The sequence below is a fragment of the Martinezella lusitana genome, assembly GCF_010668395.1.
Lineage (GTDB): Bacteria > Pseudomonadota > Alphaproteobacteria > Rhizobiales > Rhizobiaceae > Rhizobium > Rhizobium lusitanum_A.
In genome coordinates this window covers 172,236-222,348 of sequence record NZ_WUEY01000011.1, presented here as the reverse complement: position 1 = coordinate 222,348, position 50,113 = coordinate 172,236, and the positions used below count along the sequence as shown (strand labels likewise).

Annotated in this window: 45 protein-coding genes (1 of these 45 running past the window's edge); 16 read left to right on the top strand and 29 right to left on the bottom strand. The window is 61.3% G+C overall.

Annotated features, from left to right (window positions below):
* From GR212_RS22650 to GR212_RS22635, 4 genes are all read left to right on the top strand, one after another.
* The coding region (locus GR212_RS22650; protein ID WP_163989652.1) for a hypothetical protein at positions 1–299 on the top strand (299 nt) is incomplete at its 5' end.
* A 253-nt stretch (positions 300–552) separates the two neighbouring features.
* Complete coding sequence (locus tag GR212_RS22645; RefSeq protein ID WP_163989650.1) at positions 553–1,761, top strand: DUF3422 domain-containing protein; 1,209 nt, start codon at positions 553–555, stop codon at positions 1,759–1,761.
* 303 nt (positions 1,762–2,064) lie between these two features.
* On the top strand, positions 2,065–3,123 hold the full coding sequence (locus tag GR212_RS22640; protein WP_163989648.1) for a helix-turn-helix domain-containing protein: 1,059 nt from the start codon (positions 2,065–2,067) through the stop codon (positions 3,121–3,123).
* A gap of 133 nt (positions 3,124–3,256) precedes the next feature.
* Positions 3,257–4,126 (top strand): hypothetical protein, encoded by an 870-nt coding sequence (locus GR212_RS22635; RefSeq protein ID WP_163989646.1) that lies wholly within the window; start codon positions 3,257–3,259, stop codon positions 4,124–4,126.
* 73 nt (positions 4,127–4,199) lie between these two features.
* Here the strand turns inward: GR212_RS22635 and GR212_RS22630 are convergent, their stop codons facing one another.
* Positions 4,200–6,065, bottom strand: a complete 1,866-nt coding sequence (locus tag GR212_RS22630; RefSeq protein ID WP_163989644.1) for a DUF4344 domain-containing metallopeptidase — start codon at positions 6,063–6,065, stop codon at positions 4,200–4,202.
* A 68-nt stretch (positions 6,066–6,133) separates the two neighbouring features.
* Complete coding sequence (locus GR212_RS22625; protein WP_163989642.1) at positions 6,134–7,162, bottom strand: DUF4424 family protein; 1,029 nt, start codon at positions 7,160–7,162, stop codon at positions 6,134–6,136.
* 579 nt (positions 7,163–7,741) lie between these two features.
* Here GR212_RS22625 and GR212_RS22620 point away from each other — a divergent pair.
* Positions 7,742–8,830 carry a lysozyme inhibitor LprI family protein gene (locus GR212_RS22620; protein WP_163989639.1) on the top strand — a complete coding sequence of 363 codons (1,089 nt, stop codon included), beginning with the start codon at positions 7,742–7,744 and terminating at the stop codon, positions 8,828–8,830.
* Between the two features lie 146 nt (positions 8,831–8,976).
* Here GR212_RS22620 and GR212_RS22615 read toward each other — a convergent pair whose 3' ends face one another.
* From GR212_RS22615 to GR212_RS22570, 10 genes are all read right to left on the bottom strand, one after another.
* Positions 8,977–9,396, bottom strand: coding sequence for a lysozyme inhibitor LprI family protein (locus tag GR212_RS22615; protein WP_163989637.1), 420 nt, complete (start codon positions 9,394–9,396; stop codon positions 8,977–8,979).
* 25 nt (positions 9,397–9,421) lie between these two features.
* Positions 9,422–10,267, bottom strand: coding sequence for a lysozyme inhibitor LprI family protein (locus GR212_RS22610; protein ID WP_163989635.1), 846 nt, complete (start codon positions 10,265–10,267; stop codon positions 9,422–9,424).
* Positions 10,268–10,622: 355 nt separating this feature from the next.
* Complete coding sequence (locus GR212_RS22605; RefSeq protein ID WP_163989633.1) at positions 10,623–11,936, bottom strand: ROK family transcriptional regulator; 1,314 nt, start codon at positions 11,934–11,936, stop codon at positions 10,623–10,625.
* 11 nt (positions 11,937–11,947) lie between these two features.
* Positions 11,948–13,081 (bottom strand): ABC transporter ATP-binding protein, encoded by a 1,134-nt coding sequence (locus tag GR212_RS22600; RefSeq protein ID WP_163989631.1) that lies wholly within the window; start codon positions 13,079–13,081, stop codon positions 11,948–11,950.
* Between the two features lie 30 nt (positions 13,082–13,111).
* Positions 13,112–13,933 carry a carbohydrate ABC transporter permease gene (locus tag GR212_RS22595; RefSeq protein ID WP_163989629.1) on the bottom strand — a complete coding sequence of 274 codons (822 nt, stop codon included), beginning with the start codon at positions 13,931–13,933 and terminating at the stop codon, positions 13,112–13,114.
* Between the two features lie 8 nt (positions 13,934–13,941).
* Positions 13,942–14,841, bottom strand: coding sequence for a carbohydrate ABC transporter permease (locus tag GR212_RS22590; protein ID WP_163989628.1), 900 nt, complete (start codon positions 14,839–14,841; stop codon positions 13,942–13,944).
* On the bottom strand, positions 14,838–15,824 hold the full coding sequence (locus tag GR212_RS22585; protein ID WP_163989626.1) for an ROK family protein: 987 nt from the start codon (positions 15,822–15,824) through the stop codon (positions 14,838–14,840). Before GR212_RS22585 ends, GR212_RS22590 begins: the two co-directional genes overlap by 4 nt.
* Positions 15,821–16,615 carry a 6-phosphogluconolactonase gene (locus tag GR212_RS22580; protein ID WP_204326710.1) on the bottom strand — a complete coding sequence of 265 codons (795 nt, stop codon included), beginning with the start codon at positions 16,613–16,615 and terminating at the stop codon, positions 15,821–15,823. Before GR212_RS22580 ends, GR212_RS22585 begins: the two co-directional genes overlap by 4 nt.
* A gap of 50 nt (positions 16,616–16,665) precedes the next feature.
* Complete coding sequence (locus GR212_RS22575) at positions 16,666–17,538, bottom strand: sugar phosphate isomerase/epimerase family protein (protein ID WP_163989622.1); 873 nt, start codon at positions 17,536–17,538, stop codon at positions 16,666–16,668.
* A 76-nt stretch (positions 17,539–17,614) separates the two neighbouring features.
* Positions 17,615–18,892 carry an ABC transporter substrate-binding protein gene (locus GR212_RS22570; protein WP_163989621.1) on the bottom strand — a complete coding sequence of 426 codons (1,278 nt, stop codon included), beginning with the start codon at positions 18,890–18,892 and terminating at the stop codon, positions 17,615–17,617.
* Positions 18,893–19,094: 202 nt separating this feature from the next.
* Here GR212_RS22570 and GR212_RS22565 point away from each other — a divergent pair, with 202 nt between their 5' ends.
* On the top strand, positions 19,095–20,183 hold the full coding sequence (locus GR212_RS22565) for a Gfo/Idh/MocA family protein (RefSeq protein WP_163989619.1): 1,089 nt from the start codon (positions 19,095–19,097) through the stop codon (positions 20,181–20,183).
* A gap of 143 nt (positions 20,184–20,326) precedes the next feature.
* Here GR212_RS22565 and GR212_RS22560 read toward each other — a convergent pair whose 3' ends face one another.
* Entirely contained in the window at positions 20,327–21,658 is a 1,332-nt protein-coding gene (locus GR212_RS22560; protein WP_163989617.1) for an NAD(P)/FAD-dependent oxidoreductase, read from the bottom strand.
* A gap of 461 nt (positions 21,659–22,119) precedes the next feature.
* Between GR212_RS22560 and GR212_RS22555 the strand changes: the two genes are divergently transcribed.
* Positions 22,120–23,013: a haloalkane dehalogenase gene (locus GR212_RS22555; RefSeq protein WP_163989615.1), complete on the top strand. Its 894-nt coding sequence runs from the start codon at positions 22,120–22,122 to the stop codon at positions 23,011–23,013.
* 134 nt (positions 23,014–23,147) lie between these two features.
* Here GR212_RS22555 and GR212_RS22550 read toward each other — a convergent pair whose 3' ends face one another.
* The 8 genes from GR212_RS22550 to GR212_RS22515 all read right to left on the bottom strand — a co-directional run bounded on the left by GR212_RS22550 (position 23,148) and on the right by GR212_RS22515 (position 32,248).
* A complete protein-coding gene (locus GR212_RS22550; RefSeq protein WP_163989613.1) occupies positions 23,148–23,741 on the bottom strand; it encodes a TetR/AcrR family transcriptional regulator in 594 nt (197 codons plus the stop codon).
* A 123-nt stretch (positions 23,742–23,864) separates the two neighbouring features.
* Positions 23,865–24,659 (bottom strand): ABC transporter ATP-binding protein, encoded by a 795-nt coding sequence (locus GR212_RS22545; RefSeq protein ID WP_163989611.1) that lies wholly within the window; start codon positions 24,657–24,659, stop codon positions 23,865–23,867.
* Positions 24,656–25,429 (bottom strand): ABC transporter permease, encoded by a 774-nt coding sequence (locus GR212_RS22540; protein WP_163989609.1) that lies wholly within the window; start codon positions 25,427–25,429, stop codon positions 24,656–24,658. Before GR212_RS22540 ends, GR212_RS22545 begins: the two co-directional genes overlap by 4 nt.
* 64 nt (positions 25,430–25,493) lie before the next feature.
* A complete protein-coding gene (locus GR212_RS22535) occupies positions 25,494–26,438 on the bottom strand; it encodes an ABC transporter substrate-binding protein (RefSeq protein ID WP_163989607.1) in 945 nt (314 codons plus the stop codon).
* A gap of 516 nt (positions 26,439–26,954) precedes the next feature.
* Complete coding sequence (locus GR212_RS22530) at positions 26,955–28,679, bottom strand: dipeptide ABC transporter ATP-binding protein (RefSeq protein WP_163989606.1); 1,725 nt, start codon at positions 28,677–28,679, stop codon at positions 26,955–26,957.
* The gene (locus tag GR212_RS22525; protein ID WP_163989604.1) at positions 28,679–29,578 is read right to left on the bottom strand and encodes an ABC transporter permease; all 900 of its coding nucleotides are present in this window, start codon (positions 29,576–29,578) and stop codon (positions 28,679–28,681) included. The genes GR212_RS22530 and GR212_RS22525 overlap by 1 nt, the downstream gene beginning before the upstream one ends.
* Entirely contained in the window at positions 29,578–30,543 is a 966-nt protein-coding gene (locus tag GR212_RS22520; RefSeq protein WP_163989602.1) for an ABC transporter permease, read from the bottom strand. The genes GR212_RS22525 and GR212_RS22520 overlap by 1 nt, the downstream gene beginning before the upstream one ends.
* Before the next feature lie 127 nt (positions 30,544–30,670).
* Positions 30,671–32,248 carry an ABC transporter substrate-binding protein gene (locus GR212_RS22515; protein ID WP_204326709.1) on the bottom strand — a complete coding sequence of 526 codons (1,578 nt, stop codon included), beginning with the start codon at positions 32,246–32,248 and terminating at the stop codon, positions 30,671–30,673.
* Positions 32,249–32,396: 148 nt separating this feature from the next.
* Between GR212_RS22515 and GR212_RS22510 the strand changes: the two genes are divergently transcribed.
* From GR212_RS22510 to GR212_RS22500, 3 genes are all read left to right on the top strand, one after another.
* Positions 32,397–33,764: an amidohydrolase family protein gene (locus tag GR212_RS22510; RefSeq protein ID WP_163989598.1), complete on the top strand. Its 1,368-nt coding sequence runs from the start codon at positions 32,397–32,399 to the stop codon at positions 33,762–33,764.
* 37 nt (positions 33,765–33,801) lie between these two features.
* The gene (locus GR212_RS22505; protein WP_163989597.1) at positions 33,802–34,998 is read left to right on the top strand and encodes an amidohydrolase; all 1,197 of its coding nucleotides are present in this window, start codon (positions 33,802–33,804) and stop codon (positions 34,996–34,998) included.
* 127 nt (positions 34,999–35,125) lie between these two features.
* Positions 35,126–35,842, top strand: a complete 717-nt coding sequence (locus GR212_RS22500; protein WP_163989594.1) for a GntR family transcriptional regulator — start codon at positions 35,126–35,128, stop codon at positions 35,840–35,842.
* Between the two features lie 143 nt (positions 35,843–35,985).
* On the opposite strand, the gene GR212_RS22495 is transcribed toward GR212_RS22500, so the two are convergent.
* On the bottom strand, positions 35,986–36,564 hold the full coding sequence (locus GR212_RS22495) for an OmpA family protein (protein WP_432444395.1): 579 nt from the start codon (positions 36,562–36,564) through the stop codon (positions 35,986–35,988).
* Positions 36,565–36,569: 5 nt separating this feature from the next.
* On the bottom strand, positions 36,570–36,992 hold the full coding sequence (locus tag GR212_RS22490) for a cysteine rich repeat-containing protein (protein WP_432444394.1): 423 nt from the start codon (positions 36,990–36,992) through the stop codon (positions 36,570–36,572).
* Positions 36,993–37,658: 666 nt separating this feature from the next.
* Between GR212_RS22490 and GR212_RS22485 the strand changes: the two genes are divergently transcribed.
* A complete protein-coding gene (locus tag GR212_RS22485) occupies positions 37,659–37,838 on the top strand; it encodes a hypothetical protein (RefSeq protein ID WP_163989589.1) in 180 nt (59 codons plus the stop codon).
* Between the two features lie 17 nt (positions 37,839–37,855).
* Here the strand turns inward: GR212_RS22485 and GR212_RS22480 are convergent, their stop codons facing one another.
* The 6 genes from GR212_RS22480 to GR212_RS22455 all read right to left on the bottom strand — a co-directional run bounded on the left by GR212_RS22480 (position 37,856) and on the right by GR212_RS22455 (position 43,177).
* Entirely contained in the window at positions 37,856–38,623 is a 768-nt protein-coding gene (locus GR212_RS22480; RefSeq protein ID WP_163989587.1) for a DUF2092 domain-containing protein, read from the bottom strand.
* Between the two features lie 129 nt (positions 38,624–38,752).
* A complete protein-coding gene (locus GR212_RS22475; protein ID WP_163989585.1) occupies positions 38,753–39,013 on the bottom strand; it encodes a DUF982 domain-containing protein in 261 nt (86 codons plus the stop codon).
* Positions 39,014–39,101: 88 nt separating this feature from the next.
* On the bottom strand, positions 39,102–39,299 hold the full coding sequence (locus GR212_RS22470; protein WP_163989583.1) for a hypothetical protein: 198 nt from the start codon (positions 39,297–39,299) through the stop codon (positions 39,102–39,104).
* 14 nt (positions 39,300–39,313) lie between these two features.
* Positions 39,314–40,453 carry a hypothetical protein gene (locus tag GR212_RS22465; RefSeq protein ID WP_348643505.1) on the bottom strand — a complete coding sequence of 380 codons (1,140 nt, stop codon included), beginning with the start codon at positions 40,451–40,453 and terminating at the stop codon, positions 39,314–39,316.
* Complete coding sequence (locus GR212_RS22460) at positions 40,440–42,386, bottom strand: mechanosensitive ion channel family protein (RefSeq protein ID WP_163989581.1); 1,947 nt, start codon at positions 42,384–42,386, stop codon at positions 40,440–40,442. The genes GR212_RS22465 and GR212_RS22460 overlap by 14 nt, the downstream gene beginning before the upstream one ends.
* The gene (locus tag GR212_RS22455; protein ID WP_432444393.1) at positions 42,383–43,177 is read right to left on the bottom strand and encodes a hypothetical protein; all 795 of its coding nucleotides are present in this window, start codon (positions 43,175–43,177) and stop codon (positions 42,383–42,385) included. The genes GR212_RS22460 and GR212_RS22455 overlap by 4 nt, the downstream gene beginning before the upstream one ends.
* 193 nt (positions 43,178–43,370) lie before the next feature.
* Here GR212_RS22455 and GR212_RS22450 point away from each other — a divergent pair, with 193 nt between their 5' ends.
* From GR212_RS22450 to GR212_RS22430, 5 genes are all read left to right on the top strand, one after another.
* On the top strand, positions 43,371–43,670 hold the full coding sequence (locus GR212_RS22450) for a hypothetical protein (RefSeq protein ID WP_163989579.1): 300 nt from the start codon (positions 43,371–43,373) through the stop codon (positions 43,668–43,670).
* A gap of 139 nt (positions 43,671–43,809) precedes the next feature.
* Positions 43,810–46,815, top strand: coding sequence for an autotransporter outer membrane beta-barrel domain-containing protein (locus GR212_RS22445; RefSeq protein WP_163989577.1), 3,006 nt, complete (start codon positions 43,810–43,812; stop codon positions 46,813–46,815).
* A gap of 100 nt (positions 46,816–46,915) precedes the next feature.
* Complete coding sequence (locus GR212_RS22440; protein ID WP_204326707.1) at positions 46,916–47,533, top strand: L,D-transpeptidase; 618 nt, start codon at positions 46,916–46,918, stop codon at positions 47,531–47,533.
* Between the two features lie 275 nt (positions 47,534–47,808).
* Positions 47,809–49,521 (top strand): tetratricopeptide repeat protein, encoded by a 1,713-nt coding sequence (locus GR212_RS22435; RefSeq protein ID WP_163989575.1) that lies wholly within the window; start codon positions 47,809–47,811, stop codon positions 49,519–49,521.
* A gap of 129 nt (positions 49,522–49,650) precedes the next feature.
* Positions 49,651–50,113 carry the beginning of a SphA family protein gene (locus GR212_RS22430; protein ID WP_163989691.1) on the top strand. It continues 491 nt past the right edge of the window, so 463 of the gene's 954 nt are visible here — the first part of the coding sequence; it begins with the start codon at positions 49,651–49,653; its stop codon lies off the right edge, out of view.

Here is a 50,113-nt window from a genome sequence, read left to right as displayed (position 1 = left end):
ACGGTGCCGGCGACGCCCTCACCATCGACGGCTTCGACGAGGAGCAGTTCCGCGTCAGCCTCGGCGCGGAGATCGCCAGGTCGTTCACGCTCGAAAGCGGTGCAAAGCTGACGCCGAAGCTCGGGGTGACCGGCGGTTTCTCCGGTCTCGACGGCGCGGGTGCATTCGGTGCGGTCACGGCCGGCTTGACCTTGCAGACGGCCAATTTCTGGATGCTCGACACCAGCCTCCTCTTCAACATCGAGGGCGACGGCGAGACATCCGTCGGCGCAAAGGTCTCGGCGGCGAAGAAGTTCTAGCCGAGACGGCGACACGCAAACATCGCCTCCGCATGTCCTTGCGGAGGCCGCTACCGGCTCTACCCGACCATTCCGCTGTCATCAGGCCGCCGACGGCAATCGGCGTATGGCTGCGGCCTGGTTCCGACCCTGCGAGAGACATTCCCGACCTGCCGGAGGGCGTCAGGACATTCTGCCGCACCGAGGTCGGGGATTGATATTTGCGATAATGGCAAGTCTAACGCTATAGCTTCACTGCTTGCCGGGGGGCTAAATGCAAACGATCGCACTCGACTTCAATTCTGAGCTTCATGCGCGGCCGTCGATCTACTTCTCCGGTCCCGCTATTGTCGAGCACATAGCGCTCACGGGTTCCGCGGCCGCGGCTTACAATCCGAGCTATCGTACCGTCGAGGCGGATGAACGATCAGCCGACGCGCCAACGCAAGTCGAGTTTCATACAGAATTCGTCACCGTCACCCGGGTCACTTCGCTGAAGGCCGACGCGCAGGAGTGGCCGAAAGGTACTCTCTCGATCGATGAGGCCGCGCGACTGGCCGGGCTGTCGGACTGGTCGTTCATCTGCCGACTGGAAATCCTTGTTTGCGGGGCGGCGCCGGCTGAACTTGGGCCTCTCCTCTCGGCGCTCCAATTTGGCGACACCGCGGCATCCATGATCGGCGGGGGAGCCGCGCTCGTTTGTTCGGATTTTCGTGTCGGGAACGACAATAGCAGCCGGACCATACTTTTTAACAATGATCTGAATGCCTATCGTCTCGGTCGCATGGTCCGGCGGGTATATGAGATTGAGACCTACCGCGTGATGGCGTTGCTTGGGCTTCCTCAAGCCCGGCAGCTCGGCCCGGTTCTCAGTGGTTATGACCGAAAGCTGGTCGAATTGACCAATCGTCATGTGACGACCTCCGCGGAAGAGCACAAACGTCTCCTGGACGAGATTTCGCAGCTTTCCGCCGAGGTGATTTCCGCCGCTGCACAGACGCGAAACCGCTTCGGCGCCACCGCCGCTTACGCCAAGATCGTGGAGGAGCGTATCGTTGAATTGCGTGAGACGCATGTGCCGGGCTTCCAGCGTTTTGGCATATTCGTCGCGCGCCGCTTCAAGCCGGCGGTGAGAAGTTGCGAGGCAACGGCGTTGCGTCTTGAGCAGCTCTCACACGCGACGATGCATTTGATCGATCTGCTCCAAACCCGCATCCAGGTGGAAATCGAGGTGCAAAACGCCGTTCAGATCCAGGCGATGGCCGAGCGGGCTGAAACACAGGTCAAGATCCAGCGGGCAGTCGAGGGCTTGTCGATAATCGCCATCAGCTATTATCTTCTGAGCCTGATCAAGGTCGCGTTCGAGACTGCGGACCACGCCGGCCTCCACATCAATCCCGTCTACATGTTGATCTCCATTCCCGTCGTCATCGGCGCGGTCGCCCTTGCGATCCTGAGGGTCAGGCACGCGCTGAAGTCATAGATATGCCAGGGTCGCGGACCTGACGAAATCGGCGGCGCTCCAAGGCACCCTCTGTCGACGGACACGGCTTCGAGCATCGTCTCCATGTCATTGCAGATGACACGCATGCGGGCATCAGGTTCGTGGACTTGGGCCGGCTCCCATATTGGATAGAGCGCGAAGCCATGTCGGGGCTTTGACAGCGGCACAGGTTAAGCTGCGTTCGAATTAACACGCAAGGCGTTCAATTTTGACTATTGCCGCAGGCGAAGGTTGACATATTTAACTTTCGCAGGCCGAGAGGGCCGCGGAATGCATAGGTCAATGGCGCAGATATCTTCCAGTTCTATCTTTCATTTTTCGACGCTCGATCTTCCTGAAAAGGATCGGTTTCACACCTGGGTCAAGGACAATCATTGCGACTGTCGATTGCGGGAATCCGGTTCCGCACCGTTCGATGCCGAAGCGACCGGGGCTGCCCTTGGTCCCCTCATCCTTTCCGGCCGAAAGTGGCTCGGCGAGGGGCGGGCCTCCGCCTACGAGCTTCTGAGATCGGACCGGCTCATTCGAGCCGACGGACATGATTTTTTCCGTTTTACCTTGGTTCTAAGCGGCCGTTTCGTTTATCGGTCGACGGGGACCTCATCCATCAAGACTGCCGGCGACTTGTTCGTTCTGGATGCCGCTCAGGTGAACGACTGTATGGTCGAAGCCAATGACGTCATTTCGGTTGGTGTTCCAAGAGACCTGCTGCCGAGCCAGACGGCGCTCCTGCATGGTCGTACGCTGACTGCAGGTGTGGCCCGTCTCCTGGCGGATCATCTCGTTTCGCTGTTCCGCAATCTTTCGACGTTGAGAGAGCAGGAAATCCCCTACGTCGTGCAATCCACATTGCAGCTTCTGACGGCCGCGGTTTCCTCCACGTCCGAGGCGATGCAGGAGGCGGCTCGCCCGATCCGCGAACTGTTGCTCGGCCGCGTTTTGCGATACCTCGACGCGCACCTGCTCGAAGCGGATCTGACGCCGGAGAAGGTATGCCGCGATATCGGGGTTTCGCGCGCGAAGCTCTATCAGCTGTTCGAGGCCAATGGGGGTGTCATGCGGCAGATACAGCGCAAGCGGCTGCATCGCGCCTACCAGCTTCTGGCGGACCCGAGCAGGCTGCGACCCCACATTGCGGAACTTGCCTGGAGTCATGGTTTCTCGAACGAGAAATATTTCTATCGTCTGTTCAAGGCGGAATTCGGCCATACGCCGGGCGAGACGCTGGAGAACATCGCGCGGCGGAATTCGGCTGCGAAGCCTTTGCCCGCTCATCGGCTCGCGGAAGGCACCGATCGTCCGTCGGGTTGGACGTTGCCGTTCGGCGTGCCCGACAATTAGTTCGACAGGCCAGCCTGCGTCTTGTGCGACCGAGATGCGGGAACGAGGCCGGCTCGGCGACTGGCATGCCTCCAAGGGCGGTCAGCCGTCGACAAGGGTCACTGAAGTATCAAGTCATAGGTATCGTCTATTCATGTTTGCACCTCTGTACCGTTCCGCAAGATCAATCCGTCTCGTTCTCCTGGCTTTGGTCCTGACCGCCGTCGGCTCGCTCGTATCGCCTGTCGGCGCGAGCGCGGAGATCGCATTGAAATCCGAAGTGCCGGGCTTGAAGATCACGCGCCTTCAGAAGCTGCCGAAGGCGCCGCAACCGGCTTCCGACGCAACATGCGGCGTGCTGCCCGAGCTGAAAAGCAAGGGCGGCAAGATTACCGCCGCCCTGGGATGGGGCGTGACAGGCGAGGCGAAATTGGGATCCTATGATGCCGTCAGCTTTGCGGGAGAGTTCGAACAGGCGACCGGTTCGGCCTGCGACATCAGCGAGGGCAATGTCGCGGTCTTTGACGGCTCGCAATTGCTGGCGCTCGTTTATGCCGAGAAGAGCAGCAAGCTGTCGATCGGCAAGATCACTGCGATCAAGGACCATCTGCGCATTCTCGACGGTGATCTTGTTTCGATGCCGGTCGGAGAGATCTGGCTCGAGGGAGATCGGAATGTGGAGGTGAAGCCGCTGGCGGCCGAGGAGCAGGTTTGCGATGGCGCGGCAGTGGTGCCGAATGTTTACGGCAAACCCATAACCGACGCTCGCCAGGCAATCATTGCCAGGGGATGGGAGCCGTTTCAAAGCCCGCCGCCATCCTATCCGGATCCCTTCGGCGACAGCATTCGCAAGATGGGGATCGTGGAAACGACCGATTGCGCCGGCACCGGCTTCGCCTATTGCAGTTACTACTACCGCAAGGGCGACATGGAGCTGGGCGTCATCAGCTTTGGAGACGGAACGCCGACCGTTTCGGGCTACGGCGCCGTCTGCGAACGGTCGAAATGGCATAAGTCGGAGTAGAGGGGCTGACGGCCTTTTGTGATCCGCCCGAAAGAGGAGGCGTCACCGCAAAAGGCCGCGAGGCAATCGGTATCTACTTGGCGAAGGGATTGGATTTCTTGTCCCATTCGAGCGGATTGTCGCCTGCGGCCGGCTGCTGGGTTGCCGTGGTCTGCTGGCTGGCCCCGCTATCGTCAGACTTCGGCTGGAAGCGTGGCGAGAAGTGCGGCAGTATCAGCCGCGCCCAGGAGCGATTGATCTTGGACGCCTCCTCCGGGCAGCGGGCCGCTCGTTCCTTCGGCAGCATACCGTTCTCTACGATTGCACCATTGCTCTCGGGATCAAGCCCATAGACCATGCAGAGGAGGTTGAAGTAGCGCTGCGCATCGAGCGAATGCTCGTCGGCGAAAGATGCCACATCCGGGGCGCTCGACGATTGGCTGTTGACCTTGAACCAGACGGAGGCCAGCTGAAGAACGCGCGCGATGTCGTTCTTGGTTTCCCGGTCGTCGACATGCGACAGCAGCAGCACCGCCGCGAGCTGGTCGACGGAATCCTCCTCGCGGCCGACGGCGGGAAGGTCCAGCAGATCGATCAAGGCATGTCCGGATTCGTGCAGCAGGATGAAGCGGAGATTGTCCTGAACGAATTCGACCGTCAAAGCCTTCGGATCGGATGCGCCTTTTGAAAGAGCCTCACCCATCTGCAACAGACTGTCGATCATCTCGTAACAGAGAAAGACCGCGCCGTTCTTCCTGTCATAGAACGCGTTGATCGTATTGCACTGCCGGGTGACGTAGTGCAGCGGGCGCGGCGTTACGAAAAGCCCGTCGAGCCCGTCGATCTCGGGAATGTTCAGGAACAGGTGGGTGTCGGCGGCCCACTTGTAGGCATAGTTCAGCTTCGGATCTTCCGGCGGGAAATAATGGTAGACGAAGCGCAGTCCCTTGCCGTCCGATGTCACGAGCGAGCCGTCGGAGGGCGGCGGCAGCGCTCCGTCCTTCTGTTCGGTAAGCCCGTCGTCCTTGTCGCCGGACTGTGCCGTCTGCGTATCGGCAGGACCATTGCTTTGCTGGGGTTGCGCCTGAGGGGTGTTGCCTGAGCCGCTTCCATTCGGGGAGGAGTCTTGTCCGCCGGCGCCCGCCATGTCGGCAAGTTTCGCCAATGTCGGATAGCTCGGATCGCCGTCGGACGGATTTTCCCCGAACGGATAGAAGCCGTTGGAGATCAACACCGAAATATTTTCCACGACCTTGCTGTTCTTGTCGGCATTCCAGCTGAGATCGTAGCCCCGGATCTCGTTGCCCCTCTGCTCGAAACGAGAATAAAACTTACGATCGCCGGCGTTGCCGGAGACGATGAACCAGCTCGACCGCTTGAGCTGGTAGGTGATCGTACTGCCTTGCTCGTTCAGGAGGTTCTGATAGAGCGTATCGAGCTGGCTTGGGCCGCTATTGGCAAAGCGGGCCGTCTTCAACGAGATCGCCCCATCCTCTGTCTGCAGGTTTTCGCCGCCGAGCGTATTGTCCTTCCGTTGCGTCAGCAGGCCGGCGGGATAGGAGATCGTCATTCCCGCGATGGAATTGTCGAGCGAGCGCCATTGCAGCTGTTTGCGCAGGTCGAGCGCCGTTCCTCCCAGCTCCAGGGCGTCCCGAGCCGAAAGCTTGCCGGTGGCAGGCCTGTTGTGATCACGCTGGTAGCTCGCGATGGCGTTGCGGCCGCTCGGGCCGAAAGAGCCGTCGGCAAAGCCGTTGTAGTAGCCGAGAAGGATGAGCCCTTCCTGGGTGAGTCGTCGCTCCCATATGTTGAGGTTTCCCTCGATCGAATCCGAACCATCCAGCTCCACTTGAGCCGATGTCTGGGCCAGGGCCGGCTGGGTGCAGACCGGTCCGGAAACGGCAAACAGCAGAGCCAGCGCAAGGAGTGCTTTGCTGGAAGAAGGTCTCGAGGCGAAGTTCATGGGGGAAGAGCTCCGGGGGATGTCGATGGTCTATTCGGCGTGAACTGGATCTTTTGGAGAAAGCGCGGTCATTGAACCGGCACGGTCCGCAGAAGCAGGACGTCGATGTCGCGGTCAGGCGTGTAGTTCCTGATGTCCATTTCAAACTGCGTCGGGCCGATCTTCTTCACGCCATTGCCGCAGAAAGAGACCAGCGTCTTCGGGTCTCCCTTGTCCACGACCAGCTTGAAACTGCCGATCGGTCCTGCCCAGTTGCCGCCGGACATGATGACGTAGGACAAATACTGCTCGAAGGACTGGAAGGTCTTCGCATTGTCGTCAGCGGCTCTTTTGTAAAGCGCGCCGGCGGCCTTGAGAAAGCTTGCGTCCGTGCAGAATTTTTCCTGGTAGGCCTTCAGGCTGTCCGGATCCATGTCCGGAGAGCCGAGCGATAGGCTGGAGAGGCTGCCGACGACGGGCACATAGGTCTGCTGAACCGTGACGTCTTTCCCCGCAGGAAAGGTCTGGTCGCGCCAGTATTTGGATCTCAGGGTCCAAAGGGGGTAGAGCGGTACGGGCTGGCCCGTATAGTCGCTTTCCTCGCCGGGGTCGACGATATCGGCATCCGCTAGGCTCTTGCGCTGCTCGTTCGTCAGGCGCCCGATTGCCGCCTGCGTGGCCTCGACGGTCGGGACAAGCGGAATGTGCAGCGCCCGCAGCTTTTCGGTGATCTCGACGTCCGGCTTGCCCTCCTCCGTGATGAAGGCGCGCTGCTCGAGCTGCGAGGCGACCGGCTTGCCAGCCACGACGGTTTGAAACTTCATGAAGTTGTCGCTCGCTGGATCCGGAACCACAGTCGTGGAGTTCGAACCCCCGCCCGGGAAGTCGGGCATCGGAAAGGCGATGGTCGTGGCGTAGTCGGCGTTCGTCAGGTTGTGAAAGCGATAGGAGATGCGCACGCCCGTGGGCGACAGGTACAAGTCCTCCGAAACGAGGGCGATCTTGTCCGTCTTCTGAAGGACGAGACCTCCGGTTCCGAGCGTCGCCGAACTGTCGTCGGCAAGGGCCGGCATGGACAAAAGCGTCAGGCCAACACAGGCAAATAGATGAATGCGCATCGTAAATTCTTTCCGGATGGGGGAAGGGCCAGCGGGGTAAAAATCGCCGACGATCCAAGGGTGCAATGCGCCTCGTCGCCGGATGTACAGGTGTCTGTCCCCCTCCTCGTGTCTCAGCCGCAGACCTGCGCCCGGAGCTCTATGCATCCCTGAGGCCGCCTGCCATCGGCGTGCGAAGCCCCGGTTTCAGGCCGGGCCTGGAGCGACCGGCCTTCGTTCGGAACGCAAATCCGACATGCCCCGTCGCCACGCTCGTCACACCGGGCCGCCGCCCAGGGCCGAAGACGCTTATCAGACTGCGTTCGACGCGCCGATATCTTTGCGTCCGGCAGAAGTGCACATGCGTCTATATTTATCAAAGCGTGTACCGGCTTCTGGTCAGCAATTCCTGAGTGGCGTAGAGCTGCGGACGAACTGCCATTGCAAGCGGGCCGCATTCATGACGGATGCGGCCCGCTTGCGCGGTTGCCCTGATCGACATCCGTAGCGATCCGTATTTCGGGGATGAGCTGAAGGAGATTCTCCACCCCGGAGACTCTATCGGCTTTGAAAGCACCGTCTCATTGGAAGGATAACAGCATGAGTTTTTGGCTTGGCACCTTTAGCCGTCTGACACTTGCGGCTTTGGCGGTGTCTATTCCCGTTGTCGTCAACGCCGCGGAGCAGAAAAAGGACTGCTTCGGCTTCGATGCCGTGGATGACGATCCGCTGGCGGCGCGCCTCTATGAAGTCCAGCCGGGCGACAAGGTCGAATTCCAATGCCCCGCGCGATCCGTTGTCTGCAAGAAAGGTGCGTTCCTGCTGCCGGGTGATCAGGTGATCGTCAGCCGGGTGGATGGGAACAAGGCTTGTGCCGAATATCACAGCCCGGCGAAGCGCCCCGACAACGATGAAACGGCAGGCTGGCTGCCACTGGACCGATTGGCTGAAAAATCGCCTGCCCCCGACTGGGTCGGACGCTGGGGCGACAGTGAGACGAGGATCACGGCAAAGCAGCAGAAGGACAAGGTCCGCATCGATGCCGAGGCCAACCTGCAATTCGGCAACGGTGAGCAGGGTGGGCAGTTCGCCGCCCTCATCGATGGCGCACAGGCCCAGGCGAAATTCGGATACGAGTCGGACGGGGAGGGGAAAGACGAAAAGCTGCTCCCCTATCAGGACAAGTCCTCTCCCGGCGTATGCCAGGTCAAGCTGAGCCAGCTCGGACGCTATCTCGTGGTCGGCGACAATCACATGTGCGGCGGGATCAATGTCAGCTTTTCCCGGGTCTATCGGCGGGCCGACGAGAAGGCCTCCGCCGGTGAAGCCGAGGCGCAGGCGTCGAAGCCGGCTGAGAGCGGCAAGCAGCCGGACGGCATTCGCCCGTCCTACAAGTCCTGCCTGGATAAATCCGGTGGCGTCACCATCGCCATGCGGAATTGCGCCGCCTCGGAGTACAAGTATCAGGACGGTCGCCTCAATGACGTCTACCGTGCACTGCGCTCGAGGCTGGACAAGGCTGCTGCGGCGCAATTGCGCGACGAGCAGAGAGGCTGGATCGGTGAGCGCGACAAGCAGTGCGAGGTCGACAAGAATAGCGGCACCGCCGCATTGATCGTTTCCGATGACTGCTCCGTGGAAACGACGGCCAAGCGCGCCGCGGAGTTGGAAAGCCGGCTGTCCCGGTAGAGAACACGGTCATTCCGCTATCGATCCGTCAGGTCGCTCTGCTGGCGGATCGGTTCAAGTTCCGGAAGCGGATAGCCTCTTTATCGCCGCGCGGAGGAAGACCGGACCGGACCCGCCACGCAGCCTTGCGGCAGATCGAAGAATCCTCATTGATCGGCGGGATCCAGAGCCTCGGCCCAGTTCTTTCGCATGGCGGACAAACGGGTTTTGTAGGCCGTTTTGAGGCAGGCGGTGTCCTTGCATTTGTCGCGCACCGTCGTGCGCCAAAGGGTTTGCTCCTTGCCGACCGGATCGACGACCTTTCCCGTCTCGCCATCGTGCCCGGCTGTCTCGCCCTGGATCTTGTCGAACAATATGTTCATCTCGCCGTCCAGCTTGGAAAGGCCCGGATCTGCGCAAATCAGCTTTTCCACGCGGCTCTTGGCAAGCCTGCAATCAAAGCCGGCGCCGATGGCAATGGTCGACGTCGCGAGCAGGCCGGGTACAAGCAGGGTGCCGAATCCGAGGCCGACGACAAGGATGCGACATGCGCCGGCCCTGAATGAGAATGCTGGGTGACTGGTCATATGTTCTGTCCTCGGAATAGGCCCGTTACTGCGCCGGCGGATAGCTCGGACTGGTAAGGCATTGATCGAACCATGTGGCATCGCTCTCCTCCAGAGGCCAAATGCCTTCGACATCCAGCTTGGGAAGGCCTGTCTTGGCCGAAGGGAACTGACCGTCTTTTTCAGGATTGCGCGACCAGGCGGATTCTGCGCCCGCATCCTTGTCCTTGCCGCAGATATTGCCGGACTGATCGTTGCACACTGCCGTTAGTTTGGCGGTATCGCCCTCGATGGCGCTAACACCGTAGTCCTCCGAGAGAGACCATGTGGCCCATTCCGTGTTGGCGCTGCAAAGCCGCGCCTTGTTCTGAACGTGCATTGCGCCGAAGCACTGATAGGAGAAGCTCGTTTGATCCCGGTCGTTGGGAATGAACTCGCAGCTCGTGTCGAAGCCGGAAAAGGCGCCGCCGGTATATTTTGCCAGGAAGCGGCGCTGGGCTTCCGCTTGAGCGACCAGCCCTTTGCCGGAGCGATCGTCCAAGCGTTTGGTTCGTTCGTCGATTGCCTTTCGCAGTTCGCCGACCGGCAGCGGCGCTCCTTCCGAATTGGTATTCAATCCTTCGTTGCGAGCGGCGATCCAGCGACGCTGGCTGTTGACGAGCATCGAACGGACGTCGGCATCCGGCGCGGTCTTGATCAGCGCGCTATAGGCTTTGCCCATGGCTGCATCCGCCGCCTTGAGGCCCGCATTGCCGCAGATTCTCTTGTCGATGGGGTCGCTTGCCTTGCTGCAGTCGATCGCCCAGGCCGGCGCCGCTAGGCCCACTCCGAAGCCCGCGATCAGGGCAGTCATCGCAAAGCGCGGGAGGGTGGGTAGTCGAATGCTAAACATCAATCTGCTTCCTCGATACTGTCTTTGCGATCAAGCGGCGAATACACGCCGCGCAGAAACCGTGAATCCGAATTTGCGCCCGCGACAACGCGATGTGATCGCAGGCAAAAGTCCAGATCCCGCAATTAACCGGAGAGTGCTGCCAGTTGTAGGCGTTTTCCGAAATCTGAACGGGCGTACACTTGTTATGGACGCTGTTATACCGACCGCGCGCATCATGCGGCTTGGCCGTGAGGCGATGAAGCGGCGAGCGCCAAAAGTTTGGAGAGCCGGTAATCGGTGCTGCTCCCGATCGGCCGGCTCACACTTGGCGATTATTCCGAAGGCGCTGAACCGGGATGGGAAACCGAACCTTTTAACCCCTTGTCGGTTGCTCGAAGGGGCGTTGTTCGTCACCGAGCTGGCGAATGTAGAGATGCCGGAAGTTCGGGTTCGTGTTGACAAAGATGGGGAGGCTGGCCGCGCCGATAACCGGTGCATCGTCGGTCAGCTGGCCGACGACGAGCCGGGGCGAGAGCCTGTCCTTGCGTTCGCTGAGCGAGCGATGCAGCGGATAGGCCCGTTCCACCAGGGCCGTGACGATCGAGGGCGGCAGCGAGCCGCCGACCGTAATGAATTCGGGGTCGATCGTGCTTTCGAGGATGGCCGTGAGAAAGCGCAGACAAAGGCCGGCTTCCTCCATCCACTCGGAAAGCCGCGGGTCGCGCTGGCTATGGAGATCGGCAAGGATGGAAACGTCGGCCGCGGCCGCGTCGGCATCCTCGATCGTCCAGTCGAGTGCTTTAGCAATACCGCTGAGCGAGAGAACGGAATCAATGATCGGCGGCTCGCCGTCTTCACGCATTCGCCGGGGTTGAAAGGGCAGCAACCCGAGCTCGCCGGCATTGCCCCAGACGCCCTTCAAGGGCATGCCGTCGATGATCATGCCGGCACCGACGCCGTACCCGATATAGAGATGGGCGAAGTTGCGCTTGTCCTTGTCGCTGCGTGCGAAATGCTCGCCGATGGCAGCGGCGGTCGCATCGTTTTCGACGAGGACGGTCAGCCCGCACAGATCTTTCAGGCGCTGGGCGACCGGGACATTCGCCCAGGCATCCCATCCCGGCTGCTTGGTGGCGAAGTCGTAGATGTCGTCATCGAGCGTCGGCAGGACCAGGCCGATGCTCCAGATCTTGTCGCGCGGCACGTATGCCTCGTCGATCAGGACATCGGTAAGGACGGCAATGGTCTTCAGTGTCGAATCCGGATCGCGGGTGTCGCCCGTCCAGGTTTTCCGGCCGATGACGTCGAGCAGCAGGTTGCACACCACCATGACGACGCGGTTGCGATCGAGATGGATGCCGATGGAGAAGCCCGCGATCGGGTTGGGTCCCAGATAGATCTGCGGCTGACCGCGCTGGCCCTGCGAGCGGCCGGTCTCGATAATGAACTGCTGGTCCAGCAGTTCCCGGGTGATACCCGAGACGGTCTGCGGCGTCAGCCCGACCCGCTTGGCGATGTCGATCCGGCTGAGCGGGCCGGATTGGTACAGTGCCTCGAAGATGAGGCGGCGGTTGAAAATACGGGAATGTTCGAGATTGGTGCCGGTGACATCGGGCAGCCTTTGCCGTCCTCCGGCAAGCTTGGTCAGCTTGGGCGATCCCGACCCAGTCTTTGGCGTATCGGTCATTCCGTTTCCATTCAGCGTGCCCGGAATTCCTGGCCGAGAATGCCATAAGCCGGGCTTGAGCGACGCCCGAGCATAGCTTGTCCCGCATCGTTGAAAAGATGCACCGCCGCGACAGGGGCCTCGGCCGCGAAGCGATCGCCAGCCTTGCAGAAAATATCGCCGGGATAGCGGACGGTGAGCATCTGTCCATCGGCAAGCCTCAGATAGATGATGCTGGTCTCGCCAAGATGCTCAACCAGATCCACGGTGCCTTCGATCTTCATCGCTGGCCCGTCGCCGGGGATCCAGTGCTCGGGTCGAATGCCGATGGTGACCTTGGCGCCTGGCGCGACAGCGGCTCCGGAATAGGGAAGGCTCGTCTGTTGCTCGCCGACCGCGAGTCGCAGATTGCCGTCCGCAAGGGAGATGACCCGAGCTTCGATCAGGTTCATTGCGGGTGATCCGATGAAGCCGGCAACGAAGAGGTTTGCGGGTGCATGGTAGAGATCGAGCGGCGTTCCCACCTGCTCGATGCGGCCGCTATTGAGCACGACGATCTTGTCGGCCAATGTCATCGCCTCGACCTGGTCATGCGTCACATAGATCATCGTCGCGCCGAGTTCGCGGTGCAGCTTGGCGATCTCGATGCGTGTATTGACCCTGAGGGCTGCGTCGAGGTTCGACAGGGGTTCGTCGAACAGGAAGATTTTCGGCTGGCGGACGATGGCGCGGCCGATGGCGACGCGCTGGCGCTGGCCGCCCGAAAGGGCGCCCGGCTTGCGGTCGAGAACGGCGTCCAGCTTCAGGATCGATGCCGCCTTGCGGACCCGCCGATCGATCTCATCCTTGGGAATCTTTGCGAACTTCAGGCCGAAGGCCATGTTCCGATAGACATCCATATGCGGATAGAGCGCATAGGACTGGAACACCATGGCGATCTGCCGTTCTGCGGGGGCAACATGGTTGACCACCTGGCCGCCGATGCGGATATCGCCGCCGCTGATATCCTCCAGCCCGGCGATGGCCCGAAGCAGGGTGGACTTGCCGCAGCCGGACGGGCCGACGAAGACGACCAGCTCGCCGTCTTCGATCGTAAGGTCGATTCCATGCAGCACCGTCAGGGCGCCGAACGCCTTGCGCACATTGGTCAGGGACAGGTCAGCCATCGATGTTTCTTTCCTTGGTAGCAGAGCGCATCATTTTACCGCTCCCGCCGTCAGGCCGGAGACGATGCGGCGCTGGAAGATCAAAACCAGCAGGATCAGGGGTACGGTGACGATGACGGAGGCCGCCATGATCGTTCCGAAGGGGAGCTCGAAGCGGCTCGATCCGGAAATCAGCGCCAGGCCGACCGGAACGGTGCGGACCGTATCGCTGAGCGTGAAGGTGAGGGCGAAGAGGAATTCGTTCCACGAGGCAATGAAGGCGAGCAGGCCGGTGCTGGCCAGCGCCGGCGCAAGCAGCGGAAAATAGATCTGCCAGATCATCGCCCAGGTCGAGCACCCGTCCATGCGAGCCGCGTCTTCCAGTTCGGCCGGAATCTGCCGGATGAAGCTGGTCATCACCCAGACGGTGAAGGGCAGGCTGAAGATCATGTAGGAGAGAACGAGGCTGCCGAGGCTGTTATAGAGCCCAAGCCAGCGGATCGTTCCGAACAGGCCCGAGAGCACGACGATCTGCGGAAACATCGAAGCGCCGAGTATCCCCGCCAGCACGACCCCGCGGCCGCGAAACTTCAGTTTCCCAAGCGCGTAGGCCGAGGTAATGGCAAAGATCAGCGACAGCGTCACGACCGATACCGCGACGATCGCGGAATTCAGGATGTTGCGCAGGAAATTGCCGTTGGTCAGCAGGTCGCGGTAGTTGCTGAGGTCGATCGCCGGGAAGAAGTCGACCGAGAACAGGGCCGACCCTGTTTTGAACGACGAAACGATCGCCCAGTAGAACGGGAAGACCGTGTAGAACACGACGACGATCTTGAGGAGGGTCAGCGCGATGGTTTTGGCAAGGCGTTTCATCGGCATCCTCACTCGCTGATCAATCGGATCTTGGTCAGCTGGATATAAACCGCTGCCACCAGGGAGATCATCAGGAACACCAGCATCGCCACCGCCGAGCCGTAGCCGACATCCTGGAAGTCGACGAGCTGCTGGCGGGCATAGATCGAGATTGTCGCCGTTTCCCGGCTCTTCGAGCTGAGCACATAGGCAAGGTCGAACATGCGCACGGCGTCCAGAAGGCGAAAGAGGATGGCGACGGCAAGGGTCGGCCAGAGCAAGGGCAGGGTGATGTAGAAGAACCGCGCCCAGCCGGGAGCGCCATCGACCTTGGCCGCCTCGTAGAGATCGCGGGGGATGATCTGCAGGCCGGCGAGGATCAGCAGCACCATGAAGGGCGTCGTCTGCCAAACATCGACGGCGATGATCGCCGCCATCGCCGTGCCGGTTCCCGCCGTCCATGCAATGCCATGGCTGATGAAGCCAAGCTTGATGAGGAGCGCGTTGACGACGCCATACTGGTCATGCAGCATCCATTGCCACATCTGCGCGGAAACCACCGTCGGAATCGCCCAGGGGATCAGCATGACGGCGCGCAACGCGCCGCGACCCTTGATCTGGCTGTCGATCAGAAGGGCGATGCCGACGCCGGCGAGCGTTTCGAGCGTCACGGACGTCGCCGCGAAGAAAGCGGTGTTGCGCACGGCATGCCACCAGTCGCCATCCTTCATCAGCGCCAGATAATTGCCGAAGCCGACGAATCGCGGCAGGTCGCCGGCATCGAGCGACGCGTGCATGAAGGAGAGATACGCCGTGCGGGCAAGCGGCCATGCGGTGACCGTTGCCAGCACGATCAGCATCGGGGCAAGCAAAAGCCATGGTTCGATACGCTTGGTCCAGCTGGATTGGAGAGCCGTCTGCGCCGTCATGCCGTAACCCTGATTGTTTGCCGGCTGTTGCCGGGCGGTGTTGCAAGGGCGGCGCCGACAACGCCGGCGTTCTCGCCGAGCGCTGCGTGAAGCAGCGGGATCGACCGGCATCGCTCCGCCCAGATGTTCTCGCGCATGTATTGTTCCAGTTTCGTGCGATATCGGCCGGTCGAACAGCCAAGTCCGCCGCCGAGTACCACCGCCTCGGGATCGATCATGTTGACCATCTGCGCCATCAGCCGGCCGGTCACTTCCGCCGCCTCGTCGATCACGCGCGTGCTGACGGGATCGCCTTCGGCGCTCAAGGATTCCAGCGTGCGGACGCCGTCTTCGGGCGCCAGCCCGCTGCGGCGAGCAAAGGAAAGCTGCATGCCCTTGCCGGAGGCGAAATCCTCGGCGTTTGCAATGGTCAGGCCGGTGTCATCCTCCTTGGGAAGCGCCAGCGGCGAGCTGGCGAAGTGGATGGCAAAGCCGTTGGCGCCGGACCACGGCTGGCCATCGATGACGAGCGAGTAGCTCATGCCCGTGCCGAGCGACACATAGACGAAACTGCGATGCAGCGCGCCGGCTCCGAATCGGGCTTCGGCATGAGCGGCGGCGCGCACGTCGCTGTCGACCATCGCCGGGATGCCGAGCATATTTTCGACCTGCGTGCGGATCGTCTCGATCGAGAAGTTCCAGTCGCTGCAGACGCGGCCTTCGAGATCGACAAGCTCGGGGACGGCGATACCGATCGATGTCGGAACCCTGTCCTCCGCATTTGCCAGGGCGATGATTTCGGCGGCGATATCGGCGACATCGCGGATGATGGCGGCAGGGCCCGCTTCAACGGGGGTTGGCCTGCGCCGGAAATGGGTTACGGCACCTGTTTCGATATCCACCAGGCCGGCGGCGATCTTGGTGCCGCCGAGATCGATGCCGATACGGTAGTCCGCGCCCTGACGCGCTGGAATTGAAGATTCCTCGATACCGCGGCCTGTCATATTTTCCCCGCCGCCGCGGTATCGAGCAGGATGCGAACTTGCTTGCAGCGATGAATGATGGTGGCCGGCCATTGCGGATCGAAACTGTCGCTTTGCGTCAGGCGGCTGGCAGCCTCCCTCTTATGGGTGCCGTGGATGACCAGGGCGACGGCTTTCGAGAGATTGGAGATGGTGCCGAGGCCGACGGTGAGGCCGTGATGCGGCACGGCATCGAGAGAGGGGAAATCGGGGAAGGTGCCGAGATTGTCGCGGCGCGTTTCCTCGGCAAGCTTGACGATACAGCTTGGGCCATCGGCCGGGCTGCCCGGCGGATTGAAGGCGACGTGGCCGTCCGTCGCGCCGGATGCGAGGATGAAGAGGTCGACGCCGCCCGCCGCCTGGATGCGGGCGTCATAGGCACCCGGATCCGTGGCGTCCGGAAACCAGACATGTTCTTTGGGAATCTGATGCGCGGTCTCGATCCCGGCATTCAGCCGCCGGCGGATGTCGTGTTCGGCAAACCGGCGGCAGCTGTTGTGCGCGTCCGGCGGGCAAAGGCCGAGACCGTCTTCGCCGCCGCCGAGATACTCGTCCATCATGACTAGGACGAGATTGGATAGATCGAGATTGCCGGCAGCGGCCTTGTCGGCCATTGCGTCATAGACCGGCTTTGGCGATCGTCCGCTCGGGCAGCCCAGCAGAAACAGTTTGCCTTCGGCGCGTGCTGCGGCAATTCCGGCTAGAATGTCGGTGGCCAGCACGTCGCCGATTTCGGCGGGCGTGTTCAGGATTTCAGCGGAATGCGCGCGCAAGTTTGTCCTCCAGTCAGATCGTATGCGGCCGGTGGCCATGCTGCCCGGCCTTAAAGGCCGAGCGTCCTCAGATAATCGCGATTGTGCTTGGCGATCGGAAAGGGCTTTTCCGGCGGGCACGGATACATGTCCTGCTCGACGACGGCGAAACCGTCATAGTTCCTGGCTTCGAGGAATTTCACCACCTCGGCGAAATCGATGACGCCTTTGTCGAGTTCGCACATCACGCCCATCTGGAAGGCGTCCATGAACGGAATGTTCTCGTCGGTGATGCGCTTGCGCAGCGCGCCGTCCATGTTCTTGAAGTGATAATAGGGAATGCGGTCGGCATGGCGGGCCATGAAGGCGAGCGGATCGGCACCGGTATAGATGTGGTGGCCGAGATCGAAGCAGAGCCCGACATGCTCCGGCAGCGTATCGGCCAGAAGCCGCTCGATTTCCGCTTCCGTCTCGATGCAGGTACCGACATGCGGATGGAAGACGAACTTCATGCCGTATTCCTCGACAACACGCTTGGCGGTCGCGCGGACGTTGGCGATCATCTTGGCCCACGCCTGGTCATCGAGCAGGCGATCGCCGGGTGCGGCATAGGATTCGGATTCGTCCATCAGCACGAACCATTCGGCACCCGCCGCCTTCAACAGCGCGCAGATTGGCCCGACGCGGGCGGCAAGCGTTTCGTCGGAATCGGCAAGCGACAGCGGGTGGACAACGCCGGTGCCGCAGAGCCTGATATCGCGGCGTCCAAGTTCCGAAAGCAGCGTTTCGGGATCGGTCGGCAGATAGCCCCAGGGGCCGAGTTCGGTCCAGCCGTAGCCGGCCTTCTGCACCTCGTCGAGATAGCGTTCCCAACCGACCTGCTTTTCGTCCTTCGGATACCAGACGCCCCAGGAGTCCGGCGCTGTCGCCACTTTGATCGTCATTATCTGTCACCTAGTATTTGGAATGGGCGGTCCGCGCCGCCGTTTCACCGGTGCGGACCGTAATTGTCGGAACGTGTTACCAGCCGCCGCGCGACTTCAGCGCATCAAGCTTCGATGCCAGGTCGTCGATGGAGGCATCGCTTGCCGAGGGATCCGCCAGAGCCGCATGGAGGGCGTTGGAAATCTCGGTCGAGACGCGCGGGTAGTCGCTACCGGTCACGCTGGTCGGACGGGTGACGACATTCTCGAAGGCCGCCTTGGCCGTCGTCAGGAAGGGAATGGCCTTCAGGACATCGGCGTCGGAAAAGAGCGACGAGATGCTCGGAATATAGGAGCCTGCCAATGCCCGGCGCTTTTCTTCCTTCTCCCCGGCGAGGTAGGCGACGAGCGCTGCTGCTTCCTTCGGATGGGTCGAGTATTTCGACACGCCGAGATAGGCGGCCCCGTCGATGCCGACATGCTGGCCGTTCGCGCCCTTCGGCAGCGGCGCAACCCCGACCTTGTCCTTGATGGCGCTGTCGGCGCCGTTGGCGAGCGACCAGGCATAGGCCCAGTTGCGCATGAAGACGGCATCGCCGTTCTGGAAGACGCCGCGCGAACCCTCTTCGTCATAGTTGAGGACGCCCTGGGGCGAGATCGTTCCGGCCCAGCCGGCCGCCGTCTTCAATGCTTCCTTGGCAGCCGGCGAGCCGATGGTGATCTTGCCGTCCGCATCGATGAAGGTGCCGGCACCGCTGCTGGCGAACCATTCGGTGGCGTTGCAGACGAGGCCTTCATAGGCGCGGCCCTGCCAGACATAGCCCCACATCTTGTCGTTGCCGGCCTTGCGTTCGCCGTCCTGGACAAGCTGCGCCGTCGTGGTCAGCTCAGCCCAGGTTTCCGGAACCTTGGCGCCGTATTTGTCGAGCAGATCCTTGCGATAGAAGAGCAGGCCGGTGTCCATGTACCATGGCATGGCGACGAATTTGCCGTTGACCGTGCCTGCCGCGACGGCCGAGGGGAAGTATTTGTCGACGCTGCCGGCGGGCAGGGCGTCCTTCAGATCAAGCAGGTGGCTCTTCAGCGGGCCGACCCAGACGCCATCGAGGATCATCACATCGACATCGGTCGATTGTGCCGAAAGCAATTGCTGGTAGAGCGACAGCACGTCGTCCCAGTTTGCCGGCATCGTGGTGATCTTCACCTCGTTGCCGCTTTCCTTGGCCCAGGCTTCGGAGCCTTCCTTGCACAACTGCAGTTCAATGCCGGAGGACGAGCAGAAGATGTTGATGGTTTCGGCCTGCGAGATGGCCGGATAGGCGGCCGTGAACCCGAGTGCCGCGATACCGAATGCGAATGCCTTGCTGATGGTCATGACATACTCCCCTTTTATTAAATCCAGATTATGGATCATAATACCGAGAAGCTTGCGGCTGTAAATGGAATATTCCGGCGTTTTTGCAAAAAAGATCGAATATTTATTCCATTTTGCGCTTGAGCTGCCGTTTCGCTTTCGCTAATTAAATGCATTGTTCGAATTTAATTGGCGTTTTTGAAGCGCAACATAGGAGTTGGATATGCGATTGAAGGTTGGTCTGGTTGGGCTTGGGGAAGTGGCGCAACTGATGCACATTCCGACGCTTCACAAATTGCAGGATCGGTTCGAGCTGGCCGCCGTCCACGACGTCTCGCCTTCGGTGCTGGCGCAGGTGGCCGACCATTGGAAGATCGAGAAACGCTACGGCACGGCGGCGGCGCTATTTGCCGATCCCGAGATCGATGCCGTGCTGATCCTCAGCCCCGACCAGCACCACGGCGAGCAGGCAAGGGCGGCGATCGCCGCCGGCAAGCATGTGTTCATCGAAAAGCCGGCCTGCCTGACGGCTGCCGACCTGGAGACGCTCGTGGCCGCCGAAGCCGCCTCCAATCGTGTCGTCATGGTCGGCTACATGCGCCGCTTCGCGCCGGCCTTCGTGGCCGCCAAGCAGGAACTGGAAAACTTCGGACCGATCTCCTATGTCCGCGTCCGCGACGTGATCTGCGAAGGGCCATGGTTCTTCAACCAGACCGACACGGTCGTCACGCCGAACGGCGATATTCCGGCGGCGCTGATCGACGAGAGCCGGGCGCTTCGCAAGGCGATGATGGACGCCATGTGCGGCGCCGATGCGCCGGCGATCGTCAGGCGAGGCTATGAAGTCATGACCGGACTGTGCTCGCATTCGCTGTCTGCCATGCGCGACCTCCTGGGCAGTTCGCCGAAGCGGGTGATCGGTGCGCAACTGTCGCAGAATGGCGAGCAGCTCACGGCCATGTTCGACTATGGCAGCTTCACCGCCATCTACGAATGCCTTATCGACGATATCGCGCGCTTCGATGCCGGGATCGAGGTGTTTTCGAAGAACAAGCGTCTGCACTTCCGTTACAACACACCGTATCTGCGCAATCTGCCGATGACGCTGGAAGTGCAGGAAAGCACCGCCGACAGCAATCTCGTGCGCACCCTTGGGCCCTTCCACACGGATGCGTTCCAGATCGAGCTCGAGGCCTTTCATTCCTCCATCACCAAGGGGGCGCCGAACCGCACGCCCCCGTCCGATTCGAAAGAGGATATCGAGCTTTTCTCGAAGATCCTGGCCGTAGCGAAGTCGACCCTGGCCGGGTGAGAACCGGGATATCTGCTCTATGCAGACGCCCGGCTCGCCGGTGAGCGAGCCGGCGAACTGAGATAAACCCGATCGGCGTGAGGGACGCTTCCTCACGCTGATCGGGCTGAAGATTGCGCATTGCGACAGGGCGGGTTTTGCGATCAGAATCCGCTGATCAGCTCGATCTTCGTGCCGTCGCTAAATCGCCTGAAGCGAAAATCCTTCGGATCGACGATCGGTGTGTGGCCTGTGACGAGGTCGGCCATGAGGCGTCCGGCTGCCGGGCCAATGCCGAAGCCATGACCTGAGAAGCCCGTCGCGACATGGAAGCCGGGGATCGTATCGACGGCGTCGATGACGGGAACGGCATCGGGCGTCACGTCGATCATTCCCGCCCAGCGTTGGGATATCTCCGCCTTTTCGAAAACCGGGAAAGCCTTCCGCAGCTCGGCCAGCGCGCTCGCCGTTATCGCCTTGGAGGGAACGGGATCAAGAACGCGATTATATTCGAAGGGAGAGGGCTCATCCAGCGACCACCGGCGTGGCATGCGCAGATCATCGAAATAGCGGGCGCCAAGACGGAAGCTCAACGATCGCCATTCGTGCCTGAAAGCCGGAAGGAATTGCAGGGCATAGCGAAAGGACGCAGGCACGATGTCGACAATGTTCCGCATGCCGTCGGCAATCGTGTAGCCGCCATCCATGCGTTTGCGGATTGCAAAACCGCTTGCCCATATCGCTTCCTCCGGGCCGCCCTCGAGCGGCTTGGTGCGCAGGACCGAGTTCATGACCTTCAACTGCGGCAGGTCGAGAGCATGGTTGCCCAGGAACAGGCTGGACCATGCCCCGCCGGCCAGAACGGCGGCCTTGCAGGCGATCTCACCGCGCTCCGTGACGACGCCCGATACGCGCCCGCCGGACAATTGCAGTCCCCTGACCGCACATTCCGTGAGGATATGCGCACCGCGGTCTCGGGCAGCTTCGGCGATGGCGGGGGCTGCCCTTTGCGGCTCCGCCCGGCAATCGCCGGCGGTATAGAGCGCGCCGGCAATCTTGAGGTTGGAGCTCGGATACTTGTCCTTGAATTCCGCCGCGCTCAGCATGCGGCTTTCGATCTGGTAGCCCTCGAGGTTTCGGTTCCAGCGCCGGTTCTCTTCGAACTCCTCTTCCGTCGTGCAGGTAAAGAGGATGCCCGCGCGTTTGAAGCCGGTTTCGCGACCTGTCCGACGATTGAGATCGGCCCAGATGCGCAAGGATTCCGCCATCAACGGCACCTCGCGCGGATCGCGTCTTGAAATCCTGACCCAGCCCCAGTTTCGGCTGGATTGTTCATGGCCGATTCCGCCCTTTTCGCAAAGGGCGACCCTCAGACCCTGCTCGACGAGTTCCAGCGCCGTCGAGGCGCCGATGATACCGCCACCGATGACGACCACATCCACTTCCTTCGGCAATTCGGCATCGCCATGGACGGGAACGACGTATGGGCCAGGCATTGGCAGCTACTCCTTGAAGGGTAATGGACGGGACGTCGATGCCAAAACGGATTGAACCGGCGTGGCCCGAGCTGGGTGCCCGATTTGTCAATGTTTCGCCGGCGCTCTCCAGCCTCCGGCGCCCATGGGATAATCCACGCGACGCTGCATTGCAAACAGCTTCCGAGGCTCTTGCGGCAAGATCCTTGAGCCGGTGTCGGAAGGGTATTCGATTGGCAATCTGGATCGCGAGACCATGAGGGACAATCGGCCTCATATCGGTGAGAGGCGTCTGAGCATCTGTGCGCCTGTCGGCGGCCCTTTGCTGGCCGAGGATCGACGCCGGAAGGGGTTTCCCGACGTCGCGCAGGCCTCTGGTATAGGACTATTGACAATAATACGGTCGTACGTATTGTGATAATCGACGCTTTACGAGAGCGGTCGAAACCGAAGTTTTCCCGATGTCTTGCAGGATGAGCCCAATGAGAACCGATATCAGATTACCAGTCGTTCGCGTGCTTGAGTCTCAAATGGCATTTCGTGAAGAAGGGGGGCGTGACAGCCCGGTTGCCATCTTTCTCCATGGCAATCCCACGTCGTCGTATATATGGCGCAATATCATTCCGCTTGTCGCGGGCGAGGCGCGTTGCATCGCTCCGGATCTGATCGGGTTCGGTCAATCCGGCAAGCCGGACATAGAGTATCGTTTCGACGATCATGTTCGCTATCTCGATGCCTTCATCGATCGGATGGAAATCGAAAATGCCTATCTCGTTGCCCAGGATTGGGGAACGGCGCTTGCCTTTCATCTCGCGGCGCGCCGCCCCGACTTTGTTCGCGGTCTCGTCTTCATGGAGTTCACGCGACCGTTTCCGACCTGGGACGAATTTCTGGGAGATAAGACGGAACGCGAGATTTTTCGGAAATTCCGCACGGCCGGCGAGGGGGAGAGGCTGATCCTGGAGGAAAACGCATTTGTCGAGGGCGTGCTGCCGGGGGCAACGGTGCGAAAATTCAGCGAGGAGGAGATGGCAATCTATCGCGCGCCGTTTCCGACGCCGGCATCGAGAAAACCTACGTGGCGTTTTCCCAATGAACTGCCGATTGCGGGCGAGCCGGCGGATGTCTATTCCACGATCGAGAAGGCGCATGAGGCATTGGCCGCGTCGCGATATCCGAAACTCCTTTTCTCCGGAGATCCGGGCGCGCTTGTCTCGCCCCGCGTCGCCGAGGATTTTGCCCGAAGACTTCATGACTGCAGGCTGGTCAAGCTGGGATCCGGTCTTCACTACCTGCAGGAGGATCACGCGGAGATCATCGGGGAAACCACCGCGCAGTTTATTTCCGAAGTCGAAGCGGCAAACACTGTTCTCTGAGCAGGGGATACGCATTTCCTTCGGAAGTTTGTTGCCGCCGTCGTCGGGACGGCGACTTCGGCGCGGCACCTGATCCAATAATCTCAGCGTTCCGAGCGGAACTGGCCGGTCGATCCCGACGTCCGTACTTGATCCTACCGGGCCCCGTCGTTGAAAACGATCGAAAGCATGATCGTCTTGAAGCGCTCCAGTGGCTTGGCGTCGCGAGAAACCTTCATCCGCAAAATTGCGCCTTCCCAGCCGCCGAGAAGAAATTCCGCAAGGTCGTCAGGAGGGAAGGTGGAGGCTATGTCTCCGGATTTTTGACCTTCGGCGATGCAAGCCGCAAAGGGCGCCGACCACTCGGCGAAAATCTCCAGCAGTCGCTCCCGAAGCAGATCGCTCTGCGGCGCTGCTTCCAGGCTGAAGTCTCCGATGAGACATCCACGGCTGAAACCATCGCCGGCCAAACGCTCCGTAATGATGTCGAGATAGCGGGCAATCCGGTCGCGGGGCGTGAGCCTCGTATCTCCCAAGGCCTCGTCTATCGCAGTTTTGAGGTCTCCAAAATAGAGGTCGAGCACCTCCTTGACGAACTCCTCTTTGGACTGGAAGTGGTTGGTGAACGATCCCTGGGGGACGCCCGCTTCGGCAACGATGTCGCGAACCCCGGCACCGACATAGCCCTTGCGGAGCATGACCTTTCGGCCGGCTTTCAGAATAGTGTCGCGATGAGAAGGTTTCGGCATAGGCCTATAATATGTACGACCATATTTTTGTCAATGAAGCGGCGGCTCGCGCGAAACGAAACGAGCATGGAGCGGCCACGATTGCCGCCGCTTCACACTTAATCCGCTTTCGTCGCGCGTTTTTCAGCCGTGCGAGGCTGCGGCGATGGCTTCGCCGCGGATCTCTTCCGTCAGCTTCAGCCGAAGTGCCGAGAATTCCGGGCTCGCCTTGATGGTGTAGTGGCGCGGATGGGGCAGATCGACCGGCGTGATCGACTTGATGCGGCCGGGGCGCGCCGTCATCGTCACAACGCGCGATGCCATGAAGACTGCTTCCTCGATGTCGTGGGTGACGAAGACCACCGTCTTCTGCTCGCGTTCCCAGATGCCGAGCAGCAGCTCCTGCATCAGCCCGCGGGTCTGATTGTCAAGCGCGCCGAAAGGCTCGTCGAGCAGGAGAATTTTCGGATCGTTGGCGAGTGCGCGGGCAATCGCCGTGCGCTGCTGCATGCCCCCGGACAATTGTTTCGGCCAATGGTCCTCGAAGCCGCGCAGTCCGACCTTGTCGATATAGCTGGCGACGATGTCGTCCCGTTCTCTTTCGGCGACGCCGCGCTCGCGCAGGCCGAAGGCAACGTTCTGGCGTATCGTCAGCCATGGAAACAGTGTGTAGGACTGGAACACCATGCCACGATCAGCGCTGGGGCCGGTCACTTCCTTGCCGTCCAGGGTCACTGTCCCTGTCGTCGGCCGGTCGAGGCCGGCGATGATCCGCAGCAGCGTGGACTTGCCGCAGCCGGAGGGCCCGAGGATGGTAACGAAGTCGTTGCGGGGAATGTCGAGTGTCGTCGGCTGCAGGGCCAGGGTCGGCGTGCCGCCCCGCACGCCGGGAAAGGTGCGGCTGACATCCTTGATGCGAAGTTCGCCGGGAACGCTCATGCAAACCTCCATGCGAACAGCTTGCGGTTCACGAACTTGAAAGCGAAGTCCGAAACGAGGCCGATCAGGCCGATGACGATGATGCCGAAGATGATCTGGCCCGTGGCGAGGAGCGCCTGGCTGTTGATGATCATGTAGCCGATGCCCGAAGACGCGCCGATCAGTTCGGCGACGATGACATAGGTCCAGGCCCAGCCGAGAACGAGCCGCAGCGTTTCGCCGATATCGGGCGCGGCCGCGGGGATCAACACGCGCCGGACAACGCCCCGGTCGGTGGCGCCCAGCGTATAGGCTGCCTCTACCAGATCCCGTCGCGTACCGGACACAGAAACCGCCACCATCAGAATGATCTGGAACACGGCGCCGATGAAGATGACGAGCAGCTTCTGCGTTTCTCCGATACCGGCCCAAAGGATGAGCAATGGTACGAAGGCCGAAGCAGGCAGATAGCGGGCAAAGGAGACGAATGGCTCGAGGAGCGCCTCGATGGGCTTGTAGGCTCCCATGAGGATGCCGAGCGGCACGGCGATCAGCGCCGACAGGATAAAGCCGCCGAGCACGCGCCAGATCGTCATGCCGATATCGAAGAGAAAGCCCTGATTGACGAGGAGATCGTAGCCGTCCGTCGCCATGGTGATGGGATCGGCAAGAAAGGTCTTGGAGACAAAGCCGCCGAGCGTCAGGCAACCCCAGCCGATGAAGAAAAGAATGAAGAAGAGCATGCCGTATAGGAGCCGGCTGCCGGGACTGATGGGTTCTAGCGGGCGCATCGTGTCTCTTGTCGTGGAGGGAGGCGTGTCGAGGGTTCGACACGCCCGAGGAGCGTTTCGGGCCTTACTCGATGAAGGATGGATCGGCCAGTTTCGAGAGATCCGGCTTGGTCTTGATGACGCCGGCGTCGAGAAGGATCTTGGCGGCCTCCTCGTTGAAGCTCTTGAAGGTCGAGCCGAAGAACTTTTTCGCGGCCGCCTTGTCCTGCCATTCCAGATAGGCTGCCGATTCGCCGAACTCCTTGCCCGACTGCTTTACGTCCTTGCCCATGATTTCGAAGGACTTGTCCTTGTCCTTCTTGATCATTTCAAGCGCGTCGTAATAGCTCGCGGCCAGTGCCTTGGCGGCATCCGGATGCTCCTTCAGGAAGGTCGTCGTGCAGCCGAACGTATCCATGACGGCCGGATAATCGAGCGTGGTTGCTATGATCTTGCCCTTGTCCGGCGCGGCGCGCACGGCCGACAGATAGGGCTCATAGGTCACGGCCGCATCGTTCTGGCCTGCCAGCAGCGCCTGGGCGGCAGGGCCCGGCTCCATGTTGACGATCTTGACGTCCTTCATGGTCATGCCGTTCTTGGCAAGGATGTAGGCGAGAAGGAAGTATGGCGAAGTTCCCGGCGCGGATGCGGCCACGGCCTTGCCCTTGAGGCCGGCGACATTCTCGATTCCCGGCTTGGCGGCAATGCCGTCGGCGCCATGCGAGACGTCGAGCTGGAATATCTGCGTTGTCGCCACGCCCGCGGCATTCCAGACGATCCAGGTTTCCACGGTGGTCGCCGCGCATTGGATGTCGCCGGAGGCAAGTGCCAGATGGCGGCTGGCCTGCGGCACCTTCGGCAGCGTGACGTCAAGCCCGTGCTTCTTGAAGATACCGGCCTCCTTGGCCAGCGTCAGCGGCGCGAAGCCGGTCCAGCCGGAGATGCCGATCGACACCTTCGTGTCGGCCGCTTGCGCATGACTAAAGCCAGCCAACGCGACGGAGGCTGCGAGAAACAATGCCTTTTTCATGATGTGAAGTTCCCTGCTCGTTGTTAAGGCAGTTGACGTTACTGCCGTTTTTATCAGCACTATATTGCGCACGCGACGTTTTCTTGTCTAGACAAAATAGCTCGCTCCACGTCATAATTAAAGTGGATGCGGGAACGTCGACGCTGCTGGAATTGGATTGAAAAAATCGGTAGACTCGGGCGCACGGTCGCGATGACAACGGTCGCGCGGCTTCTGATATCGCGCACGCTTTTCCTATCTACGTCGGAATAAATCGGACCGTCTTGCGGATCGCGAAATGATTGCCGCTGCGCCAGAATTCCGGTGTGCGGCGGCGGCTCCGGCCAGCAGGCGGCGCACCGGAGACTATTCCGACCATCGTTGTCCTGATCGGCCATTTCAGGGACGCGGCGGGTATGGGCCTGTCTATCGACGAAGACCGTCAGGGCGCCTGCGGCGCCATCGGGAATGAGCGGTTGCCTGATCCTCGACGGCGCCGACCGCGCCGTCGAGGATCAGTGTATTTCCGTCCAGGCCTCAAGCAGTCGGAGCTGCTTGCTCCTTGGAGAAAATGCGGTCGAGCGAGGGCGCGAGGCTCAGAAGCTCGCGCGTGTACGCATGTTGCGGTGCCGAAAACAGCGTTTCCGTGTCCGCCAGCTCGACGATCTCGCCCGCTTTCATCACTGCGACGCGGTCGCACATCTGGCGGATCACCGCCAGGTCATGGCTGATGAACAGCACCGACAGGCCGGCGAGATCGCGCAGATCCTTGAGAAGATTGAGGATCTGGGCCTGCACGGAGACATCGAGGGCCGATGTCGGCTCGTCGCAGATCAGCATCGTCGGCCGTGGCCCGAGCGCCCTGGCGATGGCGATACGCTGACGCTGACCGCCGGAGAAGGCATGTGCGAAGCGCTGGCCGGCGTCGCCCGGCAGGCCGACGGCCTCCAGCAGCGTCCTTGCGTCGAACTGCGCCTGCTCTGCATTCGCGGCGAGTTTGTAGAAAAGGATCGGCTCGGCGATTGCCGAATTGATCCGCAGTCGCGGGTTGAGCGCCGAATAGGGATCCTGAAACACCATCTGCATCGATCGGCGAACCGATTGCTCGCGGTTGCCGGCAAGCGACGTTCCCTGGAAATCGATGCTGCCCGAAGTCTGTGTCACGAGCCCGGCGATGGTGTTGGCGACGGTCGTCTTACCGCAGCCGGATTCGCCGACAAGGCCGAAGATCTCGCCGCGGCGCACATCGAACGACACGTCCTTCACGGCCTTGAAGACCGACGCCTTTCGGCCCGGGAGGAGCGATCGCTTGCCATATTCGACGCAGATGTTGCGCACGTTCAGCACGACATCGTCCGTGGCTGCCGCACGAATCTCGACGCTCTTCCTGCGCACGGCCTCGCGGGCCTCGAGCGTGACCTTGGTCTCTTCGCTCGGAACCGGCAGGCGATCGAGCCTGACGTCGATCGGCGGAACGGCGGCAATCAGCGTTCGGGCATAGGGCGCCTTCGGCGCGGTCAGCACCTCGCGCGTCGGCCCGCTCTCGACCACGCGGCCGTTCTGCATGATCGTCACGCGGTCCGCGATTTCGGCGACGACGCCCATGTTGTGCGTTACGAGCAGGACGCCGACCCGCCGCGCATTGGCGAGATCGCGGATGAGCTTGAGGATCTGCGCCTGCACCGACACATCGAGCGCCGTCGTCGGTTCATCGGCGACGATCAGCTTGGGGTCGCAGGCGAGCGCCGTCGCGATGACGACACGCTGTCGCTGGCCGCCCGACAGCTGATGCGGATAGTTGCCAAGCCGCCGCTCCGGTTCCGGAATGCCGACGGCCTTCATCAGTTCGAGTGCGCGGGCGCGGGCCTCGCGGCGGTCGATCTTCAGATGCGCCAGCATGCCTTCGCACAACTGGCTTTCCACGGTGAACAGCGGGTTGAGGCTGGTCATGGGGTCTTGAAAGATCGCACCGACGTCGCGGCCGGGAATGATGCCTTCCGTGCGGCCGGTGCGCACGTCGATGGGCTTGCCGGCGATCATGATCGACCCCGCGGCAATCCGCCCCGGCGCCTGCAAGAGGCCCATGAGCGCGTTGCCGACCGTGGTCTTGCCGGCGCCGGATTCGCCGACGAGCGCATGGATCTCGCCGGGGGCGATGGTCAGGTTGACGTCGTCGACGGCCGCCAGCGTTTCGCCGTTGGCGAGCGGGTATTCCACCCGCAGGTTCCTGATGTCGAGGACAGGTGTCGGTGCGTGTATCATCAGCGTGCCATCAGTTTGGGGTTGAAGCGATCGCGGAGATAGTCGCCGATCACGTTGACGGCGAGAACGAGTATCACCAGAACGGCAGCCGGCATCACGGCGATCCACCAGAGGCCGGAGAACAGGAACTCGTTGCCGATCCGGATCAGCGTGCCGAGCGAGGGATAGGTCGGAGGCATGCCGGCGCCGAGGAACGACAGCGTCGCCTCGGTAAGGATGGCGCCGGCAAGGTTGATGGTGGCAATGACCATCACCGCGCTTATCACGTTCGGCAGGATGTGCCGGATCATGATGCGGCGTGACGGCAGCCCGATCACCTTTGCCGCTCGCACATAGTCTCGGGAGACTTCGACCATGGTGGAGGCCCGCACGGTGCGCGCATATTGCACCCACTCGTTGGCGGCGATCGCAAAGACCAGGATGGCCGGCGCCCATGTGAGGACCGTGTCGGAGCTGAGCTGCGCCTTGGCGACACCGCTGATGAGGAGCGCCACCAGGATCGTCGGGAAGCTGACGAGCACATCGGCGACACGCATCACCACATTGTCGACGCGGCCGCCGAAAAAGCCGGCGATCAGACCGAGAAGAACACCCATTGTCGCGGCAAAAAGCACGGCTCCGATACCGATCAGCACGGATATGCGCAGGCCGAACAGGATCACCGAGACGAGGTCTCGCCCCTGGTTGTCCGTGCCCAGCAGGAAGCGCGCGTCGCCGCCATCCATGAAGACGGGCGGGATTTCCGCGTCGATGAGCGAATAGGACGAGACGTCGCGGGGATCCATGGGCGCGATCATCGGCGCAAAGATCACCAGCACCAGCATCGTCGCGAGCACCAGGCCGGCGATCATGACGGAAACCGGCGGAAGTCGTTGAATCAGTCGAGCTTGCCTGGCCATTATCTTGTCCTCAGCCGGGGATCGATGAAGGTGTAGAGAATGTCGACGATCGTGTTGATAAGAACGAACAGGAAGCCGACGAACAGGAGATAGGCCGAAAGAACCGGTATATCCGGGTAGCCGACCGCATTGGTGAAGAGCAGGCCCATGCCCGGCCACTGAAAGACCGTTTCAGTGACGATGGCGAAGGCAATAAGCTGGCCGATCTGCAGACCCGTCACGGTGACGACGGGCATCAGCGCATTGCGCAGAGCCAGACGCCCATAGACATAAGGGCGGGGCAGGCCGCGCGCGAAAGCGAAGCGGATATAGTCCGACGACAGGACGTCGATCATTTCCGAGCGCACCAACCGCATGATCAGCGTCAACTGGAAGAGCGCAAGCGTGATCGAAGGCAGGATGAGCGACTTCAATCCGGAGATCGTCAGGAAGCCCGTCTGCCAGAAGCCGAGATCGACAACGTCACCACGACCGGAAGACGGCAGCCATCGCAGATTGACGGCGAAGACGAGGATCAACAGCAGCCCGGTGACGAAGGTAGGCATCGAAATGCCGACGAGCGTCAGCGACTGCGTAAGTCGCGAAAGCACTCCATTGGGCTTCAGCGCGCAGACGACGCCGAGCGGAATGCCGACCGCAAGCGATATGATCGTGGCGACGATCACCAGTTCCAGCGTGGCGGGAAGCCGGCTCATCAGCAGGTTGGCGACGGGTTGCTGGTAGCGGAAGCTCGTGCCGAGATTGCCATGCAGCACCCGGCCGACAAATTCGAGAAACTGGACAACGAGCGGCTTGTCGAGGCCAAGCGCAGCGCGAAGAGCGTCTTTTTCGCTCTGGGTGGCGCCCTCCCGCACCATGGCGGCAATCGGGTCGCCGACAAATCGGAACATGATGAAGGCGATGGCCGTTACGGCAACCATCACGAGGATGGCCTGCAGTAGCCTTGTCGTTAGAATCCTGATCATCGGAATATACCTTGCAGGGGCGCGGCGAGAATCTGGAACCTCAAAAACGCGCTGCTTTGCTCCCTTGCCTTGAGGACGATCCCGAACGTCCTGTCCGGGATCGCACAGCAATGCAGGGCTATCGGGTTCACTTCATCTGGGCGAACCAGGGACGTACGTATTCGTCAGCGAACTGAGGAATATCGACCTTGTCGCTCATTGCCCAGGCAACCGGCTGCTGGTGCAGCGGCAGGTAGAGTGCCTGATCGTGGGCGATGCGGAAGGCGTCTTTCAGCATTTGGACGCGCTTGCCTTCGTCGAGCTCGGTCGATGCCGAACGTGCAAGAGCATCGATCTTCGGGTCCGAAAGACCGTTCGGGTTGCTGCCGCCATAGGTGCCGTCATTGGTGGCAAGCAGGGACTGCAGGACGCTGTAGCCATCCATCGGCGGCAGCGATGCCCAGCCGAGCATGTAGATGTCGAAGTCACCATTGTCCTGGTGCGGGAAGTAGGTCGTCTTGCTCTCGACGCCGACATTGGCCTTGACGCCGATCTTGGCCCACATGGAGGCAATCGCCAGGCAGATCTGCTCGTCGGCGATGTAGCGGTCGTTCGGGCAATTCAGGCCGACCTGGAAGCCGTCGGCGTATCCGGCCTGCTCCATCAGCGATTTCGCGGTTTTCAGGTCGTAGGCAAGGGGCTCGTCGATGGTCTTGTCGTAACCGGTGACCTCGGGTGCGACCAGCATGCCCGACGTGCGGGACTTGCCGCGCATCAGCCGCTTCTGGATGGTGTTCAGATCGATGGCGTGCCACAGCGCCTGGCGTACCTTTACGTCCAGAAGCGGGTTGGGCTTGCCCGGCATGGCATGAAGCTGCGGGCGGAAGTTGAAGCCGAGGAAGATTTCGCGGAGCGACGGGTTTTCGACCACCTTCAGTCCCGGCGTGTTGCTGACACGGTCGATGTCCTGCAAGGGGATGGGCGCGATCATATCGAGCTCGCCGGAGAGAAGCGCCGCAACGCGCGTGGCATCCGAGGCGATCGGGCGGTATTCCACGCCCGTCAGATTGTGCTGGGGCTTGTCCCACCAGCTCTCATTCACGGCGAAAACCGATTTTGCGTCCGGCTCATAGCTGACGAGCTTGAACGGGCCGGTGCCGTTGGCATGGTTGCTGGCGTAGGTGGTGACGCCGGTCGATGCGTTGCCCGGCTTCAGGGCGTCATGCTCCATCATCCACGGCTTGCTCATGATGTAGACGGCGGCGAGGTCGTTGAGAAGCAGCGGATAGGGGCCGCGAAGAATGATGTCGACGGTGTAGTCGTCGACCTTTTCGGCACCGATGACGGCCGGCAGGTTCTCGCGGTTGCGCGAGCCCGGATCGATCTCACGCAGGATCGTGGCGACGACGTCGTCGGCGTTGAAGGGCTGGCCCTCATGGAACTTGACGCCCTGACGCAGCTTGAAGCGCCAGCGTGTCGGCGAGATCACCTCCCAGGAGGTCGCAAGCGCCGGCTCGAGCTGCAGGTTCTTGTTACGGCGCACCAGCGGATCGAACACCATGTGATGAACGCTCTGGGTGAAGCTGTCGACCTGGGCGTTCGGGTCGTACGAGATGACGTCGCCGGACGACGACCAGCGTAGTGTCTTTGCGAACGACGGCGTCGTCAGCGGTATGATGATGGCTAGCCCTGCCAGCAGGGTCTTCAGATAGGTTTTCACTTGCATCTCCCTTTGCGTATGCATTGCGAATAATTCAATGGATACGATTTACTCCCTTAATCAGTATGCATATATTGTATACAATAGCAAGGCGCAAAGACTCGCTTTTACCGGTTTGACGAATGGAGCGCCGATCGCTCAAGGGAGGAATGAGATGATGAAATCACTGTTGATCACGAACGGCGTGGTCATCACCCTGGATGCGGATCGCCGCATTCTTGAGAACGGACACGTCTTGATTGAGGATGGCCGCATTGCCGCCGTCTTCGATCAGCCGCCGGAAATCGACGCGGCGATCGAGCGCATCGATGCCGCCGGCATGGCGGTCATGCCCGGATTCGTCGATACGCACGCGCACGCCGGACATATGCTGACCAAGGGGTTAGGCAGCGATTCCACCGAATGGATGGATACCACCGGCCATATCTATGCCACTGCCACGGATACCGAATTCTGGGCGGCCGAGGCCGCCTTGTCGGCGCTCGAGCGCATAAAATGCGGCACGACGACCGCCGCGCTGCTGTTCGGGGGCGGACCGGACATCATGCGCACCGAAGCGCCGGACGCGGCGCAAGCCCATCTCGCCGCTGTGGCTGAAATGGGGGTGCGCGAGGTGCTTGCCGTCGGACCGAACCGACCGACCGTGCCGCACGCTTATCGCAACTACACGCAAAAATCGTATACAGATATTGTCGTGGATCCTCGCACGCAATTGGATGTGTGCGCCGGGCTTGTCGATGCGTGGACGGCTGTGAACGATCGCCTGACGGTCGCGCTCTCGCTTCCCGTCTTTGATGCTCAAGAATTGAAAAGTGATATCGTATACAATCTATCCCGGCACGTACGCGACCTTGCGCGTGAAAAAGGCGTGCTGCTTGTTCAGGATGGCCATCGCGAGGGATCCATCGCCGCCAATGCCGCGCGGCTCGATCTGTTCGACCACCGGTCGCTGCTGGCGCATTGCATCGAACTGACCGATGAGGATATCGCCGTGTTGAAGCGCACCGGCGCCAAGGTCGCTCATAATCCGAGCGCCCTGATGTCGGTATCCGGCCGCTGCCCCGCGACGGAGTTGATGGAGGGCGGCGTGACGGTCTCGCTTGGCACGGATGCCGCCGCTCCCGACCGGTCTTTCGACATGTTCCGCAACATGTTTCAGGCACATCGCTATCACGCGCGGCATTTCCGGGACGACAGCATTCTGCCACCGATGCAGCTTCTGGAAATGGCGACCATCGAAGGGGCGCTGGCGCTCTCGATGGAGCAGGAAATCGGCTCGCTCGAGCCGGGCAAACGTGCTGATATCATTCTCGTCAACATGCGGCAGCCGCATCTCTGGCCGCCGGCTCATCCCGTCCAGCGGCTTACGCGCTTCGCCAATGGCGCGGACGTCGACACGACCATTGTCGGCGGCCGGGTTCTGATGCGCGCGCGCCGGCTCGTGGATCATGATGAAGACGCGATCCTCGACCGCGCCGAGCGCGCCTTCCACCTGATGATGGAACGGGCTGGGCTGGCATGAACCGCATGTCAATTTCGACAATGGACAGGAGTACCAGGTGATGAACGATATTCTCATCCGCAACGTCAGGCCGTTCGGCGGCGAGGCGACGGATCTCTACATTCTGAACGGTCGTTTTGCCGATGGCCATAGCGAAAGCGCGGCAGTCGAGATCGATGGCAGCGACCATGTCGCCCTACCGGGATTGGTCGAGGCGCATACCCACCTCGACAAGACTCTGATCGGCATGGACTGGTTCGAGAACCATGTCGGGCCGACGCGCAACGACCGTATCCTGGCCGACAGGCAGGCGAAGCGGGAGCTCGGCATCGACGCCCGCCGGCAGTCTGCACGGCAGATCCTGCAGACGCTTGCCCTCGGCGTGCTGCATATCCGTAGTCACGTCGACGTGGATACAGAAATCGGCATTTCCAATATCGAGGGTGTCATCGAGACGCGAGAGGCCTTTCGCGATCTGGTCGATGTGCAGATCGTCGCCTTTCCGCAGAGCGGCATGCTCGTGCGCGAGGGGACGCTCGAACTGATGGAAGCAGCGCTGAAGGCGGGCGCCGACATCGTCGGTGGCATCGACCCGGCAAGCATAGATCGCAATCCCGTCCATCATCTTGACGCGATCTTCGGGCTTGCCGAGCGCTACGGAAAGCCGATCGATATCCACCTGCACGAGCCGGGCGAGCTTGGCGCCTTCTGTCTCGAACTGATCGTCGAACGAACCCGGGCCCTGTCCATGCAGGGCAAGGTGATGGTGAGCCACGCCTATTGCCTCGGCATGCTGGACGCGCCGAGGCAGCGCGCGCTTGTCGATGCTCTCGCCGCCGAAAGAATTGCGGTCATGACGGTCGGCAGCCCCTCCGGGCCTGCATTGCCGCTGCGGGCCATGCGCCAGGCGGGCATTGTTCTCGCATCCGGTTCCGACGGCATCCAGGGCACTTGGGAGCCCTGGGGCAATGGCGACATGCTGGAACGGGCAAAGTACCTGGCGCAGCGCAACGGCATGACCAACGATGCCGATCTCGCGGAAATGGCGCGGATCTGCACCTTCGGCAGCGCCGAGGGCATCGCTCTTGCCGACTACGGCTTGTCGAGCGGCTGCCACGGCGACGTGGTGCTCGTGCCGGCCCGAACTCTCGCCGAGGCGGTCGCGCTGACGCCGCAGCGCCGAACGGTCATTCGCCGCGGCCGGGTCGTGGTGCGCGACGGCGTGCCAAGCGACGCGCTACCGCATATCGGCTAGCCGCACCGACAGGCAACGCAACGAGCGAGCCGGCCAGGGCGGCCGGCTCGCATCGGGGGAACGTCTTGCCTCCCCGACGTGCGAAGCTTCCCTTTGTTGCATTCTTGGATATTAGGTCAGGACGATCATGGCACCCAATTCCAGTGATAAGAATCAGAAATCTGCCGTCTCCAAATCCGATGCCGTCTACCGCATCCTGAAGCGCGCGATCCTCGATCAGGTTCTGGCGGCGGGGGCGAAGCTTCCTGAGGATTCGATCGGCGATCGGCTCGGCGTGAGCAGGACGATCGTCCGGCAGGCGCTCGCCCGGCTCAACGGCGAAGGCCTGATCGAGCTGCGTCCGCACAAGGGCGCCTGCGTCGCTCAGCCGAGCCTCGAAGATGGCCGCAGCATCCTGGCCGTGCGCCGGGTGCTCGAGGCGCTGGTGGTGGATACGCTGGCCGGCAAGCTGACGTCGCAGCAGATCCGCCAGCTTGAAGCCCATGTCGATGCGGAGGACAATGCAAAGGTCAACAACGCGTCCGCCTCGATCCAGCTTTCCGGCGAATTCCATGTGCTGCTCGCGACGCTTACCGAAAACGACGTGCTGTCGCGCTACGTGACGGAGCTCGTTTCCCGGTCATCGCTCATCCTGTCGCTCTACGGCCGCCCGCATTCCCCGGACTGTGCCGTTTCCGAGCACCGGGAACTGATCGTCGCCCTCGCCCAGGCAGACCGCGACAAGGCGCGCGCCCTGATGATCGATCATATCGAAGCCATCACCACCCGCGCATTGTTGAAAGCAACGCCCGAGAAGGATTTTCGCGACCTGCTGGCGGCATATGCCAGGGAGGAAGGGCTGTAGAGCGTATCTGCGGTCCCTGTCGCGCTGAAGCTTCCAAATAGAGACCGCGAGACCCAAGCGGCGGATGGACATGCTCCCTGGCGACGGCAGGCGTGCCGGGGAGCATGTCGTGATTGAGTGGAATCAGGAATTGTTTTCGATTCTCAAGGCTTTCGCGTCAGGAGACCGAGGTTGAAGAGCTGAACGCGGCGATTGTCAGCCGCCTCCGACTTTGTGCCGGCGATGGGGAAATACTTGCCGACGCCGACCGCAAAGAGGCGATCCGGTGAAACGGCGAAGGTGGTCGCGAGGATTTCCTTGATTGCGTCCGCGCGCTGCTGGCTGAGATCGAGGTTGTGCTGATCGCTTCCCGTCGAACTGGTGTGACCGACGACCAGGAATTTGTAGTCCCAGAGGTTCGGGTGGTGGAGGGCGTCGGCGATCAACCCCAATGTGCGATAGGATTCCGGTTCGATCGCAACGGAGTCGTTCTGGAAATCGACTTCCACGACCATTTGCGGGAGGTGGGCGACCTTGCTCCAATTGGGAAGCCCGGCCATGTCCTTTCCGGAGGCGCTCATAGCCTCCTGGCGCAGAAGTTCGACATCGACGATCGGCGCTGCGCCTGTAAGTTTACCGAGGCCGGAGACGATGCGCTGTTCCGACACTTGCTGCGCCGTCGCATAGGCTGGAATGACCAGCGCGAATGCCAAGGCGGTCATGATGCTTGCTTTGACGTTCATGGGTCTCATCTCCATCCCGCATCGGTGATTGCCTGGTTGCATTTGTTGCCGACCAGACGCTGTGTCTTTATCAGGCAGGCAAGTATGTAGCCGTCTCCCTTGATGCCTCGGCAATGCTGAGCCATGTCATGGGCGCAAACCTTTTCATAGGCCGTCTGCGCATCCTCGCGTTGCTGGATCGAGGTCGTGACATTGGAAAGAGATGCGGTGCAGGTCGGTGAGACCTTCGCTGCATTCTGCTTCAGGCAATCGGCAACGCGGCCGCTGCCGAGGTTGATCCCCTTGCAGAGTTTCTTGATGTCGGCGCCACAATCCTTCGCCAGTGTCGTGACCGCATCCGCATAGCTGATTGTCTCGGCTCTCGCGATGCCTGCGGAGACCATCCCCGCCAATAAGAATCCACAAAATAATCTGCCGGTCTTCCTCATCCTCATCTCCTTTGCTTCCGAGGGGCAGTGATCTGGCGCCTTCCGGACAGGCTTGTCGAATAGCTGTCGACATTCCGGCTGTTTGCCATGGGTATCGATGTAAATGCTTACCTGTCACGTCCGTCGTTGTGCCGAACTGCTGCGATGCCGCGGTGATGTGCGCCGTCACCGCGTTGGGCGTTCCTATCTGGGATCCTTGACCGCGACATAAACGACGGCATGACCGTTATATTGCGGTTCGAACCAATTCCCGCCGCAGTCCTGATAGGACACGCCATTCACGACGACCGCGGAGCATGCGGGCGGGAGCGTGGCAATAACGGATCCAACCGCGACAGCCGTTGCTGCTCCCCAGACGGCAGCCGGCCCGGGACCCCAATATCCGGGCCAATAGGGACCGGGTGGCGGAGGAAGTGGTGCGTAAGGCACAGGATGCGGGCCAGGGAATGGCCCCGGTCCCGGATATGGGTGTGGGCCCGGGCCAGGATATGGATGTGGCCCCGGATAGGGATGTGGACCGGGATGCGGGTTTGGATGGGGTGTCGGCGTCGGCGGATGAGGGTGAAGCCCGGACGGGTTCGGATGCGGCGCGGGTTGTGGGGCCGGATGAGGAGCCGGGTGCGGCGCCGGTCGCGGTCCATGGGCCGGGTGGGGATTGCCGCCCGGATGAAAACGGGGTTGGAAATGTGTTGGCGCATTGAAGCCGCGAAAGTTGCCGCCGCCGGGATGAACGCCTCCGTGGAAGCCGCCGCCACCAAAATTCATGCGCGGCACCCGGCCGCCGAAGCCGCCTCTCGCCTCGGCGACATGCGGGGCAACCAAGGCGGTGACGAGAAGTGCGCATAGGAACGTGCCGGGCTTCTTCATTTCTTGTCTCCCTCGCCCAGGAACTTGATTTTCTGTGCGCCTTCCGCCGGCGTGTAGACGAAGGTATCGTCGGGGATCGTGGCGTTTTCCGTCCATTCCAGGATAGAGGTGATCCGCGGCCGGGTGAGGTCTTCCCGATCGACCAGTGAAATCTTCAGGGGAAGCGGGCTGCCTTCCGCAGCGATCCAGATTTCGGCGTCCTGATCAGGGCCCCGGTAGGCCCAGTGATTGGTTTCCTTGCCGTTGATATAGGCATGGCCGACGAAGAAACCCTCGTGGATCAGGTTGATCGGCGCGTCAGACGTTCCCCAGGAAAAGAGATCCGCCAGTGGGAAAGCCAGATGATATTTCTGCGCCGCCTCTTCCAGGGTCGCTTTGATGGTGGCTGGGGCCGGGACCTGAGCGTAGACATGCTGGTCGGGCGAGGCATAGACAAGCGTCTTGCCGTCATAGACCAGTTCACCATGGACGACATCGGTGGTGAGATCGATGCGCAGATGGTCGGGCCGCCTTACCTCGTAAGTCGCGGTGCCGCCGATTTCCAGCTTCTGATCGGTGTCGAGGACGACTTCAGAGGTCGTCGTTGCCTTCAGGCTGAAAGTCTGCAGCGATTGCAGATGTTCGCCCATCGTCTTGAGCGCTTGAATGGATTCCGGCTCGATGCGGGGCTCCTTGGAATGCCTCTCCTGGGCGAGCACGCCTCCGGCGGCAATGAGGAGCGTCACCGTCGCAAGCATGAGGCGCGACCATCTGAGATGCGGCATCGCTTTGCCTTCCTTTCTCCCACATAGACCGGGACAAGATAAGGCTAGGCGCGCATGGTCATCCTGAGGAAGTACGCAACGGTAAATGTGCCCGTAAACGCACGCGGACTGCGCAGTTCGAACGTCGTGTTACATCGGTTGAACGGTGGTCACATATCCAGCAGCCCTTGCCGCTGCCAGGAATGCCTCTCGCGCCTGCTGCGGGCTTGCGCCGCCCTCGAAGACCTCCAGGCAGATGCGAAGCGCTTCGTCACGCTCGAAACTGCAGTCCGGTTCTGGCCATCTGTCCATCAGGCAATCGGCTGCCTCTCTTACGCTGCCGATTCTCTGGGGCCCGTCCGGGAAAGGCAGGACGATGACAATGGGCGCTTGCCATTTCATGTCGTACATTTCGGCTTCCTCTATGCACTACGATCCAGAATCGTACGAGAGAAAGCGGCGGAAAGTTGCACCGACGTTGAGCTGGGCAGGGCAGGCCTCAGGATTTGTCCTTTCTGACGCCCAGGCGTCTTAGAAATCCCGGCGCGTAAATGACGCATGCGATGGATGCAGCCAGCATCAGAAGCGAAATTGCCAGTTGGACCACGTTGTACCGGAGCGAGCCCTCGGCAAAGAACCAGCCCGAAATGATGCCCGCAATGGCAAATGGGATACGTACGACGATGGGGAACCACATGGGACAGTCCTTTTCTAAAGAAGCAGCAGGCGCTTCACCACCGGCCCGAGCTGTGAGTACGGCAGGAAGGCAGCCCCCGCGGCAAGCAGCGGCAAGAGTGCAGGAACAAGCAACACTACCATGTTTTTCCGGTTGATCAGCAGACCCGATGTCCTCAGTGCAGCAGTCCAGATCGGCTTTATATCGTGAAGCTCGGCGAATTGCTCCTCCTGCAGATCGTCGCACATGTTGCTGCCGAGTGTCGTCCGCTCGTTCCACCTCTCGTAGTCGGTCGCCTTGGCCATTGCGAGCAGAATGGTTTTCTTCTTCAACTCGACGATCTTGGCCCCGGGCTTGAAAAGCGGCAAGACGTAATAGAGCGTCACGATGACCAGCCACGCGGCGCATATGATTGTAAAGAGCGTCGGGGTCAGTGGCTGGCGCTCCATGACATGGCCAATGGCTGCCGCCGCCACGCAGCTGACCGCCAGCGTGAAGAGGCCGTAGCCTGCCGGATAGAAGCCCAGGAAGCCCAATCCCGCATGATCGTCCGGATGGGTTACGACAAGCCGCAGGCGGCAGTCGGAGATGTCTGAAAGAAACGCTGCCCAGACGAGGTGCTTCCAGATCAGCCTCGAAAGGAGAAACCAGTAGATCGTATTGCTGACGGCCAGGCACCAAACGCCGGCAAGCGTCTGTGAGGCCGCAGACGAAGCCCACGAGGGAGCGTTGCCGCCAAGGAAGCTGGCGGCATTCGCGCCGGAGGCGGCGAATGCCAGGAGCAGGCATATCGCTTCGGGTATGGTCGCGACAGTCCGTTCTCGGGCGCGCTCGAGTGCCTTGCGGCCCTCGGTGCGCGACACGGAAGCAAGTAGCGGCACGCGAAAAACAAGCGACGTGCATTCGTCGATCGCGAAAGCGATCGGCTTTTCGGAAAGGGTCAGCAGTATCGGAGCGATGAGGAACTTCGCCCAGGCGCCCCAATCCTGAAGAAACAGGCCTGCAAGGTAGGCGCCGCCGGTCGATAGCAGCATCAGGACGGGGACGACCCAAGCCAGCAGGGCAAGGCACAAGGCACGCCATCCCCGTTTGCGCAGTCCCAGCCATGACATGAGTTCATAGAAGGGGCCGCCATGCATGATCCGGATTCTGCTTTCTTCGTCATCCACCGTCACTTGCGGCCTCCGTGGACGCGGCCAGCTTGTTCCGTCGAACAAGTGCGGAGGCCGGCGCGGCACCGCTGGCCTTTTCGTCACCGCCGACGTTGACGGTCGGTTGGGCGAAATCGATGCCATTTGCCTTGAAAGCTTCGCGAATCTTCAGATACGCCTTGCGGCGGATGTAGGTCTGCATTCCCGGCACCGTCATCATCCCGAAGCTCAGCACGATGCCGTAATCGCCAAACTCTTCCACGCCCTTCAGTTTCAATGGTTGAAGAAACAGGGGACCAAGTTCGGGATCCTGCGTGAGCTCCGCGCCGATCTGTTTCGTGAGCTTGCGCGCCTTTTCCACATCCGTGTCGAACCCGACGGTAATGCGAAACTTGTCGATCACCCAGTCGCGGCTCATGTTTTGCACCGCGCCGAGCTCGCCGAACGGCACGGTGAAGACGGGGCCGCGATGGTGGCGCAGCCGCACCGAGCGCAAGCTGAAGCCCTCGACGGTGCCCTTGTAGTTCTTGGCCTGAATATACTCGCCCACGCGGAATGCGTCGTCGAACATATAGAAGACGCCGCTGATGATATCCTTGACCAGCGTTTGCGAACCGAACCCCAGGGCGACGCCGAATATTCCGGCGCCGGCGATCAGGGGGCCGATCTGTACGCCGAATTCGGAAAGCACGATCAGGCCCGCCATGACCGCCACGATGACGGCAAGCGCGTTTCGCAGGATCGGCAACAGGGTGCGGAATCGCGCCTGGCGGGCGGCGTCGGCCGGCGGGAGGCTCGATGTGTCCAAAGACGCGGCCAGGGTGCGATCGATCCAGTTCCGCGCAAGTTGCCAAGCCAGATCGGCAAGCAGGAGGATGACGACGCTTTTCAGGAGCCCGTAGAAAATGGCCGTCACGACCGGATTACTGTGGCCGAGCCCCTCGGGGTTCAGTCGCCAGACGATGGCGAGCCAGCCGGCCGCGGCGGCGATGACGATGGCGCGAGCGCCTCGAACCACGAGTACCCGCCTGATACCGGAGGTGTCGTTCCCGGCGAAACGTTCGGCGGCGCGTCCGATCCCGGACAGAAGCCCGGGAAGTCCGACCGCATAAAGCCCCAGCCAGAACAGCGATTTGAGACCGAAGGCCCAGAAGCACCAGACAATGACCAGCAGGAGCGTCAAGGCCGCCTTCGAATTTTTCGTGCGCTGCGGCGATGACGACCAGATGGCCTCGATCGCGAGCGCGAGAATCACGATCGAAAAGCCGACCGCAATCGCATCGGCGACGGCCGACGGCAATTCGAGTGGCTGCGCCAAAGCGGCACTGGCGATGGCGATGATGACGACCGCAAGAAGGATGCGGCATCTCAGGCGCAGCGAGCGGTGAGAAACGGCAAAGCCGACCAGCACGGAGCCGGCGCGAAAGACGATGAAGCCTGCGAGATAGGCAAGGAGGACGATACGGGCGAGAGGTGGCCATTCGACCGCGAAGAAGACCACTGCGATGCCCAGGGCAAACACGCAGATGGGGGCAAGCTGCGCCATCAGGCTTCCCGTGGAGGATCGGATGCGCCGATATATCCATTCGGCGGCCAGGCCCAGCGCGACCAGACCGGCAAAGATCAGGAAAACGGGTGCGAAGCCATGGCTGATCGCGTCCTGGCGCACGCGCAGCGAGGCCGAAAGAAGCTCCGATGGAATCGATGGAATTGCAGAGACAATCTCGTGGATGTGGGCCCGGGTGGTGGCTTCCCAATTCGCCAGGCCGCCGGACGCGAGCCCTGCGGGAGCGGTGGGCGCGCCGGCGGCTTGTGACCGTGCCGTCAGCCATGTGCGAATGTCCGGGTCCTCGAGAAGCTTGACGAACTCGTCGATCTTCCGTTGCTGACCGGGCCCTGCTGTCGCTTCCGTCTGGATGCCGGCGGCCAGGAATACACGTGCCATGATCCAGCTCATTGCGATGGCTTTCTGATCGGGAACTGGAAGTTCAGGCCTGCGAAGATCTGCCATCGCGGTGCGCCGGGCCCGTCGTGCCAGACGGTATATTGCGGTTCGACAAAGGCGTTCATCGTAATGCCGCTCTCCAGGGGGACCACCTTGCCCAGGCCGAGGCCGACAGGGATGTAGCTGCTGCCGTTTTCCAGATTGAAATTCCAGGTCGCCGACGACCGGACGTACCAGCCGTCCTTGAGATTGAAGTTGACGATAGGCTGCACCGTCAGGAGATTGACGTCTTCACGGTCTTCCTTGCCGGCGAACGAGGTCTGGTAGGTGAGCAGTCCGCCCAGCAGCCCCCATTCCTGGGGAACGACGGCCACGCCCGCTGCGCCAACCTGCCATTTTCCACTTCCAAGCGACGTATCGGTCGCGGTCGGCAGCACTACCAGCGGCCCCGCGCCGAAGGTAATGTCGCCCTTCTTCGGTAGAATGAAGAGATCCATCAGCGTGAGGTCGCCGAGACCCGTCACATAGCCGGTCGGCACGTCGGGCGATGTGGCTATGGGCAAGGTGAACCGGAACAGTTGCGGCGCGCCTCCGAGGTCGGAGGGGATCAAGCCGCGCAGCAGGAACTGGTTTGCCTTCGGGTGGCCGGGCGTGTCGATGAAGCTCGGAACGTAATAGTCCTGCAGATTGATCGTAATCTTGGGCGTCAGAGGGTTATTGGCCTCGTTGACGTCAGAATGCTCCTGAGCGGCAGCCGTTCCCGCACAAAGGATAGTTGCGATCAGCCAGGCTTTCATTTGCATTCTTGCGGCCTCCGGGCAAATTGCCGTCATGAAGCCACGTTCGCCACGCGCATGCGAGTACGCAACAGTAAACAGTCCCGTAAACGATCCGTGCGCCGCCGAGATGTCGGGCCATTTACGGTAACGTACTTACGTTTCATCTAAAACATCCCATACTCGGTCGATCACCTCGATGGGGGAAGGTCGTCGTTAGATGGATAGGCGAGGCGGCGAAGCGAGCAGGACAAGCAAGGCGGCACAGCGCGGACTTTGGCGTCTGATGTTGAAGCTGCCTGCCTTGCGGGGCCGGCTTCAGATTCTCGCGGTCAGAAGCCGGCGGCTGGACGACCTCTTCGAGGCATACGAGGAGGCGAGTCTCGCGCTTGAACGATTTCAGAAAGACGGAGGCGGCAGCGGCGGCCCCCTCGTCGATGAGTACGAGGCCGTCTGCCGCGATATCGAAGCCGATGTCATCCAATTCATTCTGCAAAGCGGGTCAAGCTTTGCGGAATGAACCGTGTTTTCCACCTCAAAAGTTGGGAGAAATAGAGATGGTCCACGACGCGGGCTCTCAGGCATTTCAACGGTCTTCGTTTCCGCCAAATCTGCTGGCCTGGACCGGTACTTTGCTTGTTGCATGCGCTTCTCCAGCCATGGCCGACAACTATACCAATCTTGTCGTGCCCCCCAATTCCTCGTTCGTGCTGTCGAGCGGCGACACCGTCACCGGCACGAACAACACCGCACTCAGGATTCAGCGCAACTCGACCGTGACCCTGTCCAACGGGCCGGTGGCTGGGCCGATCACCATCAACTCGTCCGGCACCAACGGGCATGGTATTTGGACGACGACCGATGGCTCAGGGAGCATTACCGGAACGTCATTGACTTTCGGATCCGGTGTTACGACCAATATCTCGACGAACGGCAATCTTTCCTATGGCATTCATCTCGGCGCCGGAGCCCAGACCCATCTGGTCTTCGAGCAGGGATCGACGACCAACATCCGCGCCTATCTTGGAATGATGCTCGGGGCATCGGCGGCGGCGACGCCGGCCCTGACCAACGATGTTGTCCTGAGGCCCAACTCCATCGTCAATATCGACGCATACCAGCAGCCGGGGATATTCCAGGGCATCAGCATGAGCGGCGGCGCATCGCTGCATTTGGATGCAGGCAGTCAGCTTTCGGTCCATGTCGCGGATGGCGGGACGACGGGCTACGACAGGGGCATTCTCGTGTCGCAGAACGTCAATACGGGGCTCGGCGGTATTCTGACATCCGATGCCGGTTCTCTGCTGACGATCGATACGCACTCGAACAATCAGTCGGATGGCCTCTACACCATCAATACGGGACGTAGCGATCTCAGGGGCGTCACGCAGATCACGACCACAGGCGATCTTAGCGCCGGCGCATTTCTATATGCCGACCCCGACATGACGCGGCTCACAATATCGGCCGAAGGGCCCGGGCGATCGAGCATCAGTACCTCGGGCACCGAGAGCGAGGGATTGTTCATTTATCGGGGGCACGCGCTCATCGGTCGTACGGATGTATCGACAACAGGGGACACCTCCGCGGGAGCCTTCGTCTATGGACCCGAGAGCAGTCTGGTGACGGAAGATTCGACCATAACGACCGTCGGAAGCGGCTCCGACGGGGTTGTCGTCCACTCGGGAGCGACCGTTTCCGGCAGCGACACGGACATCGCGGTGAGTGGCGCCGGCTCCATTGGCCTGTTCCTGACGGGCAGCGGAACGGAACAGACCGCCAGCTTCAGTGGCGGCTCCATTGCCAGCAACGGCACGGCGATCGGTGTCGGCGGCGGCACGGGGGGTGTCAGCCTCGATGGCGTTACCGTCAAGGGGATCGACTGGCTCGACGTCAAGAGTGCAAGCGCGTTTCGGGCACTTCCGACGGTCAGCTTCGGGATCGATCAGGTCGCCGACGACGGCACGCTCGTTCGCACCTCGCTGTCTCCCGTTGCGGTCGTCGCTGCCGGATCGACTACCGCCAACGTAACGGCGCGCAACTCGACGCTGACCGGCGCCGCCTTCACCGAGCCGGGAAGCGTCTCGAACGTGACGCTCGTCGATACGTTGTGGACGATGACCGGAAGCTCCAACCTGACGAACCTGATCAATGATCCGAGCCTTATCCAATACACGCCTCCGGTCGGCGATCCGACGGTGCTGGCGAGCTACAAGACGCTGACCGTCGCCAATTATGTCGGCCAAGGCGGCGAGATCGGTCTGAACACCTATCTGGGCGCGGACGGATCTCCCTCGGACAGGCTGATCGTCGACGGGGGTACGATCACCGGCAACTCGACGCTTGCCGTGAAAAACACGACGGGTCCCGGCGCCCTGACCACGGGCGACGGCATCCTCGTCGTCGACACCGTCAACGGGGCAACCTCGGTGCCGACTGCCTTCACGCTGGCGAGCGACTATGTGACGGAGCAGGGTGAGCCGGCGGTCGTCGGCGGCGCCTATGCATATACGCTTCACTACGGAGGGGTCGGCGCGAATGCGACCGACAACAACTGGTATCTTCGCTCCGATGCGCCATCCTCGACACCTGGTTCGCCCGAGCCGCTCTACCAGCCCGGCGACCCTGTCTACCAGGTCTATCCGCAGGTTCTGATGGCTCTGCAGTCCTTGCCGACGATGCAGCAGCGCGTCGGAAATCGCTATTGGACGGAGCCCGCCGTTCCAGAGCAGGTGTTCTGCAAGGATCCGACGCAGAACTTCCGATGCACGGTCACCCCCGAGCAGGCGAGCTATTACGGAGACGGGAAGGCGACAATCGAAAGCAACGCCATCTGGACCAGAATTGACGGGCTTCATGGCCACTACGAGCCTCGCACGGCGACCGCCTCCATGGACTACGACATGGACATATGGCGGCTGCAGGCCGGCCTCGACGGATTGCTGTACGACGCCAAGGACGGGGCGAAACTTGTCGGCGGGGTGTCGTTTCACTACGGCCGGGCCGTCACCGACGTTTCGTCGGTGTTTGGCGACGGCAGTCTTCGAACGGACGGCTACGGATTCGGCGGTACGCTGACATGGCTCGATAGCACCGGCTTCTATGTCGACGGTCAGGCATCCCTGAGCTGGTTCGAAAGCGATCTTTTCTCCGACGCCGCTCATCGCGATCTCCAGGACAACAACGGCGGCTTTGGCTATGCGCTGTCTGTGGAGACCGGCAAGAAGATCGAGCTGCATGACGACTGGACGGTCACTCCCCAGATTCAGCTCGCCTATTCAAACGTCCGCTTCGACAGTTTCACGGACACGTTCGGCGCCAGAATATCGTCGGGCGGCAACGACAGCCTTCTCGGCCGGCTTGGCGTCTCCGCCGACAAGGATGCAAGCTGGAAGGACGAGGCCGGCAAGACGCGACGCAGCCATCTCTATGGCATCGCCAATCTCTACTACGAGTTCCTTGATCCGTCCGTGGTCGAGGTCTCCGGGGTCGGTTTCGAGACCGGCAACGAACGGCTATGGGGTGGCTTGGGCGTGGGCGGCAGCTATAATTGGAATGACGACAAGTATTCCGTGTATGCGGAGCTTTCCGCCAATACCAGCCTCAAGTCGCTTGGCGACAGCTACTCCCTCAACGGCACGGCCGGATTTCGCGTCAAATGGTGAGGCGTTCGAGAAAACCGGGCTGGCGAGAACCATGTCCTGTCGATCGGCGACGGCTTTGCGACAGGATTCATAGGGCGACGACAGGCGCGGGGTATGCAGCTTGACGTTTGTCCGTCGCCTCGCTCCCCTCATATGTGCCGGCGCGCTCGGCCTTCTTGTCTCCTGCGCGCATCAAGATGTCGATGGCGCGCCGAAGTCCGCGGAAATTCGGCCCTATGCCGATGAACCATACAATGTCAGGCCGATCGACAGAAGCAAGTTTGCCTCGCGGTTCCGCCCGGCGACCGTGACGGCCCCAGTGGGTTACGCGCCGGGAACCATTGTCGTCGATACCTCCGCAAGGCAGCTCTATTTCATACTGGGTGACGGAAAGGCGCGCCGCTATGGGATTGCCGTCGGCGCGTCGGGCCATGCCTGGTCCGGGGTTGCGACCATTGGAAGGATGGCGAAATGGCCGGCCTGGTATCCGACGGACGACATGCGCAGCGATGCTCCGGAACTGCCGCATCGGATTGAGCCGGGGCCGGGCAACCCCCTGGGTGCGCGCGCGCTCTATCTTTACAAGAACGGGATCGACACCCTTTACCGCATTCACGGCACCTCGGAGCCCTGGACGATCGGCAAAGAAGTCTCTTCCGGCTGCATCAGAATGGTGAACGAAGACGTGATGGAGCTTTACGCCCATGTGTCAAAGGGCACCGTTGTCTTCGTTCTGTAACGCATTTGTCGGCCGCAAGTGTCCCACTGGCGCGCATCGACGCTCTGCCGATTTTCCTCGCCGGGCAAAACGGGGAAGCTGGAAGACGGGCCGGTGCGGAAAACGTCTCGGATCGATACCATGGTCGCATCGAAATTGATCACGTATTAGTTTTATTTAGCGCTTTCGATGCAACTCCAAATTTTTGTCTGTGACTTGCTGCGCACCCCATGATATGTGGGGGTAATTAATAATATTATACATTAGTCGATTTGCGCATGCGGGGGAGCTGCGAAATGGCTGTCGAAACATCTGAGATCAGGTCGGGAGAGGTCTCTCTTGAGAAGGCGAGACTGGAGCTTGAGCGTCTGCTGTCGGACGACCGCTTCCGGGTATCCGACCGGCAGCGCGATATCCTGCGATATCTTGCGGAACGTCGGCTCGCCGGTTGCGAAAGTGGTGTGAAGGCATATTCGATAGCCCTTGATGTCCTCGGCAGGCCAAGCGGTTTCGATGCTGCAAACGATCCGATCGTTCGCATAGAGATCAGCCGCCTGAGAACCAGCCTCGAAAGCTACTACGGCGTCTTCGGCGCGGATTTGGGCGTGTCGGTCTACATACCGAAGGGGAGCTATCTCACCCTGTTCCTGAAGACGCCCGACCGAGGCGGCGTCGAGGATTTGCCCGTAAACGGCGGCTTGCCGGCACCTTTGCGCGATTCCGTCCGCGTCGCCGACGTCAGACGGCCATCGCGTCCGAGATGGAAATGGCTTCTGGTTGCAGGGGCGGCGGTGTCTGTTGCCTTGTTGCTGGTGACAGCCGGCACTCTTTATCTCCTGCCGAACACCACGAGCAAACCCAGCCTCACGCTCGCCATGACGGCCGTATCCGCCGATCTGAACGACGAGGCCGCGCAGACAACGGATATGCTGCTCACCGCCCTCACGCAATTTCAGACCGTCGTCGTCGCGAAGCCGTCCCTGGAATCGAGCCGGAGCCTTGGGGTCTTCCCGAGATATGACGTTGAGATGAAGTATTACGGCACGAGCGACGATCATAGTGTGTGGTGGCAGATCGTGGACCGCATGTCCGGCGAGCTGTTGAAATCGGGCGTCGAAACCGTCGAGATCAGCGGCAGGAGCCCGGCGGCTGTCCGGGAGGAAATAACCGGAATACTGGCAAGGCGCATCGCCGCCACCCATGGCGTCGTCAACACATTCGAAGTGCAGAGCAGTCCGAAGGGAGCGCTTGGAAATGCATGTGTGCTGCGCGCCGAATATGCGTTGGACGAAGGCGGCAGCCGCGGCATTGCCGCCGCGTCCCTCTGTCTTGAGCGCACGCTCGCGCGCACGCCTGACGATCCCGATGCCAACGCCCTGCTTTCGCGCATCCTGCTTGCTCCGCGCGACAGCGCCATCGATGCAGCCACGCGCGCGCGGTCGCTGGAATTGGCGAAACGCGCCGTGCTGCTTGCGCCGCTTTCCGACCGGGCACAGACGGCGCTGATGATCGCGCATTTTCTGGATGGAAGGACAGATGCGGCGATCGAGGCGGGCAATCGGGCAATGGCTCTCAATCCGAACAATCCGGATGCCGCCGCTTCTTTGGGCCTCGTGCTATTTTCCGCCGGATATTGGAAAGCGGGCGTGGATCTGGCGCAGACCGCAAGCAACGAGAGCGACACGCCGCCGCGCGATGCCATGGTGGTGCTGGCGCTCGACGCCTACCGAAACGGCAATTGGTCCGAAGCATCGCTTCTGTCAGATCGCGTCAACTGTACGGACTTCATCGTTCGTGCCGTGAGAGCGGCCGCATCGGGGCAGCTCGGAGCCACGGATGCGAATGCCCTCCTCAACGACGTGAAGGGATCCGACCACAACTTCGAAGACCTGTTTCGCGACCGGATGGCGACGGCTCGTATGCGGCCGGAGATCGTGGCCGACCTCGAGGCCGGCCTTTCGAAGGCAGGTGCAAATTTCCCGACCGTCATCAGCGCCCAGCAGCCGTAAATTACAGCCCGGTTTACCGTTGCGTACTTGCGCATGACCCCCCGGCACGAGATCCTTCGTTAGAATAGTGATTCTACTTGGGATTGTGTTCAAGGGGGCTGCATGAAGTCGTATCATTTGGTCTGCCTGATGGCTGCGGGTGCTTCCTTGCTGCTGTCGGGTGTGGGCGTTCATGCCGCAGAAAATGGAACGGGCTTCTATCTGCTTGGCTCCAAAGGCCCCGGTGCAGGTTTCACGCCTCCGCCGGGCGTCTATTTCGAGAACGACGTTTACATCTATTCCGGTAGCTTGGGTGGCGGCAAATCCTTGCCGACGGGTGGCCGGGTTGCGGTCGGCGTCGATGGGAATGCCGTCTTCGAATTGCCGACAGTCCTGTGGATCCTTCCCGAGGATGTTGCCGGCGGCCGGTTCGGCCTTTCCGCGACGGTGCCGGTCGGCTGGATGAAGACGTCCGCGGATCTGACCTTGAAAGGTCCGCGAGGCCACGCGGCGGACGGTAGCGTGACGGATACGGTATTCACTGTTGGCGATCCCGTGGTCAGCGCTTTGCTTGGCTGGGAATCGGGCAATTTCCACTGGCAGACCGGCGTCA

Coding starts and splice junctions, on each gene's coding strand:
- GR212_RS22645 (WP_163989650.1), top strand. CDS start 553: ATGCAAACGATCGCACTCGACTTCAATTCTGAGCTTCATGCGCGGCCG.
- GR212_RS22640 (WP_163989648.1), top strand. CDS start 2,065: ATGGCGCAGATATCTTCCAGTTCTATCTTTCATTTTTCGACGCTCGAT.
- GR212_RS22635 (WP_163989646.1), top strand. CDS start 3,257: ATGTTTGCACCTCTGTACCGTTCCGCAAGATCAATCCGTCTCGTTCTC.
- GR212_RS22630 (WP_163989644.1), bottom strand. CDS start 6,065: ATGAACTTCGCCTCGAGACCTTCTTCCAGCAAAGCACTCCTTGCGCTG.
- GR212_RS22625 (WP_163989642.1), bottom strand. CDS start 7,162: ATGCGCATTCATCTATTTGCCTGTGTTGGCCTGACGCTTTTGTCCATG.
- GR212_RS22620 (WP_163989639.1), top strand. CDS start 7,742: ATGAGTTTTTGGCTTGGCACCTTTAGCCGTCTGACACTTGCGGCTTTG.
- GR212_RS22615 (WP_163989637.1), bottom strand. CDS start 9,396: ATGACCAGTCACCCAGCATTCTCATTCAGGGCCGGCGCATGTCGCATC.
- GR212_RS22610 (WP_163989635.1), bottom strand. CDS start 10,267: ATGTTTAGCATTCGACTACCCACCCTCCCGCGCTTTGCGATGACTGCC.
- GR212_RS22605 (WP_163989633.1), bottom strand. CDS start 11,936: ATGACCGATACGCCAAAGACTGGGTCGGGATCGCCCAAGCTGACCAAG.
- GR212_RS22600 (WP_163989631.1), bottom strand. CDS start 13,081: ATGGCTGACCTGTCCCTGACCAATGTGCGCAAGGCGTTCGGCGCCCTG.
- GR212_RS22595 (WP_163989629.1), bottom strand. CDS start 13,933: ATGAAACGCCTTGCCAAAACCATCGCGCTGACCCTCCTCAAGATCGTC.
- GR212_RS22590 (WP_163989628.1), bottom strand. CDS start 14,841: ATGACGGCGCAGACGGCTCTCCAATCCAGCTGGACCAAGCGTATCGAA.
- GR212_RS22585 (WP_163989626.1), bottom strand. CDS start 15,824: ATGACAGGCCGCGGTATCGAGGAATCTTCAATTCCAGCGCGTCAGGGC.
- GR212_RS22575 (WP_163989622.1), bottom strand. CDS start 17,538: ATGACGATCAAAGTGGCGACAGCGCCGGACTCCTGGGGCGTCTGGTAT.
- GR212_RS22570 (WP_163989621.1), bottom strand. CDS start 18,892: ATGACCATCAGCAAGGCATTCGCATTCGGTATCGCGGCACTCGGGTTC.
- GR212_RS22565 (WP_163989619.1), top strand. CDS start 19,095: ATGCGATTGAAGGTTGGTCTGGTTGGGCTTGGGGAAGTGGCGCAACTG.
- GR212_RS22560 (WP_163989617.1), bottom strand. CDS start 21,658: ATGCCTGGCCCATACGTCGTTCCCGTCCATGGCGATGCCGAATTGCCG.
- GR212_RS22555 (WP_163989615.1), top strand. CDS start 22,120: ATGAGAACCGATATCAGATTACCAGTCGTTCGCGTGCTTGAGTCTCAA.
- GR212_RS22550 (WP_163989613.1), bottom strand. CDS start 23,741: ATGCCGAAACCTTCTCATCGCGACACTATTCTGAAAGCCGGCCGAAAG.
- GR212_RS22545 (WP_163989611.1), bottom strand. CDS start 24,659: ATGAGCGTTCCCGGCGAACTTCGCATCAAGGATGTCAGCCGCACCTTT.
- GR212_RS22540 (WP_163989609.1), bottom strand. CDS start 25,429: ATGCGCCCGCTAGAACCCATCAGTCCCGGCAGCCGGCTCCTATACGGC.
- GR212_RS22535 (WP_163989607.1), bottom strand. CDS start 26,438: ATGAAAAAGGCATTGTTTCTCGCAGCCTCCGTCGCGTTGGCTGGCTTT.
- GR212_RS22530 (WP_163989606.1), bottom strand. CDS start 28,679: ATGATACACGCACCGACACCTGTCCTCGACATCAGGAACCTGCGGGTG.
- GR212_RS22525 (WP_163989604.1), bottom strand. CDS start 29,578: ATGGCCAGGCAAGCTCGACTGATTCAACGACTTCCGCCGGTTTCCGTC.
- GR212_RS22520 (WP_163989602.1), bottom strand. CDS start 30,543: ATGATCAGGATTCTAACGACAAGGCTACTGCAGGCCATCCTCGTGATG.
- GR212_RS22515 (WP_204326709.1), bottom strand. CDS start 32,248: ATGCAAGTGAAAACCTATCTGAAGACCCTGCTGGCAGGGCTAGCCATC.
- GR212_RS22510 (WP_163989598.1), top strand. CDS start 32,397: ATGATGAAATCACTGTTGATCACGAACGGCGTGGTCATCACCCTGGAT.
- GR212_RS22500 (WP_163989594.1), top strand. CDS start 35,126: ATGGCACCCAATTCCAGTGATAAGAATCAGAAATCTGCCGTCTCCAAA.
- GR212_RS22495 (WP_432444395.1), bottom strand. CDS start 36,564: ATGAACGTCAAAGCAAGCATCATGACCGCCTTGGCATTCGCGCTGGTC.
- GR212_RS22490 (WP_432444394.1), bottom strand. CDS start 36,992: ATGAGGAAGACCGGCAGATTATTTTGTGGATTCTTATTGGCGGGGATG.
- GR212_RS22485 (WP_163989589.1), top strand. CDS start 37,659: ATGAAAACGGGGTTGGAAATGTGTTGGCGCATTGAAGCCGCGAAAGTT.
- GR212_RS22480 (WP_163989587.1), bottom strand. CDS start 38,623: ATGCCGCATCTCAGATGGTCGCGCCTCATGCTTGCGACGGTGACGCTC.
- GR212_RS22475 (WP_163989585.1), bottom strand. CDS start 39,013: ATGTACGACATGAAATGGCAAGCGCCCATTGTCATCGTCCTGCCTTTC.
- GR212_RS22470 (WP_163989583.1), bottom strand. CDS start 39,299: ATGTGGTTCCCCATCGTCGTACGTATCCCATTTGCCATTGCGGGCATC.
- GR212_RS22460 (WP_163989581.1), bottom strand. CDS start 42,386: ATGAGCTGGATCATGGCACGTGTATTCCTGGCCGCCGGCATCCAGACG.
- GR212_RS22455 (WP_432444393.1), bottom strand. CDS start 43,177: ATGCAAATGAAAGCCTGGCTGATCGCAACTATCCTTTGTGCGGGAACG.
- GR212_RS22450 (WP_163989579.1), top strand. CDS start 43,371: ATGGATAGGCGAGGCGGCGAAGCGAGCAGGACAAGCAAGGCGGCACAG.
- GR212_RS22445 (WP_163989577.1), top strand. CDS start 43,810: ATGGCCGACAACTATACCAATCTTGTCGTGCCCCCCAATTCCTCGTTC.
- GR212_RS22435 (WP_163989575.1), top strand. CDS start 47,809: ATGGCTGTCGAAACATCTGAGATCAGGTCGGGAGAGGTCTCTCTTGAG.